Here is a 57671-nt window from a genome sequence, read left to right as displayed (position 1 = left end):
CATTCCCGACGAGCGCGAAGACGAGGTCGAGAAGTTCAAGGAATTCCTCGACACCATCTCGCCGGACGATTTCAAAGCCACTGATGGTTAGCCTGAATTGACTGGTTGCGGACTTTAGTCTTCAACTCTCAAGTAGAGGTTGAGTCTCGGTCGGCGTGTTGCGTTGACCATGCACCCTCCTGGACTTACCGTTGCGTGCGGTGGAGATCTTCTCGCCTTGTCGATCGAGGCGTACTCTGGGTAAGTCCACTCATGGAATTACCTGCCTTGGATTCACATCTGAAAGTTCGGTCGGCACGGGATTCTCGTGACTGCTGATAGCACAGGTTGGTTACATGATGGCGAAGCGAGAGGGAGACGGCAGTGGAAGAACAGTCGAATGAGCGCGGGACGGGCATAGCCGGTAGTGCCGCGACTGCAGAAATGTCTTCCGAAGAGCTGCAGCCGGGCTTGTTCCCGGACGATTCCATCCCCGACGACCTCGTCGGATATCGAGTACCCAGTGCGTGCCAGATCGCCGGGATCACGTACCGCCAACTCGACTACTGGGCACGGACGTCGTTGGTTGTTCCGTCGATCCGTGGCGCTGCCGGATCCGGAAGCCAACGTCTGTACTCCTTCAAGGACATTCTCGTTCTGAAGATCGTGAAGCGTCTGCTCGATACCGGCATCTCACTGCAGAACATCCGCGTTGCCGTCGATCACCTCCGTAAGCGTGGCGTCCGCGATCTTGCCAACATCACTCTGTTCTCCGACGGCACCACCGTGTACGAATGCACGTCCCCCGAAGAGGTCGTCGACCTCCTCCAGGGTGGGCAGGGCGTATTCGGCATCGCAGTCAGTGGCGCGATGCGTGAACTCACCGGAACGATCGCCGACTTCCCCGCCGAGCGGGCCGACGGCGGCGAAAGTGATCCCAACCCGGAAGACGAGTTGGCTTCGCGACGCAAGAATCGCGCCAGCCGCAAAACCGGATAACGTACGTCACATCTCTTTGGAGGATGCCACGGTGCAGGTAGGCGTTTCGGTCAACTAGACTGAGCCTGCGTCGCCGGCGTACGGGAGAGCCTCGGATACCGATTCACCGAACTTGTCTTTGTTTCAGTCTTTGTCTCAAAGGTCAGTCGTGAGCGGGATCAGGGCGCCGAAGGAGCAATACCTCCCCGTCAATCTCTCAGGCACCAAGGACCGTACGGGCTCCGACGCCTCTGGAAAGCGGTGGGACAACCCACCCGCCGACGGGGAAAGGCTGTGGCTTCCGCCTTCGGCGGATCACTACCGAATCTCTCAGGCGCTCGGGAATCGAGCATGCGACAGAGGGGGAGGAACACACCGCAGTTCGGTGTGTGTCCTGATCCTCCGATCTGTCTGGGAGTTGTCGTGATCGACGCTGCAAGCCGTATATTTGCCGACCGCCATGTCGGTCCGAACGCCGCGGAACTCGCGCGCATCCTCGAACTCGTCGGGGTCGATTCACTCGACGAACTGGCAACCAAGGCCGTTCCCTCCGTCATCCTCGACGCTGCCCCGAACGGCATCGCTGCCGGACTCGGCGCTCTGCCGCTTCCGGTCGGAGAGCACGAGGCACTTGCCGAACTGACTGCACTCGCAGCCCAGAACACCGTCGCGACGTCGATGATCGGCCTCGGCTACTTCGACACGTTGACGCCGCCGGTGTTGTTGCGCAACATCATCGAGAACCCGGCCTGGTACACCGCGTACACCCCGTATCAGCCGGAGATCAGCCAGGGCCGTCTCGAAGCCCTCCTCAACTTCCAGACCATGGTCGCCGATCTCTCCGGCATGGAACTGGCAAACTCGTCGATGCTCGACGAGGCCACCGCCGCTGCCGAAGCCATGACGCTCCTGCGCCGCGCGAACCGCAGCAAGTCCCCACGATTTGTCGTCGACGCCGATCTCTACCCGCAGACCCTCGCCGTCATCGAGACTCGCGCCGAGCCGCTCGGCATCGAGATCGTCTCCGCGGACCTCACCGCTGGTCTTCCGGAAGGTGACTTCTTCGGCGTCATCGCCCAGATCCCAGGTGCCTCGGGACGAGTCGTCGATTACACCTCGATCATCGCGGAAGCTCACGAGCGCGGCGCACTGGTTGCCGTCGGCGCCGACCTCCTCGCGATGACGCTCATCACCTCACCCGGTGAGCTCGGCGCGGATGCGTGCTTCGGAACCACCCAGCGTTTCGGTGTTCCCATGGGATACGGCGGACCGCACGCCGGTTACCTGGCCGTGCACTCCAAGCATGCGCGTCAGCTGCCCGGCCGCTTGGTCGGCGTCTCCATCGACGCAGACGGAGACAAGGCGTACCGCCTGGCGCTGCAGACACGTGAGCAGCACATTCGCCGCGAGAAGGCGACGTCCAACATCTGTACCGCTCAGGTGCTCCTCGCCATCCTCGCTGCGATGTACGCGAGCTACCACGGCGCCGAGGGACTCAAGGCGATTGCGTTGCGCGTCGCTGCCCGCGCACACGCGTTGGCAAACGGCCTGCGCGAAGGCGGCGTGACCGTCGTCCACGATTCGTTCTTCGACACCGTGCTCGCTCAGGTTCCGGGCAAGGCGGCCGACGTCGTCGCTGCGGCCAAGGAATCCGGGATCAACCTGCGTCTGGTCGATGCCGATCATGTCGGTATCTCCTGCGACGAGGCCACGACCGCCGACCACGTCCTTGCCGTGCTCGACGCGTTCGGGATCGAGGATGCTGTTGTCGCCATCGAAGCCGAGGGCAATTCGGTTCCGGCTGCTCAGGAGCGCACCTCCGACTACCTGCAGCACGAAGCCTTCACCCGTTACCGTACGGAAACGGCAATGCTTCGCTACCTGCGCGCGCTGTCCGACAAGGACATCGCCCTCGATCGCAGCATGATCCCGCTGGGTTCGTGCACCATGAAGCTCAATGCGACCGCCGAGATGGAATCCATCACCTGGCCCGCGTTCAACGCGATCCATCCGTTCGCGCCGACATCGGATGCGCCCGGTCTGCTGAAGATCATCAAGGATCTCGAAGACTGGCTGGTCGCGGTCACCGGCTACGACAACGTCAGCCTGCAACCCAACGCCGGCAGCCAGGGGGAATACGCGGGCCTGCTCGCGATCCGCAACTACCACCTCAGCCGGGGCGACGACCACCGCGACACCTGCCTCATTCCGTCGAGTGCTCACGGCACCAACGCGGCTTCTGCCGTCATGGCCGGGATGCGCGTCGAGGTTGTCGCCTGCCGTCCCAACGGTGACGTCGACGTCGACGATCTGCGCGCGAAGATCGCCGATCATGCCGAGCGTCTCGCCGCGATCATGATCACCTACCCTTCAACACACGGTGTCTACGAGCACGAGATCTCCGACATCTGTGCAGCGGTACACGACGCCGGTGGCCAGGTGTACGTCGACGGCGCCAACCTCAATGCGCTTGTCGGCCTTGCCCGTCCGGGCCGATTCGGCGGCGACGTCAGCCACCTGAATCTGCACAAGACCTTCTGCATCCCGCACGGCGGCGGCGGACCCGGCGTCGGCCCGATCGGTGTGCGCTCACACTTGACGCCGTTTTTACCCGGACACCCGATGGCCCCCGAACTCGGTGGTAGAGGAACGATCTCGGCAGCGCCGTATGGCAGTGCGTCCATTCTGCCCATCACCTGGACCTACATCCGGATGATGGGTGCTGCGGGCCTGCGCCGCGCCAGCCTGACCGCCATCGCGTCGGCCAACTACATCGCGCGTCGACTCGACGAGTACTTCCCGGTTCTCTACACCGGCGAGAACGGCATGGTCGCGCACGAGTGCATCCTCGACCTCCGTGGGTTGACCAAGGACACCGGCGTCACCGTCGACGACGTGGCAAAGCGTCTGGCCGACTACGGTTTCCATGCTCCGACCATGAGCTTCCCCGTGGTCGGCACACTGATGGTCGAGCCCACCGAGAGCGAGAACCTCGAAGAGATCGACGAGTTCTGCGAGGCGATGATCGCCATTCGCGGCGAAATCGATCGCGTCGGAGCGGGCGAGTGGACGGTGGAGGACAACCCGCTACGCGGTGCTCCCCACACTGCGGGAAGCATTGCAGAGCAGTGGGATCACCCGTACTCGCGTGAGATCGCCGTCTTCCCGCGTGGCAAGGCTCGCCCGAAGGTGTGGCCGTCCGTGCGTCGTATCGACGGTGCACATGGCGACCGCAACCTGGTCTGCTCCTGCCCGCCGATCGAAGCGTTCGCAGGCAACTAAGGCGTGTGCCCGCCGGAGATCATCACCTCTCGCGTACGAGTTCGAGAACAGTGATCTCCGGCGGGGCGCCGACGCGTACCGGCGGACCCCAAGCCCCGGCGCCACGCGTCGTGTACAGCACTGTGTTTCCGACCCTGTCCAAGCCTTGCACCGAAGGCTGCTGCAGCGGAACGAGATACCGCAGCGGCCACATCTGACCGCCGTGAGTGTGCCCGGACAGTTGCAGATCGATACCCATCTCGGATGCCTCGATCGCTTGACGCGGTTCGTGCGCGAGAAGCAAGGCGAAAGTATTCGGATCGCGACCTGCGAGCGCGGCAGTCAGGTTCGGCTCGTACGGGGCCGGCGACGTGTAGTCGTGGATGCCCACGATGTCGATGGTATCGCCGCCATGCTGGATCGAGGTGCGGCTGTTGCGAAGTGTGGTGATCCCCAATGTCTCCCACACGTCGAGCCATTTGCCGCCGTCGTCGGCGTAGAACTCGTGGTTTCCGCTGACTCCGAAGATTCCGTCGGGCGCCCGAAGATCGGCGAGCGGAGCAAGATCGGGAGCAACTTTCGCGACGGTTCCGTCTACGAGGTCGCCGCCGATCGCGATCAGATCGACATTCTGCGAGTTCACGATATCGACCACCTTGCGGGTGAAGTCGACCCCGCGGGCCGGTCCCACGTGCAGGTCGGTGATCAAGGCGATCCGGTATCCGTTGAAGCCCTCAGGTAGGCGAGCGAGCGGCACGCGGACGCGGGAAATCTTGGGGCCCGACGCCTCGTAGACGCCGTAGCCGGCGGTGCCGATCGCCGCGAGAGTGACTGCTGCCGTAGCCAACTGCAACGTACGACGCTTGGCTGGGTCGACTTCGGTCGTGGTATCCGTGTGGCGTGCACGTAGTCGACCGATCCCGGCGAACAGGCCGATCACGAGCAGTCCGGGAATCAGATACAGCCACGAAGCCAGCCAGACCCATCCGACAAATCCGATCGGTCGCGCCCACGATGTCGGAAAGACTTCGCCGCTGCCGACCCCGATGAGCGTCGAGACCGCCAAGACGACAAGCGCAGTGTCGGCGAGACGAGCCCATCGCCTCGGGATGCCGGTGGCGCGAACGAGTCGGCGATGCAGGAACCAGGTCAGAAGGGCGAGAAGGACTGCAAAAACCGCGACGCGCCCCATCAGGACAGCATCTTGGTCACTGCGGCCGCGAGAGCGGGGTCGGACGTCGAATCGACCCGAACCAATGTTCCGCCCGTCCGATCCGAGACGTCTTGGAGTGTGGAGACGTCGTCGCCCGCACCGACGACGATCACGTCGACCTGTACCGGACGCGACGGATTGCCCGCAGCGGCGATCGCGCTGAGCAGTTCGGCTCGCGTCGTGGCGGATTCGTCAGGCGTACTCGAGGTGATCAGCAGCACCGAGTTGACTCGCCCCGCGTCGAAACCGTCCACGGCGGCTTTGTAGGAGCTGGCAAGCGCCGGGTATTTGGAGGTCTTTCCGCCGGCCCGAAGCCCGTTGAGGAAATCGGTGATCGTGGCACGCCGATTCGGCTCGGACAGTGAACCGCCCGGAACCAGGATGCGCTCGGACGGTTTTCCGTCGGTGCCCGTGCTGAACTCGCGAAGGCCGATGTCCGAAGCGTCAGGGCTGCGACCCAATTGGGTGTTCACCGCCGAGGCAACGTTCGCCAAGCGGGTAGTGCCACCGTCGTCGGTACCCATCGACGCCGACGTGTCCATCAGGATGGTGGCACTACGCGGCGAGACCGGGTTGGCGACTATGTCACCGAGCGCCGCTGCGGTCTCCGCCGAAGCCGGTTTCAAAGTGGACGAGATCTTGGCCGGGGACACCGCCCCGAGATCGGGAAGGTCTTGGCCCTCGACCCGGAAACCGGCGCCGACGAACAACTGTGACTGATTCGGCTCACGCATGAAATCGGCAAACTGTGCCGCTGCGCGCGACGCGGTTTCGTCGATCCCGCTGCCCGAGACGATGACCGCCGGATAGTCCGCGACTGGCGTTGCGCCGGCGGGGGAGTACGTCGTCATCGCCGCGTTCGCGCTCTGCGCTATCGACTGTTCCGTGGCCGGAACGGCTTTCACCGAATCCGGTGTTCCGGCGCTCAGTGCTCCGAGGGCTTCGGCGGTGGACGAGGGGGGAGTCGGCAAGGATTGGAACTGCAACGCCCGTGCACTGAGCGCAGCGTTGACCTGCGCGGACTTCGCCTGATCCGTCGTGACCGGTCCGGCACCCGCATCGGCGACGTCGGCAGCGATCGCCTGTGCAGCCATCGAGGTTTCGGTACTTCCGACCGGCAGGGCGACCGTCAGATCGGAAGGCAAAGACTTCCAACTCGATGCTGCGCCGGCCAATGCTGCCGCGGTCTCGGGACCGGCTGCCAGAACGATCGGGGAACTCGCGAGCGAGCGAGGATCACCGTTGATCACGGCCTTGCCCGACAGTGGCGCGAGTTCGAACGAACTCGTCGGGATCCACAGGGAGGGACGTGGTCCCAATGCTGCGTCGTCCCAGGGGGCCGCCGGACCGGCTTCGAGTGCCGTCGAGACCGACGCGGACGGCGCACCGTGCACCACGACGGCGATGCAGTGATCACGCACCACCGGCGAGGTCTGGGTGTACCGCTTCGCCAGTTCCTCGACCTGTGGGGCTATGGACGGATCCGCGGTGACGTCGAGTGTCTTGTTGCCCTCGACGCACGTACCGGCTGCCTGCTGTCCCTGATCGTCGATCCGGTTGCTGAGGGCCTTCCATCCGAAGAAGCCTGCCACGATCAAGACGATCAGCACGACGACGAGAATCGGCCCCTTACTGATACCTCTGGCGCCTGACCCGCCGCGATGTTCGCCCACGTACCTTGCCCTACCTTGGTCACTCGAAGAATGTCTGTTGAACGGACTGTGTCCTCGGCCAGTCTAGTGACGAAACTTCGGGGCCTACGCGAACAGCCTCGACACCGGGAGCGGTGCCGAGGCTGTTCGGGTTCAGCTTCGAGTTCGAAGAAGGTGAAATCAGGCGTTGGCGGCCTTGTACTCGCGGCGGCGGCGATGCAGGATCGGCTCCGTGTATCCGCTGGGCTGCTTCGCGCCTTCGAGGATGAGTTCCTTGGCAGCCTGGAACGCGATGTTGGAATCGAAATCAGGTGCCATGTTGCGGTACTCGGCGTCGCCCTCGTTCTGACGGTCGACAACCGGGGCCATGCGCTCGAGTGCACTGACAACGTCGCTCTCGCTGACGATGCCGTGACGCAGCCAGTTGGCGAGTAGCTGGCTCGAGATGCGCAGCGTGGCGCGATCCTCCATGAGCGCGACATCGTGGATGTCGGGAACCTTGGAGCAGCCAACGCCCGCGTCGATCCAACGGACCACGTAGCCGAGGATGGACTGGCAGTTGTTGTCGAGCTCTTCCTTCTTCTCCGCGTCCGTCCAGTCGGTGCTGGGAGCGAGCGGGATGGTCAGGATGTCGTCGACGCTCGCACGCGGCTTTCCCTTCAGGCTGTCCTGAACAGCGAACACGTCGACGCGGTGGTAGTGCGTCGCGTGCAGCGTTGCGCCGGTCGGCGAAGGTACCCATGCGGTGTTGGCGCCGGCCTTGGGGTGACCGATCTTCTGCTCGAGCATGTCTGCCATCAACTCGGTCATGGCCCACATGCCCTTGCCGATCTGAGCCTTGCCCTGCAGACCGCAGGCCAGACCGGTGTCGACGTTCCAGTCCTCGTACGCACCGATCCACTTCTGCTTCTTCATCTCGGCCTTGCGGACCATCGCGCCGGCTTCCATGGAGGTGTGGATCTCGTCGCCGGTGCGGTCGAGGAAGCCGGTGTTGATGAACACCACGCGGTCGACGGCTTCCTTGATGCAGGCAGCGAGGTTGACCGTCGTACGACGCTCCTCGTCCATGATGCCGACCTTGAGCGTGTTCTCCGGAAGCCCGAGGACCTGCTCGACACGGCCGAACAGTTCGGTGGTGAAGGCAACTTCCTCGGGACCGTGCTGCTTGGGCTTGACGATGTAGATCGAGCCGGTGCGGCTGTTGTCGAGCGGTCCGTTGGCGTCACTGATCGAGAGGCCGTGCACTGCACAGGCACTGGTGATCAAGGCGTCGAGGATGCCCTCGGGGACCTCGTTGCCGTCGGCGTCGAGGATCGCGGGGTTGGTCATGAGGTGACCGACGTTGCGGACGAACAGGAGCGAACGACCGTGCAGGCTGAGTTCGCTGCCGTCGACTGCGGTGTACTTACGGTCGCCGTTGAGCGTGCGGGTGAAGGACTTGGCGCCCTTCTTGATCTCCTCGGACAAGTCACCACGGTTGAGACCCAACCAGTTTCGGTAGCCGACAACCTTGTCGTCGGCGTCGACAGCGGCGACCGAGTCCTCGAAGTCCATGATCGTGGTGACGGCGGATTCGAGAACGACGTCCTTGACGCCGGCGGCGTCGGTGCTGCCGATCGGGGACGAGGCGTCGATCTGGATCTCGGCGTGCAATCCGTTGTTCAGCAGCAGGATGCTCGTCGGTGCGTCCTTCTCGCCGAGGTAGCCGACGAACTTCTCCGGCTGGGCGAGCGTGGTGACAGTACCGTCTGCCAACGTGATCTTCAGTTCACTGCCGTCGACAACGTACTTGGTTGAATCTGCATGCGATCCCGACGCGAGAGGTGCTGCCGCATCGAGGAATTCACGCGCCCAGGCGATGACCTTGTCGCCGCGGACCTTGTTGTAGCCGGAACCCTTCTCGGCGCCGTTCTCCTCGGAGATGGCGTTGGTGCCGTACAGCGCGTCGTACAACGAACCCCAGCGGGCGTTGGACGCGTTGAGTGCGAAGCGCGCGTTGAGGATCGGCACGACCAACTGCGGGCCGGCCGTCGAGGTGATCTCGGTGTCGACGTTCGCGGTGGTGACCGAGAATTCGGCAGGCGTCGGCAGGAGGTAGCCGATTTCCTGCAGGAACGCCTTGTATGCAGCGGCGTCGATGGGAGCGCCGGCGTGATCGCGATGCCACTGATCGATCTGAGCCTGCAGATCGTCACGCTTGGCAAGCAAGTCGCGGTTCTTCGGTGCGAGCTCGGTGATGACCTTGTCGGCGCCGGCCCAGAACGTTTCGGCGTCTACACCGGTGCCGGGAAGAGCCTCCTCGACCACGAAGTCGTAGAGAACCTTGGCAACCTGAAGACTGCCGACCTGAACGCGCTCAGTCATGAATAGCCTCACTTTTCCGAAAGCGGAGCATCACATATGGATGCCATGAACCAACATCAATGTTACCTGGGAGTATTCCCACCGCTGTCCGCGCCCTGAGCTGCGATAATCGGGCGCGAAGAGCTGAAACGATCAAGTGAAATTCGTTCTGTCTAGAGTTTGCGCGCGGAAATCTCGAAACCAGCCGCGCGTAGACGCTCGACCAGGACGTCGCCGAGCGCTGTCGCTGGAGTCAAAACGCCGGTGGCCGGGGGAAGAGCCTTTTGGTCCTTCGCCAACGACAACGCAGATTCGCCGAGCATTACCGCCGTCGCGCTGTATCCCGGGTCGCCCTTCGCCTTCACTCGTGAGGTGTATCGGGCGCCGGTCGTGGTCGTGGTGAACACGTCGAGCGTGAAGTGTCCCTTCTTCTGGGTGCTCTCGCTCGGACCTTCACCGGGAGCCGGCAATACCTTGTCGAGAAGGAAGCGCGTCGGGGGAAGGGCGAGTCCGGCGACCAGCGCACCGAGGCCGACCGCCACGCCGCCCGCAATCACCGGTGACACCACCGAAGAGCCGACACTCATCACCTCGCTGTACTTGAACTTCTTGCCGTACGCCCACTCTCGGAGCGCATTGCTGCGACGGACGACTCGTGTGTTGTACGACGCCATCACGAACGGCGCTTTCCACCCCTTCAGCGAAGGATCGATCTTCTTGCCGTCGACCACGCTCACGTCGCTCTGGCGTCCGAGTTCGGGCTCCCGATCACGATCGGGGCTCAGCGAGTACGGCGAGGCAGCAAGTTTCCGCAGGCGCGCATCGTCTTTCGACACGTCGATCTGGTTGCGAAGCGAATCGATGGTGCCACCGCTCACGCCGCCGCGCAGGGCCGTGACCACCAGGGTGGTGTCGGTGAGCTCGCCGGCGCCGTCGGCGGCGACCTTCTCGTGCAGGACGTGAACTCCGAGATCGGAAGGGATGGAATCGAATCCGCAGGAATGGACGATCTTGGCACCGGTCGAGACCGCCAGCTCATGGTTGTCGTCGATGCTCTCGCGGTGGAACAGCACCTCACCGGTCAGGTCGACGTAATGAGTTCCGGCGGAGGCGCATTCGTGAACAAGGGCGTGGCCGTACTTGGCATACGGGCCGACCGTGGTGGCGACGACCCGGGTTCGCTGGGCGAGTGCCCTCAGCGCCGTGGCGTCGTCGGCTTCGGCGATGATCAGGGGGAGATCGGCAGCGGCAGTACCCAGATCGGCGCGAGTGGCTGCCAACTTCTCGAGGGAGCGGCCACCGAGGCCGATCTTCGTGCCTTCGGGAGCATGTTTGACGAGGTAGTCGGCGAGAAGCTTACCGACGAAGCCGCTCGCTCCGTAGACGATGATGTCGAGTTCTCGGGCGGGCGAGGTTCCAGTCATGGAGCCAGCCTACAAACGAGTAGTCGAAAGTGATGTGACCGCGGTCACTCGGCGGGGAGGGGCTCCTTCACGACGAGGATCGGAGCCTCGACTTCGAGCAACAGGCGTTGCAGCGGGCGTTCGAGCAGGAACTTGCCGATGGGGGACATCCGGCGTGTTCCGACGATCAGGAGATCGACACCCGCGCCGTGGACCAGGTCGACGAGCGCGGTAACCGGATCGCCGTCGTGCTCTGTGGTGCGCAGATCCCACTTCGTCTCCGAGAATCCACCGGCGTCGAGCGCTGACTGGATCTCGCCGCGAAGAGCGGCCCGATCGTCCTCGGTATCTCCGAGGTTGACCGTGCCTCCGATGTTGACGTCGTCCAGGACGTGCAGAACCAGCAGTTCCTCGCTTCGACCCACGGATTCCCGTGCAGCGGCCACGATTGCGGCACGGCCTTCCGGGCTGTCCTTGTGTACGACGGCGATCGTCATGGTTCCTCCGAGTCGGTGAGCAGTGTCGGCTCCATTATCGCCTGCAATGCTGTGCTCTACCTGAAATGAGCTACTCGACACGGGGGTTCGGGGGTGACGAGATCGCCACATCGGGGCGGCTGGGTGCTGCCCATCACGAATGCGGCGTGCTGCCGATCACCACGGCGAGGGTTTGTAGTCCTTGAGGAAGCAGCCGTGCAGGTCGACGCCCAGTTCACCCTGAACGATGGGGTCGTAGACGCGGGCGGCACCGTCGACGAGGTCGAGTGGTGCGTGAAAACCTTCGTCGGCCAACCGCATCTTGGTGAAGTGTGGGCGTTCGTCGGTGATCCAGCCGGTGTCGACGGCGGTCATGAGGATGCCGTCGTCGAGCATTTCCTTGGAGCTGGTGCGGGTCAGCATGTTCAGTGCTGCCTTGGCCATGTTGGTGTGCGGGTGGCCAGGGCCCTTGTACGCGCGGCTGAACTGGCCTTCCATGGCGGAAACGTTCACGACGTACTTGCGTCGCGCAGCGGACGCAGCCATCGACGGGCGCAAGCGCGAAACGAGGATGAAGGGCGCGACCGAGTTGCAGAGCTGGACTTCGAGAAGCTCGATCGGATCGACCTCTTCGACGGTCTGAACCCAGCTGTTGGTGTGCGCGAGGTCGGGCAGCAGCCCGCCCGCGTCGATGGCGATGCCCTGCTCGATGCGATCGGGTGACGCCGACTTGGCGACGAGGGCGAGTGAACTGACCGCGTCGGCGGACAGATTTCCGGAGGTGATGCTTGCGACGTCCGACAGCGATCCGGCCAGAGCCGCGGGGTGGGCGTCGCTCGTCTTGCCGAAAGTCAGGACATCAGGCAGTTCACCGGCGGGAAGCGCACCGGACTCGGCGTCGACCAGAGCGCCGTAGGCACCGGGGGAGCGTCGGACGGTTTGCGCGGCGTTGTTGATGAGGATGTCGAGTGGACCCTGTGCGGCAACGGAATCCGCGAGTGCAACAACCTGGGCGGGGTCGCGGAGGTCGATGCCGACGATGCGCAGACGGTGAATCCAGTCGTTGCTGTCTTCCATCGCTTTGAATCGGCGGATCGCGTCGTTGGGGAATCGCGTCGTGATGGTCAGATGTGCGCCGTCACGCAGCAGGCGCAACGCGATGTACATGCCGATCTTCGCGCGGCCGCCGGTCAGAAGTGCGCGTCGGCCGGTGAGATCAGTGCTGGCATCACGTTTGCTGCGGCTGGTGGCAGCGCAATCGGGGCACAGTTGGTGGTAGAAGGCGTCGACTGCGGTGTAGCGCTGCTTGCAGATGTAGCACGGCCGCGCCTTGATGAGCGTGCCGGCGGAAGCGCCCGCGGTGTTCGACTTGATCGGAATGCCTGCGGTCTCGTCGTCGATGCGATCGGGTGAACCGGTGGCAGTCGCAGCGACCACTCGGCGGTCGGCTTCGTTGACGGCTGCGCGCGAGGCGAGGCGACGCTTCTTCTTGAGTCGCTTGAACAGATGGCCGACAGCGCGCTGCATGGTGATCGAATCGGGATGCTCGTCGTCGAGTTCGGCGGCTTCGGAAAGGACCTTCAGGCAGATTTCGAGTTCCGCGGGGTCGAGTCCGGTGAGTTCGGCTCGAGCAGATTCTGAATCGGCTGTTTCCAGCGAATCTGCCTGCAGTGCATCCGACTTCTTGGTGTCTGTATCCACTTCGAACTTCTGTTCCATCTCGATCGCCGCTCGCGCGGACTGTTCCCTGGTGCGGGAACTTCGCCAATTACGAGAAAAGCTCCGGTTCGATGAACCGGAGCTTTTCCTGTCTGTCTCAACACAGAGTGTCCGAGGGGGGACTTGAACCCCCACGTCCGTTAATAGGACACTAGCACCTCAAGCTAGCGCGTCTGCCATTCCGCCACTCGGACTCGGCCCCGATTTCTCGGTGCTGGGAAAGAGTATCCGATTAGGTGAGCTGCCCCAAATCGCCAGGTTGCGGGGCATTCCGGTCGCCCGCGTCGTTTGATTCGATGGTAGGAAAGTGGAATGACCACAACCCCGAATAATCCGAATCCGAGCAGAGCCGAAGCAGAAGTAGTCGAACTGGTCAGTTCCCTCATCCGCTTCGACACCTCGAACACGGGAGAACTCGAAACCACCAAAGGCGAGCGTGCGTGCGCGGAGTGGGTTGCCGCGCAGCTTCAAGAAGTCGGTTACGAGACGGAATACGTCGAGTCCGGAGCACCCGGCCGAGGCAATGTCTTTGCTCGCTTGAAGGGAGCCGAGTCGGGTCGTGGTGCGTTGATGCTTCACGGTCACCTCGACGTAGTTCCGGCCGAGCCCGCCGACTGGAGCGTCCATCCCTTTGCCGGCACCGTCCAGGACGGTTACGTCTGGGGGCGCGGCGCCGTGGACATGAAGGACATGGTCGGGATGATCCTGGCCCTCGCCAGACAGTTCAAGGCGGAAGGCGTCGTACCGCCGCGTGATCTGGTGTTCGCTTTCGTGGCGGACGAGGAAGCGGGCGGAAAGTACGGATGCCAGTGGCTGGTCGAGCACCGCCCGGATCTGTTCGAGGGAGTGACCGAGGCCGTGGGTGAGGTCGGCGGTTTCTCGCTGACGGTTCCGCGGCCTGACGGAACCGACCGCCGGCTCTACCTCGTGGAGACTGCGGAAAAGGGCCTCGGTTGGATGCGTCTGACTGCCAAGGGACGCGCCGGACACGGCTCCTTCCTCCACGACGACAACGCAGTCGCGACACTCGCCGGCGCGGTCTCGAGGCTTGCTGCCCACCAGTTCCCGATCGTGATCTCGGATTCGGTCGCGGAGTTCCTGACCGCCGTCGGCGAGGAGACCGGATTGGACTTCGATCCGGGATCACCCGACATCGACGGGACTCTCGCGAAGCTGGGCACGATCGCCAACATCATCGGCGCGACGTTCCGTGACACGGCGAACCCGACGATGCTCAAGGCCGGATACAAGGCGAACGTCATTCCGCAGACGGCCGAGGCGGTCTTCGACTGCCGCGTGCTGCCGGGACGTCAGGCCGAATTCGAGCGAACGGTGGACCAACTGATCGGTCCCGACGTGACCCGCGAGTGGATCACCAAGCTGGATTCGTACGAAACAACGTTCGACGGCCACCTCGTAGACGCCATGAACGAGGCGATCCTCGCCCACGATCCGGAGGCTCGCACAGTTCCGTACATGCTCTCCGGCGGAACCGACGCGAAGGCATTCGCGAAACTGGGCATTCGCTGCTTCGGCTTCGCACCTTTGCAGTTGCCGCCCGAGCTGGATTTCAGCGCGCTGTTCCACGGCGTCGACGAGCGAGTTCCGGTGGACGCACTACTGTTCGGGACACGTGTTCTGGAACATTTCCTGCTCAATTCCTGACGAGCACGTAGATAGATCCGTGAGCTCGACGCACATCGAGCTCTCTTGTCACAGAAAGGATTCGCATGGCGCACGATCCGTACGAACCATTGCCGAAGTTGCCGAGTTTCGAGCTGACCAGTGACGACATCACTGCGGGCCAGCCGCTGAAGCTTGCTCAGGCCAGTGGAGCCTTCGGTGTCCCCGGTGGCGAAGACATCTCACCGCAGCTCTCGTGGTCCGGCTTTCCGGCCGAGACGAAGAGCTTCGTGGTGACGGTGTTCGATCCGGACGCACCGACTGCGTCGGGGTTCTGGCACTGGGCCGTGGCGAACATCCCCGCTTCCGTCACCGAGCTCCCGGCCGGTGCCGGCGCGGCGGACAGCGATGTCCTGCCCGCCGGAACCGTCACCCTCCGCCACGACGGTGGTGGGTTCGGTTTCATCGGTGCAGGCCCGCCTCCCGGGCACGGTCCGCATCGCTACATCGTCGCGGTGCATGCCCTCGACGTGGAGACGCTCGACGGAGTCACCCCTGATTCGTCGCCGGCGTTCCTCGGTTTCAACGTGTTCCATCACGCGATTGCGCGTGCAACCCTGACCGGGACGTTCGAGGTCGAATAGTCACTTTGCTGTGCGCCTTTCTTCACCGCGGGCGGTTAATAAAGGCGCACAGCAGTTTCTAGCGAGGGTTCTCAGCTCCCACAGCCTGGGCAATTGACGAGAAGCCGGCTGCGCGGACGCGCTTGGCTATCCCCTTGTGGATGCTGCGAGCCCAGAACGGTCCGCCGTAGATGAAGCCGGTGTATCCCTGCACCAGTGTCGCGCCGGCGAGGATCCGTTCCCACGCCTGATCGGCCGTCTCGATACCGCCGACCGAGATGATGGTCATCTTGTCGCCCACTCGGACGTACAGGCGCCGAAGTACTTCGAGTGAGCGCTCGGCGACCGGTGCACCGGACAGCCCGCCTGCGCCGAGTGCAGCTACCTCGGCGTCCGGGGTCTTCAAACCGTCGCGACGGATCGTGGTGTTGGTCGCGACGATTCCGGCAAGCCCGAGTTCGATTGCCAGATCGGCGACCGCGTCGACGTCCTCGTCCGAGAGGTCGGGCGCGATCTTCACCAGTACCGGCACGCTGACGGTGTCGAGCACGGCCTGCAGGATCGGGCGCAGTGATTCGACGGCCTGCAGATCACGGAGTCCGGGCGTGTTCGGCGAGCTGACATTCACGACCATGAAGTCGGCCAGCGGACCCAGAAGCTGCGCGCTGGCGGTGTAGTCGGCAGCGGCGTCGGCGGCTTCGACGATCTTGGTCTTGCCGATGTTGGCACCGATCGGCACCGTGACGCGGCGTTGTCGCAGGAAATTCGCCGCGTGACCAGCGCCGTGGTTGTTGAAGCCCATCCGGTTGATCAGAGCGCGGTCGGCCGGAAGACGGAAGAGACGCGGCGCGGGGTTACCGGGCTGAGCCTGGGCCGTCACTGTTCCGACCTCGGCGAAACCGAATCCCAACGGGCCCCAGGCGTCGACGCCGGTGGCGTCCTTGTCGAATCCTGCGGCGAGGCCGAGAGGTGCCGGGAACGTCAGACCGAATGCCTGACTCCGCAGAACCGGGTCGTCGACGACAAGGACTTTTGCGACCAGCCAGCGAAGGGGAGTGAACCGTGTCACCAGTTTCATCGCGGTGAAGGCAATGTGGTGGATGCGTTCCGGTGGGACCCGGAACATCAGGCTCAGCAGCAGTTGGTACACGATTCTCCAGCTCTTCGATGGTGTGATTTTGTCAGCGGTTTCGACAGCGGCGGGCCCTGGTCGTCTGTTGGACGATCAGTGCTGAATGCCGTCCGGATCGGTCACGTGCAGCGGCGTCTTCTTTCGCTTGAGGAGCACGCGACGACTGCCGTCGGGGTAGAGACGGACTCGGGAGAGTTCCCATCCGCCGAACTCGGCGGAGATCGCCAGGCGCATCGACGCCGTGACCCGCGAAACGTTCGGCGGTAGCCGGAGCGGCACGTAGTCGAACTTGTCGTCCGACGTCTCCCACTGCACGGGGATCCCGCGCGTACGCTTTTCCATCAGTTCTCCCGTGACGGGATGACCTGCAGCCCGTCACCGGTTGCCGATCCGACGATCAGATTGCCGTTGGAAGAGTCTACGGCTAACGAATTCGGCTGTCGCACCGTCTTGAACCGTCCGGTCTCCACGGGGATGCCGGACGACAGATCGAAGCCGACCACTTCATTGGTCGCGGTCAGTGTCACCCACACCCGATCCGCGGTCTCGTCGTAGGCAACGGCGTACGGCGACTCGCCGACGGGGTAGCGCTGGTGCATCAGGAGCGGATCGGCAGTGAAGACGAGCAGTTCGTTGCCGGTGGTGTCGGTGACCAGAATGCGTCCGAAGCGATCGGTGGCCAGATGAGTTGCGCCCTCACCGGCGCGGAGAGCGACGCCGAGTTTGCCGTCTTCGAGGTTGATCGCCGTCAACGAGGTCTGACGGTGATCGAGGGCGCTCAGGTTGTCGCCGGTGACCGCGAGTTCGTCGACGGATGCGAATCCCGAAACCGTCTGTGACTGATCGGTCTTCGGGTCGACGATGTGAACTGAACCATTGTCCGTGCCGATCGCGATGCGGCCGTCGTTGAGTTCGACCGCTGAATTCGCCTGCCCGTCTACCGGGATGGACGTCTGTTCGCCCGAAGTCAGATTCAGCTTCACTACCTGGCGATCCATCGACAGAAGAGCGCTACCGTCAGAGCCGATCGAAACGTCGCGTACGTCGGAATCCAGGGCTGTTGGACGACCTGCGGAGGCGGGGTCGGCGCCGGCCAAACTGTCCGAAGGAACGACCAGCACCGAACGGGGGTCGTTGGCAACCACTACAGCGCTGCGCGTGATCGGGTCGAATGTGATGGAATCGATCAGACCTGAATACGGGTGAACCACGCCGTCCGGGGTACTGGTGGTGGCCGGTGAGACCGCTGCCGTTGCGGGATCGATCGTGATGAGGTCGTCTCCGCCATCTCCGGAAGAACATCCTGTGACCAGAAGAACCGCCGCCCCCATTGCTGCTGCAGTGGTGCGGATCCCTAGGCGAGCCATGTGTAGTTCCTCTTTTTCTTGTCATCTGTTCTTCACGCAGTGCGACTGTCATCGATCATCCCTGATCGCAGTCGGGCGCCGTTCATCGCGTCGAGGAACTACCGACCATTCCGCTCACACCCCTGACGCGATACCGTACGAACAGCGGTTGCGGTTGACGCTGCAATCACCGAGGAGATCATTGTGATTCCCACAGAACCCACTGATTCCGGCGCGCAGTCGCCCGAACCGGCGCGGCCGGGCTTCGAGATCGAGGACCTCACCGTCGGCGCTCACGCACACGGTTTCGGCAGGTCCGACGGTCGAACTTTCGCGTTCCGCGTACGAAAGAGCATGCTGTTCGTCGAGGTATACGGCGAATACTGCGAGCACAGTGTGCCGACCCCTGCAGACGTTGTCGCCACCGCGGAGCGATCGGTGACCGACATCGATCTGACCGACGAGCGAAGCATCGCCGGTGTGGTCCGCGACGCAGTTCTGTCCACGGAGGCTGATTGGTCACAGCCCGGTCCCGGTGACGGAGTTCGTGAGGGCGACGGCCGCAGCCTGCCGACGGTGAGAGCCGTCCTGAACAGGCTGGGATCGATCATCGATTCTGTTCGGTGAATTCTCGGCGCGGGATGACCAGCGTTGCTCCGGTTGTCGGATGCGGGAACACCTCGACCGGATAACCGTAGACGCGGGTCAGAAGCTCTTCGTGCAACACCGATTCCGGGGGACCGTCAGCGGCGATGCGGCCGTTTTCGAGCACGACGATCCGATCCGCGTACGCCGCTGCCAACGCGAGGTCGTGCAAAACGACGACGACGGCATCGCCGTCCGCAGCGCGAGCGCGCGCCACGGACATCACCGCCTCCTGGTGTCCGAGATCGAGAGCTGCAGTCGGCTCGTCCAGCAGGATGGTCGACGTTTCCTGTGCCAGTACCCGGGCCAGCGCGACCCGCGCCTGCTCGCCGCCGGACAGCACGGCGAACGGCCGATTGGCGAACCCCTCGACATCGCAGGTCTTCATCGCCGCGGTGATAGCAGCGCCGTCGCGGTCTTCTCGGCGAGTTCCGGTCCATGGCGCACGTCCCATACGAACCACCTGGCGAGCGCTGAACGAAAATCCGATGGTGTGTTTCTGGGGGAGCACCGCGCGTCGGCGCGCCATGTCGATCGGCGACCACTGAGTGAGGTCGGTGCCGTCAACGTCCACCCGCCCAGCGATGACGGGCTGATCACCGGCCAACGCCGCAAGAAGAGTCGACTTACCGGCGCCGTTCGGTCCGACGAGAACGACTAGCTCGCCTGCCCGGACTTCGATGGACACGCCTTCCAGAATCTGCCGACCACCGCGTTCGACGGTGATGTCGCGCGCCTCGAGGGTGACATCACCGACGGCTGGGCTCTTCGGTTCGGGGGTGACGCGGCCGAACAGTTCGCGCCAGTTTCTTACGAGGCTGCTCATGCCCACCCGCCCTGTTGCGCGCGCGTGCGTCGGAGAAGCCAGAAGAAGAAGGGGCCGCCCACCAGAGCGGTCAGCATTCCGAGGGGCAGGTCTGCGTTGTCGATCAGCGACCGCGAGCCCAGATCTGCGACAAGCAGAACCAGTGCGCCGGCGAGGGCGCTCGCCGGAATCAGCGCGCGGTGGCCAGGTCCGACGAGAATGCGCATCAGGTGCGGAACGACCAGACCGACGAAGAGGATGATGCCGGTGAAGGCAACACTCGCCGAGACCAAGAGAGCGACGATCAGTACCGCGAACTGGCGAAGCCGTTCGACGTTGACGCCCAGATGACGGGCCGCGTGTTCACCGAGCGCCAGCAGGTCGAGACGTGGGGCGATCATCATCGTCGCGGCGATCCCGACGACGGTCATCGGCGCCACGATCAGGACTGCGTTCCAGGAAGCGCCGTTGAGTGAGCCGAGTTGCCAGAACACGATCTGATCGCGAGCGGACGGGCTGGCGACGAAGGTGAAGAACGCGATGAGCCCGCCGGCGAACGCGTTGATCGCGACGCCCGTCAGCACCAACGTCACTACTTCGGTTCGGCCTTCGTGCCGAGCCAGCAGGTAGACCGCCGCGGTGGTGACCAGCCCGGCGACGAACGCAGCCGCAGCAACGGCCCAGCCGGCCACGAACGTTCCCCCGACGACGATGACAGCACTCGCGCCAACTGCCGCGCCCGCAGACACTCCGATCACTCCGGGTTCTGCGAGCGGATTGGAGAACACACCCTGCAGGAGCGCACCGGAACATCCCAGCGCCGCGCCGACACAGATGGCGAGCACGACGCGGGGGAATCGAACCTCCCACAAAGTCACTTCACCGCTGGGATGGGCGGGCATCGGACCGAGGTCGAGCCCGATGCGATGCAGGATGCTGCCCAAAACCTCGAGTGGCGACGTCGGAACTTGACCGATGCACGCCGACAGCACCGCGACGATCACCAGGGCGAGAGTCAAGCTGACCAGAACCGCACTCACCCGCGACCGCGACGCGGGGGCAGACGCCGACTTGTCGGCGCCCCCGACGTCGTGTGAATCCTCGGCCGACACAGTCTTACCTGCTTCGGAACTACCTGTCTCTGTACTCACGAATCAGCACTCACGAATCTTTGCTCACGATCCACCGGGCTCGTAGATCGCTTCGGCGAGTGCCGCCATGACGCGTCCGGTGTTGGGCCCGAAGCTGAGCAGTACACCGTCCGCCATGTCGACTACTCGTTTGTTCTTTCCAGCCGGCGTCTGCGCGATGCCAGGGACCTTTTCGAGGCCGTCGATTCCGCCGATCGATGCCAATCCGTCCGTCATCATCAGCAGGGCGTCAGGCGCTGCGGCGATGAGCGCTTCGCTGGTGATGGGCACGAACTGTTGTGTGATGCCCGAGGCGGTTCCTGCATCGGTGGCGCCGAGTGCCTCGATCAAGGAATCTGCTCCGGACCCTTCACCGCCGATCATGGTGATGGCCGATCCGCGCATGTAGAGGAATGCGATTTTCAGTGGATCGCCCTCGGTGGGGACCAGGTCACGAGCTCCAGCGATTTCCGATTCGGTCCGATCGACCAGCGCCGCGCCCTGGGCGGGGACGCCGAGCGCGTCGGCGACGGCCTGGAGTTGTCCTGGCACACCCTCGAGTGTTCGGGTCGGATCGAAGAAGACGACGGGAACACCGGCGGCGCGCAACTGATCCTGGACGCTCTTGGGCCCGATACTCGTGTCGGTGAGAACAACGGTGGGATTGAGGTCGAGAATTGCCTCGGTATTGAGCGATTGGCCGCCGACCGTGACAACCGGCACGTCCGCGACTGCGGGGAACTTGGCTGCGGTGTCGCGGCCGACGAGATTGTCACCGAGGCCGAGCGCCACCGTCGTCGTCGCGAGCGTCCCGTAGCGGTCGGCCGCAACGATCCGGCTGTTGTCGGTGATGGTCACGTCGACGCCGTCGAAGCTCTTCACCGTCACGGGCAGTGTCGCGGTCGGGTTGTCGGACACGGGAACCGGGCTGGAATCTTCGAGTACCGCGGTTCTGGCGCCCTGAGATGTCGTGGAATTGTCGCTGGGACCGCAAGCCACCAGACCGAAACCGGCTGCTGCGACCAGAGCCGCCGCGGCCAAGCGCTTCATCATTTGACGAGGTAGCTCTCGATGTCGCCTTCGAGGTCGGCGAACAGGTCGCCGTTGAGGCGGTATGCCAGATTCACCTCGTCGATGAAACGCTGCTGTTCCTCGGCAGGAATCTGCAGTGCATCCAGATTCGAGCGGTAGTCGTCCTTGAAAGGCTTCGGCTTGGGGATGCCTTCGAAGATGTAGAAGCGAAGTCCATCGGTCTCGAATCCGTAGGCGCGTTCGAGCATCCGGCGGATGATCTGTCCGCCCGAGAGATCGCCCATGTACCGAAGGTAGTGATGTGCGACGAAGCCGGCAGGCCAATCGAACGCCACCTCCTTCAGGCGGGCGATGTAACGCTCGGTTGCCGGCAGGGCCACGAGTTCGTCGCGCCAGTTCGGTCCGCCGAGGAACTCGAGATCGGCTTCGAGTGAAGCCACGCGCAACAGATCCTCGGACAGGAACGGGGCGACCAACTCGTTGTCGGCGTGTGTGCGGCCGGCCTCTTCGAGGCTCGTGTAGACGAGGTACGTCTGTCCCAGAAGTGCGGCGTAGCCAGCCGTGGTCAGCTCACCGCCGAGTAGTGCGCCTACGAATCGCGACTGCTCCGTCTCGCGGTGTGCTGCGTCCGTCTCGGTCTTGATTCGTTCGGAGAAGGCTGGGCCTGCGTCTGCGGAAAGGCTGTCTACGTCGAGCGTGGTCATTGATTCTCCTGAGGCTGTAGTCAAGCGTTGCCTACTAGGTTAGCCTGCCCTCGCCAACACGATACCTCCGGTATTTCGATCAGCGGGACAGATCAAGCGCTCACATCGTCGAGAGCCGCGGCAATCGCTTTCGGAAGTTCCAATTCTTCGGTTGCCAGTACTCCTGTCAACTGGGCGAGATCACGCGTGCCGACGACGGCGCTGGCCACCCCGGCGCGATCGCGCGCCCAGGCCAGTGCCACCGCCAGTGGGGAAGTACCCAGACCGTCGGCAGCGGTAACGACTGCGTCGACCACCCGGATCGAGGAATCGGTCAGATAGCTCTGCACATCCTGCGAATGTGCTTCGTCGGCGCCGCGGGAATCGACGGGAATGCCGTCGCGGTACTTGCCGGTCAGCACACCGCCCGCGAGGGGTACTGCGGCGAACACTCCGACGCCGTGATGGGCCGCCGCTGCGAACAATTCTTCCTCGACGCCGCGTGCGAGCAACGAGTACTCGGCCTGCGTCGCGGCGAGTGTTGTTGCGCCACCGGCTCCTACGGCCGTCGCGAGCTGCCAGCCGAGGTAGCCGCGAACTCCGACGTACCGCACCTTGCCGCTCGAGACGGCGTAGTCGAGGGTTGCTGCAACCTCGTCGACGGGCGTGAGCGGATCCCAGGTTGCGACCTGCCACATGTCGAGGAAGTCGGTTCCGAGTTCACGAAGAGTCGCGTCGAGCTGGCGGAGCAATCCGCGCCGCGAGCAGTCGACGCGGTCGGTGCCGATCGGTGTGGGGTCGATGCCGGCGCTCGAGCTGATGATGAGTTCGTCACGTGGAACGACGTCGTCGAGCAACTCGGCGAGGATCCGTTGCGCCGCACCGGCGCCGTAGGCGGGCGAGGTGTCGACCAGGGTTCCGCCGGCCTCGGCGAACGCAAGTAGCTGTGCAGCAGCCTCGTCGCCGTCCGTGTCGCGTCCCCATGTCAGTGTGCCGAGCCCAAGTCGCGAGACCCGAAGTCCGCTCGTTCCGACAGATCTGTGCTTCATAACCGCCTGCATCTCGCGCCCGACTCGTGTGCGCAAGTGCGGCACCCGAGAGATCTCACCACGTGCAGACTAGTAGGCGCTCGCCTCGAGTCGGGGTATTCGGACACGGACGTGCCGGGCGCGGCGCGGCGCCGTGGGCCCCGGTAGCGTGGCGCCGGTGAAACGTGAACCCGACACACGAAACCTGTGTGCAGTAACCCCATTCGAATCAGCCGGGATCGGTGAGTGATGGGCGAAGCGATGACCTGGCTCCAGGCCGTGATCCTGGGCCTCGTGCAGGGCTTGACCGAGTTCCTGCCCATCTCGTCTTCCGGACATTTGCGAATCGTGTCGGAGATATTCTTCGGCAGTGACGCCGGCGCGTCGTTCACCGCCGTGACGCAGCTCGGCACCGAGTTGGCGGTCCTGATCTACTTCGCACGCGACATCGTGAGGATCATCACTGCCTGGTTCCGAGGTGTGTTCAATGCCGAGCACCGGGGCGATCTCGATTACCGGATGGGCTGGTACGTCATCATCGGCACCATCCCGGTCGGCATCCTCGGGTTCTTCTTCAAAGACCAGATCCGTACCGGCGCACGCAATCTGTGGCTGTTTGCCACGATGTTGATCGTGTTCGCGCTCGTCATCGCTGCTGCCGAGTACTACGGACGCAAGACGCGCCCGATCGAATCGCTCACAGCACGCGACGGCATCATCATGGGTTCGGCTCAGGCGCTCGCGCTCATCCCGGGTGTCTCACGTTCGGGTGGCACGATCAGTGCCGGCCTTTTCCTCGGACTCACCCGTGAGGCCGCAGCCCGTTACTCGTTCCTGTTGGCGATTCCGGCAGTTCTCGCCTCCGGTTTGTTCAGCCTCCCGGATGCCTTCGAGCCGGCTGGTGAGGGTCTGAACGCGAGCGGTCCGCAGTTGCTGGTGGCAACCGTCATCGCCTTCGCGGTCGGTTACGCAGCGATCGCCTGGCTGCTTCGATTTGTTGTCGATCACTCCATGTACTGGTTCGTCGGATACAGAATCGCTCTCGGCGTAGTCGTCCTTGCGTTGCTGGCCACAGGGGTCGTGTCCGCGACATAGGGCCCGTTTCGACGTCGACCACCCGTCCGTGCGGCCACCGCCCCATTAGGGTTGTGGAATGACAGTTGTCCTACTGCGGCACGGGCGGTCGACGTCCAACACTGCCCATACCCTGGCCGGTCGAACGCCGGGTGTGGAACTCGACGACCACGGCCGGAAACAGGCCGAAGGCGTCGTCGATCGGCTGGTCGGTCTGGACATCGCGGAGATCGTCCGCTCGCCGCTGTTGCGGTGTGAGCAGACGGTCGGCCCCATTGCCGTCGACCGTGGTCTTACGCCGGTGGTCGAGGATCGCCTCATCGAGGTCGATTACGGCGACTGGACGGGTCGCCCGCTCAAGGAACTCTTGGAAGAACCGCTCTGGAAAGTGGTGCAGCGCCACGCTTCCGGTGCAGTGTTTCCCGGCGGTGAAGGGCTAGCCCAGGTACAGGCGCGAGCCGTTGCCGCGATCCGAGAGCACGACGCACGGCTGGCCGAAGAACACGGCAAGGACGTCGTCTGGATTGCGTGCACGCACGGTGACGTCATCAAATCGGTTCTCGCCGACGCGTTTGCGATGCATCTCGATTCGTTCCAGCGCATCGTCGCCGAGCCCGCCTCGGTCAGTGTGATTCGCTACACGGCGACACTGCCGTTCGTTCTTCGCGTCAACGACACCGGAGACGTGCTCGCCGCGATCGGTGCGGCGAAGGCCGCGACCAACGGTTCGGCTCCCGCGCAGGAGTCCGTCCCCGGCGGAGAGGTCGGTGCGTGAGCTGTGACGGATAATGGGTATTCAGTGATGTTCTGCTCGAACTCGAGGAGGTGCAATGTCGCGCGCGATTCACGTATTTCGCACTCCTGACCGATTTGTCGCAGGAACGGTGGGCGAACCCGGTGACAGGTCTTTCTATCTCCAGGCCGTGCACGAAGCACGGGTGGTGAGTGTGCTGCTCGAGAAGCAGCAGGTTCAGGTCCTCGCCGATCGCATGGGCTTACTCCTCGAAGAGGTACATCGACGCTTCGGAACCGAGGTTCCGCCACAAGCCGACGACGTCTCCGACCTCAGCCCGCTGGTCACACCGCTCGACGCGGAGTTCCGGGTCGGCACGATGGGGCTCGGTTGGGACGCCGATGCCGGCGCGGTCGTCGTGGAGCTGCTTGCCGTCAGCGAGACGGAGTTCGACGAATCGGTTGTCCTCGACGACGCCGACGACGGTCCGGACGCGGTCCGTGTGTTCCTGACTCCGGAGCAAGCGCGCGAGTTTTCGCTGCGGTCCGAACGCGTCATCGCGGCGGGACGCGCGCCGTGCCCGCTGTGTGGTGAACCGTTGGCGCCCGAGGGGCACGTCTGCATCCGCACCAATGGGTACCGACGCGGCGAGTCCTTCGGTTTCGCGATCGACGACGCAGACGACGACGAGGTCTGACGTCGTGTCCGAAGCTGGTGTGCCGGACGTGCTGCTCGAGGGTGATCTGACTCTGATCGGTCAGATCACCACGGCGAGCAACGCCACGCTGGTATGTGAGTCGACTCTGGGGGAGAAGTCCACCCGCGTGGTCTACAAGCCGGTCCGGGGTGAACGCCCACTGTGGGATTTCCCGGACGGCACTCTGGCGGGGCGTGAGGTCGCGTCGTACCGCGTGTCCGAGGCGCTGGGTTGGGGAGTGATTCCGCGAACAGTGTTGCGGGACGGCCCTTTCGGTCCAGGCATGGTGCAGCGATGGATCGACACCGTCGATCGCCGCGCGGATGGATCTGGTGGACTCGAGATGGTGGACCTGTGCAGTCCCGGCAACGTTCCGCCGGGGTGGTTCGAGGTCCTGCAGGCCTTCGACTCGGAGGGTGAACCAGTCTCCCTGATCCATGCGGACGATCCACGGCTGCAGCGAATGGCCGTTCTGGACGTCCTCATCAACAACGCCGACCGCAAAGGTGGTCACGCCCTCGAAGGCGTCGACGGCTCGGTGTACGGCGTTGATCACGGAATCTGTCTTCACTCGGAGAACAAGCTGCGGACCGTGTTGTGGGGGTGGGCCGGGCAGCCCGTACCCGGTGCTTTGATCGCCGACGTCGCCGAATTCGCGACAACTCTCGACGGGGATCTCGGCGACGAGTTGTCCGAACTGATCACCGAAGAGGAAATCGTGGCCTTGGCGGTGCGGGCGATGCAGTTCGCCGAGTCCGCTGTGATGCCTGAGCCGAACGGCCATCGAACGATTCCCTGGCCGGCCTTCTAGTCGCGAGACGTTTCCTGCTGTTCGCGAGTTGCCGTCAATCCGGGTGAGCGAACCAATCGCAGTAGTTGTTCGCGCAGCGCGGCGACATCCCCGACGCCGACGGTCAACGCCGCATCTTCCTTCTCGAGCGTCAGTAGTCGCTCGTACGTCAGTCTTCCGGCGTCGGTTATCGCGATCACGCGCCGACGCTCGTCCCTCGGATCGGTGTCACGAGTGACGTAACCCGCTCGTTCGAGACGGTCGATCGTGCGGCTCATCGTCTGATCGGTGACGCGGGCGTTCTTCGCGATGTCGCGTTGAGACGCCGCCCCACCGGCGATCGAGTGGAGCACGATCAGGCCCGCGTGCGTCATGTCCTGAGACCGCAAGACCTTCTCCCACGAGTGCTCCACCAGGCGTGCAGCGGTGGACAACAGCCGGCCGGTGGGCCAGTCGTCCAGGCCGTCGCTGCTCATTTTTCTGCCTTCCGTTTGCAATTACTCAGCATGCTGAACAAAATAGTCGGCAAGTCCTCTGCTGCCGATCCCTGGAGACCCAGTGAGCACACCAGTACAAAATCGTCCTGTTCGTCGCCTTCGATGGATTGTGCCAGCTCTCCTCGTGATCGGCTGGCTGGCAATCGGAGGATTCGGCGGTCCGTTCGCCGGAAAGCTCAGCACGGTGCAGCAGAACGACAACACGTCGTTCCTGCCCGCGTCGGCCGAAGCGACCGAGGTGGCAAAGCTTCAAGAGAGCTTCACGGACACGCGCTTCGTGCCGGCCATCATCGTGGCGGAACGACCGGGTGGCCTCGAGCCCGCCGACTCCACCTTCCTTTCCCAGACCGTCGATTCGTTTGTCGGTACCGAAGGATTCGGCGACGCCTCATCGCCGCCGATCCCGTCGGCCGACGGCCAGGCACTCCAGATGTTCCTGCCGGTCGACAGCACCCTCGAAGTCAAGGACAGCGTGAAAGCGCTGCGCGCGGCGCTGGAGTCGAGCCCTGACGGACTGACAGTCAAGGTCACGGGCCCCGCTGGGCAGGTTGCGGATCTGTCGGCAGCATTCGCCGGTATCGACGGATTGCTGTTGTTGGTAGCCGGATCCGTCGTGATCGTGATCCTGATCATCGTTTACCGAAGCCCGATCCTGCCGTTCGTGGTGATCTTCTCGGCGATCTTCGCACTCGGATTGTCGAGCTTGCTCGTGTATCTGCTCGCGGACGCGGACGTCATCGCACTGAACGGTCAGAGCCAGGGCATCCTGTTCATCCTCGTGTTCGGTGCCGCCACCGACTACGCGCTACTGCTGGTCTCTCGTTACCGGGAAGAATTGCGGATCGAGAAGGACAAGTACGCAGCAATGCGCACTGCGTGGCGCGCGACGCTCGAACCTGTCGCAGCGTCTGCAGGAACGGTCATCGCGGGCGTTCTGTGCCTGTTGCTCTCCGACCTGAACTCGAACCGCGGACTCGGTCCGGTGGCCGCCATCGGTATCGCCGCGTCCTTCCTCGCATCGATGACCTTCCTACCTGCTGTCCTGGTTCTGTTCGGGAGGACGGCGTACTGGCCGACCAAGCCGAAGTTCGATGCAGACCGCGAGCACCACGACGAGGCGAACGATCACCGGTTCTGGGCCGGGCTCGCTGCTCGAATCGGTAGGCATCCGCGCCGCTTCTGGGTGGCGTCGACTCTGGTGCTGGTGATCTTCGCGATGATGATGCCGCAGTTCAAAGCCAGCGGTGTCTCGTCGTCCGACATCTTCTTGCTCGATGTCGATTCGGTTGCAGGCCAGGAGATTCTCGGCGAGCACTTCGACGCGGGTTCGGGTTCACCGGCCGTGGTCATCGCGAATGCAGACCAAGTGGATGCCGTTGCGGCAGCCAGTCGCGTGGAGGGTGTCAGCGACGTAAGCGTCGTGCAGAACGGGGGAGCGCCTCTGGTTGTCGACGGGCGAGTCTCCCTGCAGGCGACGTTGACTGACGCTGCCGACTCGCTCGAGGCCGAAGACACCATCGTGCGACTGCGTGATGCAGTTCACTCAGTGGAGGGCGCCGACGCATTGGTCGGTGGCGTCACTGCGACCGACCTCGACACGAAGACCACCTCGACACGGGACCGGACACTCATCATTCCCGTGGTGATCATCGTGGTGTTCGTGATTCTCTCGCTCTTGCTGCGTTCGCTTCTCGCACCGCTGCTTCTCATGGGCACCGTTGTGCTCTCGTTTGCTGCGACACTGGGCATTTCGTCGCTGGTGTTCGACCACATCTTCGGTTTCCCCGGCGCGGATCCGGTGGTCCCGCTCTTTGCGTTCGTGTTCCTCGTGGCTCTGGGAATCGACTACAACATCTTCCTCATGACGAGGGTGCGTGAGGAAGCGCTGAAGATCGGCACCAGGGCGGGCGCTCTGCGGGGACTCACGGTGACCGGCGGGGTGATCACATCTGCCGGAGTTGTTCTGGCAGCAACCTTCTCGGCGTTGGCGGTGATCCCGCTGTTGTTCCTCGCCCAGATCGCGTTCATCGTGGCGTTCGGTGTCCTGCTCGACGCTCTGATCGTTCGATCCTTGCTGGTCCCGGCCTTGACCTACGACATCGGTCAGAAGATCTGGTGGCCGAGCAAGCTCGCGTCGACGCCCGAACCAGAGCAGGATCAGCCAGCACCTTCCCAGCCTCAGAGCAGTCTCCACTAGGCTCGGCAGCATGCAGTCTTGGTCCGATACCGCACTCCCGTCCGTTCCCGGTCAGGGGCCGCCGTTGCGGCTGTACGACACAGCCGACCGTCAGGTTCGCCCCGTCACCCCGGGCGAGAAGGCGACGATGTACGTCTGCGGCATCACCCCGTACGACGCCACCCACCTCGGCCACGCGGCCACGTACCTCACGTTCGACCTCGTGAACCGCATCTGGCGCGACGCCGGACACGATGTCCACTACGTCCAGAACGTGACCGACGTGGACGACCCGCTGTTCGAGCGAGCCAATCGCGACGGCGAGGACTGGATCGTCCTCGGCATGCGTGAGACGGCACTCTTCCGCGAGGACATGGAAGCGCTGCGTGTGCTTCCGCCGAAGGACTACATCGGCGCCGTCGAATCGGTGAACGAAGTAGTCGAGTTGGTGGAGAAGTTCGTGGCGTCCGGTGCCGCGTACATCGTCGACGACGCGGAGTTCCCCGACGTCTACTTCCGTGCCGACGCGACCGAGCAGTTCGGCTACGAGTCGGGCTACGACCGCGCGACGATGGAGAAGTTCTTTGCCGAACGCGGCGGAGATCCCGATCGCGTCGGAAAGCGCAATCCGCTCGACGCACTTGTCTGGCGTGCGGAGCGTCCGGGCGAGCCCTCGTGGCCCTCACCCTTCGGGCCGGGTCGCCCCGGCTGGCACATCGAATGCGCGGCCATTGCACTCAACCGCATCGGCTCCGGCTTCGACGTCCAGGGCGGTGGCAGCGATCTGATCTTCCCGCACCACGAGTTCTCGGCTGCGCATGCCGAATCGGCAACGGGTGATCGCCGATTCGCGCGTCACTATGTGCACACCGGCATGATCGGTCTCGACGGCGAGAAGATGTCGAAGAGTCGCGGAAACCTGGTCTTCGTCTCCAAGCTGCGCGGCGAGGGGGTGGACCCAGCGGCAATCCGTCTCGGACTTCTGTCCGGCCACTACCGCCAGGATCGCGCGTGGACCGATCAGGTCCTCGCGGATGCTCAGTCGCGCCTGAAGGTGTGGCGCGAGGCAGCAGCTCTCGGTTCTGCGCCGTCTGCCACTGACACTGTTGCGCGTTTGCGTCAGCACCTGGCCGACGATCTCGACACCCCGAAGGCGCTCGACGCGCTCGACGGTTGGGCCCGCCGCGCCATCGAGGGCGGCGGATCCGACACGCAGGCACCCGGCGATTTCGCCGATGCCGTTGACGCCCTACTGGGTATTTCGCTTCGCTGAACCCCTGCTGTGCGCCTTTATTAACCGCCCGCGGTTAATAAAGGCGCACAGCAGTTTCTAGGCGTAGTCCAACGCACCTTCGGCGGGTGTCGGCACCCGGCGCCGTAGCGGCGAGCCCAATGCCCTCGCCAGATCCGTTCCGTCGTGCTCGGCGAGCAGCTCACCGTTCGACCAGACCAGCAGCGCGGCGCTGACAGCCTGTTCGGCCGTGGAGTGCGCGAGGTCGTAGTGCGCACAGCCGGGGACGTCTGCGTACGTGATCCACAGGTCGTAGCCGGTCATGAAGAGGTCCAGGTCGAACTGAACGCTCAAGCCGAGAAGCTCGCTGCGACCGTTGTCGTCGACACCGGCGAAGGCCTCGTCGAGTGCCAGCAGACGCGGGGCGTGCGGGTCGGCCGAGTCCAACATGACGTGCGCCGCGGCGAACAAAGGAAGGTGCAGCGAGACGGACTGCTCGCCACCGGACAGCGCGCTGTGCCGCGCGACGGTAAGACGGTCTTCCTTGCCCTCACCGCTGATGAGGGTGAACGAGAACACGCGCCATTGACGGTAGTCGAGCGCCGAGGACAGAATCTCCGGGTACGAGCGTTCGGGGTGCGCCGCGCGGGCGGTACGGATCTGCGTCGCGAAATGTGCTCGCAGAGTAGCTAGTTCATCGACGCCGAGGGCCGACGCGTCTCGATCCAGCAGCTTGGAGATCGCCCGCGAGCTGTCGTCGAGGTTGTCGGCGAGCACCCAGTGAACGCCGATGGTATTGCCTGAGGACATCCGACGCTCACGCATCTCGGTGCCCATCTGTGTGATCAACTCGCGTGCGTCGACCGTGCGCTCGTGGATCTGCTGAGCCAATCCGGTCAACAGGGCATCTTCGAGAATGCGACGCTCGGATTCGGTGAGCAACTGCTCCTGATCGCCGCGAGCGTCGTGGATCCGCGTTGCGAACTCGCCGATCGACGAATAGCCCTGATCGTCCTGGACTCGTACGACGGTCAGCCCATCCGGTGCATCCCACTGCAGACGGTAGTCCTGTCCGGCCGCTGCGAGTTGCGCGTCGAAGTCCTGCAACGCCGAGGTCAGTGCCGTGCGGGTTGCCTTGCGGGCTCCGTCGGTGACTCGGACTGCCGAGGTCGCAGCCTCGAGCGCTCGGTACAACTTGTCGACGTCTTCGGGGAGGACGGGCGGGTGGGCTGCGTCCTCGCTGCGATCTTCGTTCTGGATGCGGTAGACCAACTGATCGGGGCTCATCCACGCCGCTGAACTTGCCGGCCAGCTCAGATGTTCCTTGACGCCCAACAACTCGAGAAGGTCCGGGCGCGCGTAGGGTGCGAGTCGCTCTGCATCACTGCGGGTTTCGGTCAGGGTGTGACGCAAGGTCTCCACGGCGGTGTTGTACGCACCCTCCGCCGTGCCGATCTGGAGGACGGCGGCGTCGTATGCCTTTCGCGCCGCACGCTGTTCGACCTTGCATTCTTCGATCTTCGCGCGGGCTTTTGCCAGGTCCAGGTCGATCTGCTCGGCGCTGGCACCGAGGGTGTCGCGCAGCGTCTCGAGACGCTGCACCTGCTGGAGCAGACTCTCCTCGGCGATGGCGGCTTCCTCGGCGAATTCCTCCGCATTGGCGCGTGATTCGTCGAGACGGTCGCGAGACTCGCGTTCGAGTTCGACTTCCTTGGCATGCTCCCGTCGGCAGCGCAGCGCCAGTTCGCCCTGCTTCTCGAAATGACGGATCGCCGCCGCGAGGGAATCGAGTTCACGGCCGATATGCGGCGTCCGGTGCTGCGACGCCGTCGCTCGGAGTTGCTTTTCCTTCGCCGCGAGATCAGCGATCGCCGCATCGAGTTCGCGTTGTGCCGTTTCCGTGGCCTCCGAGCGAGTACGGAGTGCGCCGGCAGATTCGGTGACCGTCTTGAGTGCGCGCAGGATCGAACCTGTCTTCGGCAATTCCTTTGCCGCAGAGTTGATCCGGCTCAGTTGCTCGTTGGTCTGCGCCACCAGTGCCTTGGCCGTATCGACTGCCGCGGCAAGTTCTTCCAGAGCCGCATCGATCTCGGTGATCCGAGCCTCGCGTCGACGCGCCCGTGCTGTGGTGCCGATGTACTCGGCATCGGCCTTGACGTGCCGGCCACGCGCGACGCCCTGCCAGAAGCGGCCGTCGACGCCGATCGCGACGCTTGCGTCGGAGTCGCCCGGCGCCTCGACGAGACTGATCGACGCGAGAATGTCCTGTACCCGAGCGTCGGGTACGTCGGCATTGCCTTCGACCTCGAGGACGTCGGCCAGCGTTCGTCCCTTCGGACGCTGCTTGACGGTCAGAGCCGTCAGGAACTGCTCGCTGACGTGCTCGGGAATCTTCTCGTCCGGGCAGACCCAGCCGTCGAGCAGATTTGCCGCTTGGAGTGCGGATTCGATTCCCGTGGCCACGTCTGGTTCGACGGAATCGGCGAAGCGCACCAACTGCCATAGCGGTGCACCACCCAGTTCGCTGCGGTTGTCGGTGCGTGCGTGGAAGGCAGGCGGAGCGTCGTCGTGTTCCGCCGAGACGGCCTTGCGCTCGGATTTGAGAGCCGCGATGGAGGCGTGTGAGGCAGATATTTCAGCTTCGGCCTCACGTCGACGCTCGCGCAGCGTCTCGGTGCCGGCTTCGGTGTGCTCGGCGAGAACTGCGGACAGCGCCGGAGCGTCTTCGTCGCCGACTTCGGCGAGCGCCGCGTCGAGAGCCTCGAACAGCGACGTGTCGGCGCCGACAGCCGAAAACAGGGAGGAGTGATCGGTCCACCACGCGCGCAGCCCGCTGGCGCACTGACTGCGTGCGAGTTCCACGGCAGCTTCGCCCTCGAGTACAGCCGCCTTGGACGCTTCGAGCAGCTCTTGTCCACGGCGAGAGCTGTTTTCGGCCCGGGTTCGTTCGGTCGCCGCCTTCTCGACGGTCGCCAGTGCGGTGCGGACGACGCGTACGTCACCGTCACGCTCCTCGGCATGGCCACGGACTGCTGCCGTGATCTGGTCACTGCGTGAGCCGTCGGGCAGGGGAGTCCAGACGATGCCGGCGTCCTCGGCTGCTGCCTGAAGTTCGTCCTCGGCGCGCGAGAGTGCTTCGGCCGCACGCTTGACCGACGATGCAGCCTTGTCGGCTTCGTCGCCGCGTTGAGCGAGTGCGGCCTGCGCTTTCCGGGACTTGTCTGCCTGCTGCTCGGTCGAGAGCTTGAGCGTCGCGACGGCCTGGGCGAGGTCGTCGAGTTGCTGTTTGCCTTCGTACGCGCTCGAGCGTTGCAGTGCTTCGACATTGGCGCGCGCGTTCTCGAGTGCCTGCTCGGCCTGGTTGAAGCGCTCCTCGGCTGCTGCCTGCGCCTCACGGCTGCGGGTCTGGGCGAGCGACGACTCGTCCATGGCGGCAACACCTCTGGTGACCGCTGCGAGGCGGGTGCTGACCTGTTCGATCTCTCCGCGAGACTGCTGACGCAGGTACTTGGTGTAGACCCCGATGAAACTCTGGGCTGCCTGATCGGCGGCCGCGAGCCCCTCGAGCGCGCGGCCGACTTCCTCCATGTCGCTGAACGAACGCGCAGCTTCGAGGACCAACTGATCGTCGAGTGGACGGAGACCGTCGGTGAGTGCCTGCGAAAGGCCCTTCGGGTCGAGGTTCTTCGCGAGCTGGGGACGGCGAAGCGTGAGAATGAGATTGATCAGCTGGTCGTAGCGCTGCACTCCGAGACCGAACATTCGCGCGTCGATGGCTGTGCGGTAGTCGAGGGGACGGTCGGTGATGGAATCGCTGCCGAGTTGTTCGGCCAACTGCTTCTTGGTGAGAGGACGATCGTCGTTGCCGATCAGCGAGAAGTCGACTCCGACGCGGCCGTCGGCGACGAAGTACCAGCGGGTGACCTTGTCGTTGGTTCGGGTTGCCCGCATGCCGATTCCCACGGTCACCGACTCGGGATCTTCGAGGGAGCCGCGGCAGAACTCCATCCACACGTAGGAGTGCGCGCTGTCCTGGCCCCGGTAGAGCAGGTTGGACTTCATCGTGCGCTCTTCACCGGCGAACGGATTGAGGCGCCGCGGTTCGATGCGGCCGTCGAAGACGAACGGGAACAGGACCTCGAGGGCCTTGGTCTTGCCGGATCCGTTGGGTCCCCGCAGAACCAGTCGACCGTCGGCGAACGAGAACTCTTGGTCTCGGTAATCCCAGAGGTTGATGATTCCAGCCCGAGTAGGTCGGAAGCGGGCGTTGGTCATACGTTCTCTACCTCTGATAGTTCGCCGTTGGGGGAAGGTTCGGGGCCGAATTCGTCGACCGGATCCGGTGCGGAGTTGTCCACCGCGAAGTCGATCTGAGGATCGCGTTCGCGCACGGAGACCACGACGTCGCGGTACCGGGCAAGGACGGGCAACACCAGTACGCCGCCGTCGACCGCATGCGTCAGGCGCAGACGTTGCAGCAACCCAAGCGCCTGCTTGCGCAGCCCGTTGTGATCGGCCTGCCACTGCGCCGCGAAAGTTCGCCCGAACTGGTCCACCAACTCGGTGGCCTTGTCAGCGAGCCAGTCGTCGTCGATTTTCGGGTACGTGACGGGTGGCGGTGGCTCGGCCGGTTCGCCGGCGGGCAGCACGAAGTCGTCGTCCTCGTCGGCGAGGTCCTCGAAGATCCCGGCCTCGGGGATGGCGGCATCGAGTTGTTCGATCAGGTGATCGTCCGACACGTGCGGGATCGGAAGTTTCGGCAGTTCAGGAGCGTCGACGTCGAGTACGCGGTCGGCAATCTCGCCGGCCAGGAGAAGTGCCACCTGAGCGATCGTTCCGGTGCTCGGGAAGCGGACGTCGGAGAGTCGGCCGGTGGGATCGATCATCGCGATTCCCTCGGCGCGGCGCTCGGCCACCAACCCCGTCAGTAGTTCGACTTCCGACGCGGTCTTGGGCTGCGCCAACGCGATCAATTCGTGCTGATCGAGTTCACCGGCCAGTACGACCGGCCGCTCGACCAGAGCCCGACGCACTCGGCGTCCGATCTCTTTCGCGTCCACAGGAATTCCGTCGTCCTCGGAGGCGCTCGAGGTCTCGACGGCCAGGAGTCCGCGGATGGAGTGTAGGTGCTGCAGGGCGCGCGGTGGACGGAACAGCGCTACGACGACGGAACGGTCGATGTCGTAGAGCGCTTCTCCCGCTTCGGGATTGGACGCCCAGCCGTTTGCGTCACCGTCGGCGAGGGCGATGGCGCCTCTGACTCCGAGCCAGCCCACTGCGTCGACGAAGGCGTCGCGGTCGGACGTACGATCGGTGGAGAGTTCGACGCCGTCGACTTGTGCAGCATCGGCCGCGACGTGATCCGCCAACTCCGACAACGTGATCTGGTTCCCGGCGCGGCCCAACGCGGCCAGGCACAATGCCAGGTAGGCGTAACGCGTGCGATCGAAGGTTCGCTCGGAGGCAGTTCGGGCCGGTGCCGACGGGTTGAGCCGATCCGACACCGTGAACAGGCGAGCGGTGGTCTCTGTCACCTCGAGGCGGTATCCGAACAGCTCCAGTAAGTCGTCACGTAGCTCGGTGGCCCAACGGCGCAAGAGCGGCAACGCAATTCGATCCGGGTACGTCGAGGTGATCAGGTGATTGGACAGAATCACACGCGCCGCTCGTTGGTACGAATCGAGGGCTAGGGGCGTGATCTCGCGAGCTCTCATCGAACACTGACCTCGATGCCGTCGAGATGCATTCGTCCGCGAGCAGTCTTGATGGTGGTCGAACCGTCCGAGGGACTGAGCGTCAGCTTCACCCCGTTCTCACTACCGGTGGAGCTCTTGACGCGTCCCACCACCGGAACGCGCGCGGTCAGTGCTGCATTGAGCAGACTCAGCAAAACTTCGGTCTCCTGCTCGTTGAGTTCGCGCTGATAAACACCGTTCGACGCGAGGGATTGCGCCGCGGCACTGCGCGTACGTTGCGCCGCCAACTGCTCTTCGCGCAGGCGGCGGATGCTGCCGTCGTTGCGGGCGACTTTGCTCGGCAAGCCTGGTGAGGGCGGGCGGCCGGTTTCGGCGAGTGTTCGCGCGATCTCGACCGGCGGTGCCTCCCACCACGAGCGTGAGTGCGAAATGATGTCGGCGTCCGGATGCACCATCGAGAGATGGCGTGGACGACCGAGGTCGAACACTGCCTGGAACAGAGCATGAGCTGCGTCTTCGGACGGCGTGGCGGCGAACCAGCCGGCGAGGTGCCGGAGCTGGCTCTCACGGCTGACGCCGCCGCGACGGGTTTCCGTGACGCGGCGAAGGAGCGCCAGAACCGCGGCGATCGCGCTCATCGTGCCCTCACGTAGACGCTCGGACTCGCTGATCCCCGATTCCGCGGAGACGAACCAGGCGGTCAATCCTCGCCAACGCGCAGCCCAGTCGTCTTCGCGTTCGGTGATCGGGACGAACACCCGTTCGTCACTGGCGGCGGCGAGGCGGATCATGCGATCGACCCCGGTGGATTCGACGTGCTCGATCGCTTCCTTGAGCTTGGGGGCGTAGCGCGCCAGATCGGAGCTGAACTCCCGCATGTGCGTGAGCAGAGCGTCCTTGTGCGTGAGGAAAGCCTGCGGAGTGATCTCCGTGGTCCGTACGAGGTCCCCGAGGGTCAGATAGAAGTGCGCGGCTCGATCAGCCATGTCGGAGAGTGTCGAGTCGAGGCGCTTGAGCTTGCGGAAGATCAGATCGCCGTCGGAGCTTCGGTTGGCCTCGGCGAGTTCGGACATGTCTGCGAGCAGGTCCGGCAAAGCGAGACGCGAGAGCGACGCCGAGTCCAGGCGTGCGGCGAGAACGTCTTCGACTGATCGATAGACCTGGTATCCGGCCTGACCGAACTGGTAGACGAAGTGGCGATTGCGGTACTCGGCCAGCGTGGCCGCGCGGGTGCCGTCGTAGCTGCGCTCGAGGATCTCCCACACGTGGAGCTGATCCAACAGGGGAGTGACCTCTGCTGCCGACAGATCGGCCGCCGGATCCGATCCACCGATCTTCTCGAGGATTTGCGCGACGGCTCCGGCATGCAGCAGGACGGTGTAGTTGGCGCGAGCATGGTCGAAGGCACGAAGTACCCAGAGGTACTCGGCCCGTTTTTCCGCGATCGTGAACGAAAACAGCTTCAGTCGATTGGTGTCGGCGTACGCGGCGTAATCGGGCGCACTCGTTTCTTCCACCATGACAGGGTAGGCGAGAGACGCCCCCTCTTTTTCCTACGGGCGATCCGTAGCAGGGGATGCGGCGCGTCGCCACTGCGATTCGTTCTCGATCATCCATGTGAGCAGGTGCTCGGCCGCCGCCTCGTCGGAGTCCGGGCCGACCAGCAGATCGGCGAACGCTTGGCTGGGGGCGACGATGCGGATGCCGTCGCGGGTGAGCAATCGGTCGAAGGCAGACGGTGAGAGGGGAGCGGTGATCCACACGTCACCGCCGGATTCCACCCGCCGTAGTCCGAGAGCGTCGGCGAACTGATCGACGTTGTCGGCATGGAAGTGGGCACGTCGAGTGGGCGCGTACCGAGCAAAGGGTGCGGCGGCCACCGAGGCGGTACCGGCGTAGATGTGACCGCTGAGCTGACGCAGTTGATCGAAGAGTGCTTCCAACCCGTCCGGCGCGTGAAAGCCGTGAGGCGTCGGCGCTTTGGCCCCGGCCTCAGCCGCCCATTCACGAAGCATCTTCGGCCAGCGGACGTCACCGATCCCACCGCGGGGGAGCCGGGTGACCAGTTCGCGATCCGACAGTGTCTGAACCACCCGATAGGTTGCTCCCGTCGACGCACCGGCCAGGCGCACCAAGGCAGTGATCGCCAGTGGCGCCGCGAAATCGGCAAGCGCACGCACGACGCGAGCTGACGGATCGCCCGTCAACTGTCCGGAAGGACGTCCGGGCCCCCGCCACGGATCGGCGTCGGCTCCGCGTCCACGCACCCAGACGGCGGGTCGATCAGCGGTCAACGACACGTTGCCCGTGGCGTCTGCGTACGAGATCGCGTGGGAATCGAGCTGCCGGCGAACCGGCTCGGACAGATATTTTGCGCACACGAAGCCCGATTGACCGGTGGGGAAGCGATCGGCGATACCGGGAACGTCGCTGCTCAGGACACCGTGAGCGGCGTACACGCCGAATTTGGCCACCGAGCCGTCAGGGGAGCGGAGGTCGAGTCGGAGTGGCGCCTCGGACAGGTCGGGGGAGCGCTGCGTCGACAAAGACCAGGTAGGAGGCAAATTTTCTTCGATGACGGCAACCGATCGCCGAAAAATGTCGATCGGCCGTTCCGGTTCCGACTCAGATTCGCTCATGTTCCAATGGTATCAATATCTGTCGACGACGGAAACACGAGATTTTCCGAATAATGTTCGGCCTGACAGCCTCGCGACAACGGTGGTCGCTTTCGCCGAGAAACTCACTACCTACACAACTTCGAATTCGAAATTGCCTAGATCGATCAGCGTTGCTTCGGCATGATCAGGGGAGCGACGACGGCGAGCAGTAGTGCCGGGATCAGGAAGCTCGCGGCAGGCGAAGAGTCGTAAATCGGTGTCAGGGCCAGGGGAGCAAGAGCGGCGCCGCCGAAGCGCATCGCTTGGACGACGGACACGGCGCCGCCACGGTTCGGCCCCGCGGATCCGAGGACCGCCGCGTTGACGCCGACCAGCACGAACTGGCTCGCGACGCCTGCGACAAACCATGCGATCGCGATCACCGGCACCAAGCCGGCAAGGCCGACTACGGAGACCAGAACTGCTCCGCCCAGGGCGCCGATCATCACGGAGGAGCGTGCGCCGATGCGATCGATGAGGATTCCGATGCGCCGGGCCGAGAGGATGCCGGCCACGCCGAAGACGGTGAGCAGTAGGCCGCGGACGGTGGGGGACAGCCCGAACTCGTCTTCGAAGCGGAAGGCGAGCAGGAAGCTCAGTCCACCGAGGGCGCCCCAGCCGAGCAATGCAGCGATACCGATGCGGAGCACTTCGGGGCGTAATGCATCGCGGAGACGGGCGGGAGTGGTCGCTGCCGGTGCTTCGGACTTCGGAAGTCCGACGGCTCCCAGAATGCCCGCGACCACTGCGATGACGAGAAAGGCCAGACGCCAGTCGAATTCGGCCGCCAGTCCGCCGATCAACGGAGCCGACGACTGCCCTGCGGCCTGGAAAGCGCCGAAGGCTCCGAGGGCTCGACCCAGCCGTGCCTGCGGTGTTGCGGCCGCCAACGAGGCAAGCAGTAGCGGCGTGGTGAATGCGTTCGCGGAGCCCTGCAGTACCCGGGCGGCAAGGAAGATCTCGAGTGTCGGGGCGAGGAAGCATGCCAACGACGCGAGGACGTAGACGCCGTAAGCGATGCGCACCGTCCGAACCTTGCCCCACCGCGTCCCGAGTGTCCCCGACACCAACATCAGAGCGGCGAAGGGGAGCAGGTACGCGGTGAGGGAAGAGGCGGCCGCCGACGGACCGACCCCTAGATCGTCACCGATCTCGGGAAGGATCGAAGCAACCACGCCGCCGCCGAACGGGCCGAGGAACCCGCCGGCGTACAGCGCGATCAGCTGAAGCCGGAGGCGCAGTGGGCGCTGTGTACTTCCGCCTTCTTCTGGAGTGTTCTTGCTCACAGTCCGAAGCTGCCGGGGCCTCGCCGTCTGAGGTAGCGCTCGAATTCCGCGGCGATGGCATCGCCGTCGATCTTGGAGATTGCTTCGCTGATGTCGGTTTCGGCGTCTCCCCGTTCTTCCAGGGTGCGCACGTATTCGCCGATTTCCTCATCGTCCGCGGTCATTTCGTTGACCGCTTCCTCCCAATCCTCCGACTGAGCCGGGAGCTCCCCGAGTGGGACCTCGATGTCGAGAACATCCTCGACTCGTTGAAGGAGGGCCACTGTGGCCTTCGGGTTGGGTGGCTGCGAGATGTAGTGCGGAACCGCCGCCCAGAACGAAATAGCGGGTACACCAGCACGAACGCACTCGTCCTGAAGAACCCCGGTGATGCCCGTCGGGCCTTCGTACCGCGTCTGTTCCAGGTTGAATCGGGCGGCGGATTCACTGCTGTAGGCCGTGCCCGTCACCGGGACCGGTCGGGTGTGCGGAGTATCGGCGAGCAGGGCGCCGAGGATGACGACCGTCTTGACGTTCAGTTGGTCGATCAGCTCGAGCAGATCCTCGCAGAAACTGCGCCACCGCATGTTGGGCTCGATCCCGCGAAGCAGGACGATGTCGCTCTCGCTGCCAGGAGGCGAACAGACCGACAAACGTGTTGCCGGCCAAACGATTTCGCGAGTGACACCGTCGACCTGCCGGACCGTGGGGCGGTTGACCTGATAGTCGTAGTAGTCCTCTGAATCGAGTTCGGCGAGCGGCTGGGCATCCCAGATCAGCTCGAGATGTTCGACCGCACCGCTGGCTGCGTCACCGGCGTCGTTCCAGCCCTCGAAAGCTGCAACGAGGATGGGATCACGTAGGACAGGGATGTCGCCCTCGAGGCGGTCGCTGCTGTCGACGGCAAAGCCGTCAGGACTCTCGAAGGCCGCGGAATCATCGAAATCGACCGGGCCGTCGGGAGTGACGGGGAACTCACTTGGACTCACCCACCCAGCCTACGGCCAGAGCTTGTCGGTGCGCCCACTACTCTGGACGGCATGTCTGCCCCATTTAACTCTGCCCTGCTTGATGCGCTGAAACAGCGCGTTGTCATCGGCGACGGAGCGATGGGCACCATGTTGCAGGCCGCGGACCTCACCCTGGACGACTTCCTCGGCCTCGAGGGGTGCAATGAGATCCTCAACGACACCCGTCCCGACGTGCTCAAAGACATCCACCGTGCGTACTTCGCCGCTGGTGCCGATGCCGTCGAGACCAACACCTTCGGTTGCAACCTGCCCAACCTCGCCGACTACGACATCTCTCACCGGATCCGCGAACTCGCGGAAAAAGGCACTGCTCTCGCCCGTGAAGTAGCGGACGAGATGGGACCAGGCCGCGACGGCATGGCCCGATTCGTACTCGGCTCGATGGGACCGGGAACCAAGCTCCCCAGCCTGGGACACGCACCGTACGCAGTCCTGCGTGACGCGTACACCGAAGCTGCGCTCGGCATGATCGACGGTGGCGCCGACGCCATCCTCGTCGAAACCTGCCAGGACCTGCTTCAGGTGAAAGCTGCAATCCTCGGCAGCCAGCGTGCGATGGAGCAACTCGGACTGCGGTTGCCGATCATCACTCACGTGACGGTCGAGACAACCGGAACGATGCTCCTCGGCAGTGAGATCGGTGCGGCGCTGACGGCACTCGAGCCACTCGGTATCGACATGATCGGTCTGAACTGCGCTACCGGGCCGGCCGAGATGAGTGAACATCTCCGTCATCTGTCCAAGTACTCCACGCTGCCGGTGTCGGTCATGCCCAATGCCGGCCTGCCGCAGCTCGGTCCCAAGGGCGCCGAGTATCCGCTGACTGCCGACGAATTGGCCGAAGCCCTCAGTGGTTTCGTCTCCGAGTTCGGACTCGGCCTCGTCGGTGGCTGCTGCGGTACGACGCCCGAGCACATCAGCGCGGTCGCCGACGCGGTCCGTCAGGTCGAGAAGGCCCAGCGCACGCCGATCCACGAGCCGAGCACCTCTTCGCTGTACTCGGCGGTGCCGTTCGAGCAGGACGCCAGCATCCTGATGATCGGCGAACGCACGAACTCCAACGGCTCCAAGGCTTTCCGCGAGGCGATGCTCTCCGCGGACTACCAGAAGTGCCTGGACATCGCCAAGGACCAGACCCGCGACGGCGCACACATGCTCGACCTCAACGTCGACTACGTGGGCCGCGACGGTGCCGCCGACATGTCGGAACTTGCCAGCCGCCTGGCGACGTCCTCGACGCTGCCGATCATGCTCGACTCCACCGAGCCTGCCGTGCTGCAGGCCGGCCTCGAGCACCTCGGTGGCCGCTGCGCCGTCAACTCCGTCAACTACGAAGACGGCGCCGGCCCCGAATCGCGTTTCCACAAGATCATGACTCTGGTCAAGGAGCACGGCGCGGCGGTCGTCGCCCTGACCATCGACGAAGAGGGCCAGGCTCGCACCGCCGAGACGAAGGTCGCCATCGCCAAGCGTCTGATCGAGGACATCAAGGGAAACTGGGGACTCGCCGAGTCCGACATCATCGTCGACGCCTTGACCTTCCCCATCTCGACCGGTCAGGAAGAGGTACGACGCGACGGCATCGAGACCATCGAAGCGATCCGTCAGCTCAAGGCTGCGTACCCGGAACTGCACTTCACCCTGGGTATCTCGAACATCTCGTTCGGTTTGAACCCGGCAGCTCGTCAGGTCCTCAACTCGGTGTTCCTGCACGAGTGCACCGAGGCAGGTCTGGACACGGCGATTGTTCACGCGTCCAAGATTCTGCCGATGGCCCGAATTCCGGACGAGCAGCGTGAAACTGCACTCGACCTCGTCTACGACCGTCGTAGCGAGGGGTACGACCCGCTGCAGAAGCTGATGGCTCTGTTCGAGGGCGTTTCGGCAGCGTCGGCGCGTGAGTCTCGTGCGCAGGAACTGGCGGGACTTCCGTTGTTCGACCGGCTCGAACGCCGCATCGTCGACGGGGAGCGCAACGGCCTCGACGACGACCTCACCGAGGCGATGACGATCAAGCCTCCGCTGGCCATCATCAACGAGACCTTGCTCTCGGGCATGAAGACCGTCGGCGAGCTGTTCGGCTCCGGACAGATGCAGTTGCCGTTCGTGTTGCAGTCGGCCGAGGTCATGAAGGCTGCCGTGGCATTCCTCGAACCGCACATGGAAGCGAGCGACGAGGACGGCAAGGGTCGCATCGTGATCGCGACCGTCAAGGGCGACGTTCACGACATCGGCAAGAACCTGGTCGACATCATCTTGAGCAACAACGGCTACGAGGTCGTCAACATCGGTATCAAGCAGCCGATCGCGACCATCCTCGACGTCGCATTGGACAAGAAAGCCGACGTGATCGGCATGTCCGGACTGCTCGTGAAGTCCACTGTCGTGATGAAGGAAAACCTCCAGGAACTCAACGCACGCGGAGTCGCCGAGAAGTTCCCGGTTCTGCTCGGTGGTGCGGCGCTCACGCGCTCCTACGTCGAGAACGACCTGCAGGAGGTGTACGAGGGCGACGTCAGCTATGCCCGCGACGCCTTCGAGGGTCTGAACTTGATGGACCAGATCATGACGACCAAGCGTGGTGGCGGCCCGGCGCCGGACAGCCCGGAGGCCATCGCTGCTCGCGAGAAGGCTGCCGAGCGTAAGGCACGTCACGAGCGTTCCAAGCGCATCGCCGAAAAGCGTAAGGCTGCAGCGGTTCCCGTGGTCCTGCCGGAGCGTTCCGATGTCGCAACCGACATCGCGGTGCCGACACCTCCCTTCTGGGGCTCGCGCATCGTCAAGGGAATCTCGCTGTCCGAGTACTCGGGGCTGCTCGACGAGCGCGCTCTTTTCCTCGGCCAGTGGGGCCTTCGCGGTCAGCGCAAGGGCGACGGTCCGACGTACGAGGAACTGGTCGAGTCGGAAGGCCGTCCGCGACTTCGGTACTGGCTCGATCGGCTGACGTCCGAGGGCATCCTCGCGCATGCCGCGGTCGTGTACGGGTACTTCCCGGCGATCTCGGAGGGCGACGACGTCATCGTGCTCACCGAGCCGAAACCGGATGCACCCGAAAGGTTCCGGTTCACCTACCCGCGCCAGCACCGCGACCGCTTCCTGTGCATCGCGGACTTCGTTCGCTCGCGCAAGGACGCCGAGGCCACCGGGCAGGTCGACGTACTCCCGTTCCAGTTGGTGACGATGGGTCAGCCGATCGCGGACTTCGCCAACGAGTTGTTCGCGTCGAACTCGTACCGCGATTACCTCGAGGTTCACGGAATCGGTGTCCAGCTCACGGAGTCTCTGGCCGAGTACTGGCATCGACGCGTCCGTGAAGAGCTAGTGCTTCCCGAGGGTCACACCGTCGCGGAGCAGGATCCCACCGAGGTTGCCGGCTACTTCGATCTCGAGTACCGCGGCGCTCGTTATTCGTTCGGATACGGCGCGTGCCCGGATCTCGAGGATCGAGCCAAGTTGGTTGCGTTGCTCGAACCCGAACGAATCGGCGTCGAATTGTCCGAGGAACTGCAGCTGCATCCTGAGCAGTCCACGGACGCTTTTGTCCTGCACCACCCGGAAGCAAAGTATTTCAATGTCTGAGTTGTTGACCGAAGTATCCGAATCAACGCTCGGTGGTGTCCTGTGGGACATGGACGGCACCCTGCTCGATTCGGAGAAGCTGTGGGACATCGCGCTTCGTGAGCTGTCCCTACGCCTGGGCGGACCGATGACGGAAGCGACACGCGTTGCCGTCATCGGTGCGTCGAGTCCCTTCGCCCTTGCGACGGTGTTCGACGCGCTCGGCCTGGAGAAGCATCCCGATGCCATCGCCGAGGCGAAGGACTGGATGTACACCCGCGTCGGCGATCTGTTCGAGGACGGCGTGACCTGGCGGCCAGGTGCTCGCGACGCACTGTCGACCGTGCGTGACGGTGGTCTGCGTTCTGCACTGGTCACCAACACCGAGCGAGTTCTGGTCGATCGGGCACTCGGCATGCTCGGCCGTGAGTTCTTCGACCATTCGGTGTGTGGCGACGAGGTCCCCAACGGGAAACCGGCAGCGGATCCGTACCTGCGCGGCGCGCATCTGCTCGGACTCGAGCCTGCGCAGTGCCTCGCGATCGAGGACTCGCCGACCGGCACGGCGTCGGCCAGCGCTGCGGGTTGCGCGGTGCTCGTCGTTCCGTGTGAGGTCGACGTCCCCGCCGGCCCTGGACGCGTGTTTCGAGAGTCCCTGTTGGACTTGTCCATTCACGATCTTCACGACGTTCACTCGAGCGCGGCACGTTAGGCTGGATTTGCTGTGGCTATTCCGAAAATTGTTCTCTTCTACCAGTTCACGCCGTTGGCGGACCCGGAAGCGATCAAGCTGTGGCAGCACAGCCTGGCCGAGTCCAACAACCTGACGGGCCGGATCATCGTCTCGCCGCACGGGATCAACGCGACGGTCGGCGGAGACATCGAGGATGTCAAGCGATATGTCCGTGGTACGCGTGGTTACGAACCCTTCCGTACCGCTGACATCAAGTGGTCGGACGGCCTCGGGAACGATTTCCCTCGTCTGAGTGTCAAGGCACGCTCGGAGATCGTGACGTTCGGTGCCCCCGACGAGCTGAAAGTCGACGAGAACGGTGTGGTCGGCGGAGGAGTTCACCTGGTGCCCAAGGAACTACACGAACTCGTCGACACTCGCGGTGACGACGTCGTGTTCTTCGACGGGCGCAATGCCTTCGAAGCCGAGATCGGCCGTTTCCGAGATGCGATAGTTCCGGACGTCGCCACCACTCGGGATTTCGTCAACGAACTCGACAGTGGCAAATACGACCATCTCAAGGGCAAAGCCGTGGTCACGTACTGCACCGGCGGAGTGCGCTGTGAGGTGTTGTCTTCGCTGATGCGCTCACGTGGCTTCGACGAGGTCTATCAGTTGGACGGCGGAATCGTCCGTTACGGCGAGACTTTCGGCGACCGCGGCCTCTGGGACGGTTCCCTGTACGTGTTCGACAAGCGGATGAACATCGAGTTCTCATCCGAAGCCAAGACACTCGGCGTGTGTGTCGATTGTGGTACTCCGACCCCGCGGTACCGCAACCGGATCGACGGCGACGGCCGAACCCTCGAATTGCTCTGCGAGAGTTGTTCACCAGACCTCGAGCAGGACTGAGCTGTGCCCAAGGCTCCGTTGCCGATCCGAAACGGTCTCGGACCTGACCGGCTGCGGATGCCGGCGGAGTCGTCGGCGCGGACCGTCCTCGAGCACCTGGTCGGCGAGCATCCCGGGGAGCGGGACCTGTGGGCGGACCTCGTCAGCGCCGGGGACGTCGTCGACGAGCACGGGCGGGAGATCACGAGCCGAACGCCCTATCAGCCGACCCGGTTCGTGTACTTCTACCGCGAGCCGGCCCCCGAGATTCCGGTTCCGCACGAGATCGAGATCTTGTACCGCGACGACTCGATTCTCGTGATCGACAAACCGCACTTCCTGGCGACCATTCCACGGGGAGCGCACATCGTCGAAAGCGCAGTCGTGCGCTTGCGTCGTGACCTGGACCTTCCGGATCTTGCGCCAGTTCACCGCCTCGACCGGATGACGGCGGGTGTCATCGTGTTCACCGTGACACCGGACCTACGACGGCCGTACCAGGAACTTTTTGCCGAGCAGCGGATCGTCAAGGAGTACGAGGCGATTGCGGGCTTCGATCCGGAACTGACTTTCCCTCGCACGGTGCGCAGCCGCATCAACAAAGTTCACGGCGAGATGACGGCTACCGAAATCGCGGGCGAGCCGAACAGTGAGACCTCGATCGAACTGATCGAGGTGATCACCGACTCGGCCGGCCGGACGCTCGGGCGATACAGGTTGCTCCCACGGACCGGCCGGACCCATCAGCTTCGGCTGCACCTCAACTCGCTGGGCGTCCCGATCGTCGGTGACAATTACTATCCGGAGTATCTGCCCGCAGTGCCCGGTGACTTCTCGACTCCGTTGCGATTGTTGGCGCGAGCGTTGGAGTACCCGGATCCGATCACCGGGCAGACCCGCAGGTTCGTGAGTTCGCGCAGCCTCGACGCAGGCCTGTGAACACCGCTGTTCGTGGGCGTGTGAAAACCGCTTCCGTCCTCGTGAAAGAATAGCTACCCGTGAAGACCTTCGAATCCTTGTTCGCCGAATTGACCGAGCGCGCTGCTACTCGCCCCGAGGGGTCCGGCACTGTCGCCGCCCTCGACGCCGGTGTGCATGCTCAGGGCAAAAAGGTCATCGAGGAAGCCGGTGAAGTGTGGATCGCTGCGGAATATCAGAGCGATGAGCAGCTAGCCGAGGAAATTTCCCAGCTGCTGTACTGGACGCAGGTGTTGATGGTCGGTCGCGGACTGACCCTCGAGGACGTGTACCGACATCTGTGATCGGAGCTGACCAGCGAGATGTACTCCGTCTCGCTCGTCCAGGGCTTCCGATTCATGTCGTCTCACGTCACCCACACCTTCCGAAAGGACATCCACCATGCTGCGCGTAGCAGTTCCCAACAAAGGCTCACTGTCCGAGTCCGCCGCCGAGATTCTCAGCGAGGCCGGCTACCGTCGACGCACCGATTCCCGTGATCTGACAGTCCTCGATCCGGCCAATCAGGTCGAGTTCTTCTTCTTGCGCCCCAAGGACATTGCGATCTACGTCGGCTCCGGTGAGCTGGATCTCGGCATCACCGGTCGTGATCTCGCCGGCGACTCGGGTGCTCCCGTATCCGAGCGTCTGTCACTGGGCTTCGGCCGTTCGTCGTTCCGTTACGCAGCACCGGCCGGCAAGGACTGGGCCGTCGAGGATCTGTCCGGCCTGCGCATTGCAACGTCGTACCCGAACCTGGTCCGTAAGGACCTCACAGATCGCGGACTCGACGCCACCGTCATCCGTCTCGACGGAGCAGTGGAAATCTCGATTCAGCTCGGCGTCGCCGACGCGATCGCCGACGTGGTCGGATCGGGTCGTACTCTCCGCCAACACAACCTCGTGGCTTTCGGTGAATCGCTCTGCGATTCCGAAGGTGTCCTGATCGAGCGCACCGGCGCTCCGCAGGACGATCCCGCACGCAACCAGCTCATCGAACGCGTACGCGGAATTGTCTTCGCACAGCAGAATCTGATGATCGACTACGACTGCCCGCGCACCATCCTCGACGACGCCATCAAGATGACACCCGGTATGGAATCGCCGACCCTCTCACCGTTGGCTGATCCCGACTGGGTCGCGGTTCGCGCGATGGTCCCGATCAAGGGACACAACCAGGTGATGGATGCCTTGGCCGAACTCGGTGCCAAGGCCATCCTCGCGTCGAACATCCGCTCGGTACGCGCTTTCTGATCACTGCCTGAATAGATTTACGCGCATTCGCGCCCGTTCCTGGAAATCAGGAACGGGCGCGAATCTGCAAAGTCTGGGCGATACGGCCCACGGCACCCTGCTCGTCGTAGAGCACGCCCGCACACATGCCGACGCCGTCCGGACCCGTTGTGGTTTCGGCGGCGACACCGACCCACTCTCCCTCGGGCACACGGAAGATATGCACCGTGAGATCTGTGTTGAGAAACGTCCAGTGCTCCGGGTCGAGCTTGGCGCCGACCCCGTTTGAGATGTCGGCCACCGCGAACAAACGCTCGAGAGCAGACATCTTCTCACCCTCGACCAGCTCTGGCTTGGGGCGCGCCCATACCTTGCCGGTTCCCACGCACCCGATCGGAGCAATCCAGGACCAGTCGAGGGTCTTGAGATAGCCGACGCTCCACAGACCCTCGAGAACGCCCGGGGTGCCGCTGTCGCGGGGTTCGAGCGGGGGATCGACTACGTGGACGACGTCGCCGGTATCCACCGTCTCCATCCGCCACGCCGTACCGCGCGCAACCGCGCGTGCAGATCCGTCGGCGGTGGTTGCCCACAGTTCGGCGACGATCAATTCGATTCGGCGACCGGGTCGTTCGATCCAGGACCGGACTTCGAGGTCGGCAATCGGAATCGGTCCGAGAATCTCGACGACGACGCGCGTCAGACGGGTTTCGTCGCGCGCACCGCACCGCTCGAGGGCTCGTACCAACAGCGCCGACGGGGGAGCGCCGTGCTGCAGTGTCGGGCCCCAGATGCTGACAGTTGCCTGCGTGCTCGCGAACCGCTCGTGCCCTTCCTCCGTCGTTCCGAGGTAGCGGTAGTACGAACTGTCCGTCATGTTATGAATTCTCCTTTGCGGCAACAGGTTCGGTGCTCAGCAGGTCCGGCCAACCTGGATACGGCGGAGGTGTTCCGCCGAACGAGGGGCACAGTGACTTGTGATCGCACCAGTCGCACAGTTTGCCAGGCTTGGGTCTGAAGTCTCCGGTCGCACCTGCTGCGAGGATCGCTTTCCAGATGGCGGAGAGGGTTCGCTCGAATCGGATGAGCTCGTCGTGATCCGGGGCGTACGTGAGAATCGAGCCGGAGGCCAGATAGATCAGGCGCAGTTGTGCGGGAACGATTCCGCGAGTGCGCAGCAGTACGAGCGCGTAGAACTTCATCTGGAAGAGCGCCTTGGATTCGGTGAACTCGCGAGGCGCTTTTCCGGTCTTGTAGTCGACCACCCGCACCTCACCCGTCGGTGCAACGTCTATCCGGTCGACGAAGCCGCGGAGTCGAACGCCGTTCTCCAATTCGGTCTCGACGTAGACCTCGCACGCCTCGGCATCGAATCGAGTGGGATCTTCGAGCGTGTAGTACGTCGCGACGAGCTTGCCGACTTCGTCGAGGAACGAATCCAGCTCGCCCTCCGGAACAAGGTCAGCGGCCTCGGGAGACTCGGCACTGACACGTTCCCACGCGGGACGGACGAGTTCGGCTGCGCGATCGGGAACCCGGTGACCGGTCGGGAGTGCAAACAGTGCTTCCAGTGCCGCGTGTACGACGGTGCCTCTGACCTGGGCTCTGGTTGGCGTTTCCGGAATTCTGTCGACTGCTCGGAAGCGATAGAGCAGGGGGCATTGTTTGTAGTCACCCGCCCGAGACGGAGAGAGCGCCGGCCGACTACGCGGGCGCTCGTGTGATGTTGAACCCGTTGGAGTGGGGGTTGGCAATTCGACAGAGCTCACACCTGGCAGGCTATGCGGTTGGTCCGACAACTCCGTCGGAGCCGGTGGCGAGGACACCGGAAACAAGCGAACAGGGATCATCTGCGCATGGCGAACGAGCTGCAACCAGAAGAAGGCACGACCGAAGTGGATGAGGTTGTGCAGCCCGCTGTCGCCGAGATTCCCGAACAAGAGCTTCCAGAAGCTGATCTCACTGCGCCGGGCAAGCGGCCGTCAGGTCCGTTCCGCGTCGGCGACCGAGTACAGCTGACCGACGGCAAGGGACGCCACTACACGATCGTTCTCGAGGCGAACCGCGAATACCACACCCACAAGGGCGGAATCGTTCACAACGATCTGATCGGTGCCGACGAGGGCAGCGTCGTCAAGTCGGTCAACGGCACGCCCTATCTCGCACTGCGCCCCCTGCTGGTGGACTACGTGCTGTCCATGCCGCGCGGTGCCCAGGTCATCTACCCGAAGGACGCAGCTCAGATCGTCCACGAAGGCGACGTGTTCCCAGGAGCACGCGTGCTCGAGGCCGGAGCCGGCTCCGGCGCACTGACATGTTCGCTGCTGCGTGCCGTCGGACCCGAGGGCAAGGTCATCTCCTACGAGGTCCGCGACGATCATGCCGAACATGCGGTTCGCAACGTCGAGACCTTCTTCGGGGAACGTCCGCCGAACTGGGAACTGACCATCGCCGATCTCGCGGAGTTCGATCCGGAAGCGCACGGAGGCAAGGTCGATCGCGTCGTCCTCGACATGCTGGCCCCGTGGGACGTCCTGCCCGCCGTCTCGAAGGCACTCGTGCCGGGCGGCGTGTTGATCGTCTACGTCGCGACCGTTACTCAGCTCTCGAAGGTCGTCGAGGCGATGCGGGAGCAGGAATGCTGGACCGAGCCCCGCTCGTGGGAATCGATCGTGCGCGGTTGGCACGTCGTCGGATTGGCGGTGCGCCCCGAACATCGGATGCAAGGCCACACCGCGTTCCTCGTGAGCGCTCGTCGTCTCGCCGAAGGAACTGTCACCCCGAAGCCGCAGCGGCGTGCGGGCAAGGGCTCGAACACCGCGGCCAAGTAGTCACACGAAAACAGCAAGAGCGGCGATCCGGTATCCGGATCGCCGCTCTTGTCGTAGCTGGAAGTTATGCGGTGCAGGACGCGCGGCCCATTTCCAGGAGCACGCAAGCCGAGGTGTCGGACAGCTTCCAGGAGCCGTCTTCGAGCTCCCAGGTCCACGGGGTGGCCGGGGCGGCGCCGTGCGGGCTGACGACGGCGACGTCTGCAGTTGCGGTCTGACCGTCGACCTTGACGTTGTCCACGTTGAACGTGATCGCGTAGGCCGGGTTACCGCCCAGTGCAGCGCTCATCGTCTCGATGTTGGCCTGACGCTTGGTTCCGTCGACCACCAGAGCGGTCTTCTCCTCGATCGGCTTGGCCGGATCGATCAGAGCGACGAGCGAAGCGTTGAGCTCCTCGGCCGTCGGAGCCGCTGCGGCAGCGGCAGCTGACGTCGTGGCGGAAGCCGAGGCCTTGGCCGTGGTGCTCGAGGCGGCGGCGGAAGTAGAACTTGCAGCCGTCGAATCCTTGTTGTCGTCCGAGCTGCATGCACCCATGGTCAGGACGGCAGCGACAGCACAAGCGCTGATGAGAGTCTTGCGGATGATCACAGCGTTACCTTTCGTTGTAAAGAGAGACAGGCGCTGTCTCCATCTTGTAGGCAAGGCTAACATGACCAAATTCTGGCTCGAGACCAGTCGGCACGGTCCGCGCGCAGGTGTGAATTCGCACTCGCGCACCGTGTCTGGCGACAGTTGGGGCCTTATGCCGGTAGCGTTGATGGATCGCACTGGGAGGAGACGCACATGAGCTCGACAGAGAACCCGGATTCGGTTGCGGCAGCAGAAGAACTCCACGCGCTACGAGTGGAAGCACAAGTACTGCGCCGACAACTTGCACAATCGCCGGAGCAGGTGCGTGAGCTGGAGTCGAAGGTGGACTCGTTGTCCATCCGAAACAGCAAGTTGATGGACACCCTCAAAGAGGCCCGTCAGCAGCTCATCGCGCTTCGTGAAGAAGTCGACAGACTCGGTCAACCGCCGAGCGGTTACGGAGTCCTTCTCTCGGTACACGAGGACAAGACCGTCGACGTGTTCACGTCGGGTCGCAAGATGCGGTTGACGTGCTCACCGAACATCGACACGGACACCCTCGCCCTCGGGCAGACGGTTCGCCTCAACGAGGCACTCACCATCGTCGAGGCCGGCACCTACGAGCAGGTCGGTGAGATCAGCACGCTCCGTGAGGTACTCGACGACGGACTGCGCGCACTGGTGGTCGGTCATGCCGACGAAGAGCGCATCGTCTGGCTCGCAGCGCCGTTGGCAGCCGTCTTCGCCGACCCCGAAGCCGACATCATCGCGTACGACGCCGATTCTCCGACCAGGAAACTGCGTCCGGGCGACTCGTTGCTCGTCGACACCAAGGCCGGGTACGCCTTCGAGCGCATCCCGAAGGCCGAGGTCGAAGATCTGGTTCTCGAAGAAGTTCCGGACGTTCACTACGACGACATCGGTGGTCTCGGGCGTCAGATCGAACAGATCCGTGATGCCGTCGAACTCCCGTTCCTCCACAAGGATCTGTTCCACGAGTACTCACTGAGGCCGCCGAAGGGTGTACTGCTCTACGGTCCGCCTGGTTGCGGCAAGACGCTCATCGCCAAGGCCGTCGCCAACTCGTTGGCCAAGAAGATCGCCGAAGCCCGCGGTCAGGACAGCAAGGACGCCAAGTCCTACTTCCTGAACATCAAGGGCCCGGAACTTCTGAACAAGTTCGTCGGCGAAACCGAGCGTCACATCCGGATGATCTTCCAGCGTGCTCGTGAGAAGGCGTCCGAGGGCACTCCGGTGATCGTCTTCTTCGACGAGATGGACTCGATCTTCCGTACCCGTGGTTCGGGAGTCTCTTCCGACGTGGAGACAACGGTCGTTCCGCAGCTGCTCAGCGAGATCGACGGTGTGGAAGGGCTCGAGAACGTCATCGTCATCGGCGCTTCCAACCGTGAGGACATGATCGACCCGGCCATCCTGCGTCCGGGCCGACTGGACGTGAAGATCAAGATCGAGCGCCCCGACGCGGAATCCGCTCAGGACATCTTCTCGAAGTACCTGGTGGACGGTCTGCCGATCAATGCAGACGACCTGGCAGAGTTCGGTGGAGATCGCACTGCCTGCTTGAAGGCGATGATCGTTCGCGTCGTCGATCGCATGTACGCGGAGAGCGAAGAGAATCGTTTCCTCGAGGTCACGTACGCCAACGGCGACAAGGAAGTTCTGTTCTTCAAGGACTTCAACTCGGGGGCGATGATCCAGAACATCGTCGACCGCGCCAAGAAGTACGCGATCAAGTCTGTGCTCGACACCGGTGCTCCGGGCTTGCGTGTGCAGCACCTCTTCGATTCCATCGTCGACGAGTTCGCCGAGAACGAGGATCTGCCCAACACCACCAATCCTGATGACTGGGCACGTATTTCGGGCAAGAAGGGGGAGCGGATCGTCTACATCCGCACTCTCGTCACGGGCAAGAACGCCAGTGCAAGCCGCGCGATCGACACGGAGTCGAACACGGGCCAGTACCTGTAGCGAAACGAACATCGATCGGGCCGGCCACTCCGCGAGAGTTGTCGGCCCGATCTCTGCGTCGCTGCCGTTGACTTCGTTGCGATTGGACCGGTCGGTCGCGCTGGTTTAGAGTCCCGCCGTGCAGATACATCTTCGACACAATCCGTCGTCCACAGTCGCTCGCTGCTACCTCGCGCCCGGCGAACCGCTGCGCGTGGAGAGCGGTGCGATGCTCGCGCATTCCGCCGGCGTAGTTCTCGAAGCGAAGGCGCAGGGCGGCGTCCTGCAGGGACTCAAGCGGTCGATGCTGAGCGGCGAATCATTTTTCGTCACGACGTATACCGCTCCGCCGCAAGGTGGTTGGGTCGACGTGACTGGTGTGCTTCCCGGAGATCTGATCCCGCTGACCATCACCTCTGATCGCCCGTTCTTCCTCAACCGTGGAACCTGGTTGGCCAACTCCTACGGTGTGACGGTCGAGTCCAAGTGGGGCGGCATGTCCAACCTCTTCGGCGGTGAGGGCGGCTTCGGCCTGCGGGCAAGTGGCGACGGTGAAGTAGTGCTGGCCGTCTACGGCGCGATCGACGTCATCGACTTGCAGCCAGGCGAGACAGTCACGATCGATACCGGTCACGTGGTCGCCTACGACCTCGGCATGAATTTCAACATGCGGCGCGCCGTTCAGGGGCGCACCATTCAGTCGATGAAGTCCGGTGAAGGATTTGTCTTCGACTTCACCGGACCCGGTCGCGTTCTCGCGCAGACCCGCAACCCCAGCGCGTTCGCTGCTTGGCTCTCGGCGATCACCCCGGGCTGATCACAGGTCCCACCAGTGTTCAGTCCCAGCGGTGTTCAGCTCCAGCAATAGTCGGCCAGCAGCGCGCGTGAGTCCGGAACGAACGGCCACGACGGGTCCTGCAGGTGGGCGCCGAGTTCTTTCGGCGTCCACCACCAACCTTCGGCGATCTCGCTGGGCTGATGTGCCATCGGCCCGTCGTATCTGAGTTCGAACGCAAACAGGTGACAGCGCAACGGAGAGTTGTTCCACTCGCCGTCCCAGGATTTTCGAGCGATCTCCGTCAGTTGGAGTGGCTGGTCTGCCGTTCCGAAGATTCCGAGTTCTTCACCGACTTCACGGATCGCAGTTTCCTGCGGCGTCTCACCTGGATCGACGACACCTCCGGCAAGACAGTCGTGATAGCCCCCGAACACCGCTTTCGTGTCGGTTCGGCGATGGACGTAGATGCGGGAGCCGTCCCCGGTACGAACCAGGACGCCCGCACTCGCGTGCCAGAGCCCACCCGAGTAGACGACCGAACGTGGTGCTCGGCCGATCGGATTACCCGTCCGGTCGTACACGGCGACTACCTCGTCCGCGGGATTCAGGTCTGCGGTGAGAGGTTGGTGCATTCCTCCAACTGTGCCACGCCTGTGGGTGCCGCGCCGCAATCACATAGGCTCTTGTGTCATGCAGCGGATCATCGGTGTCGAGGTCGAATACGGAATATCTTCACCCAGTGAGCCGTCGGCGAATCCGATTCTCACTTCAACCCAGGCGGTGCTTGCTTACGCCGCCGCAGCGGGCGTGCCACGGGCCAAGCGCACACGCTGGGATTACGAGGTCGAATCTCCGCTGCGAGATGCCCGAGGCTTCGATCTGGGGCGAATGAGCGGTCCCGCGCCGGTGATCGACGCGGACGAGATCGGCGCCGCGAACATGATTCTCACCAACGGGGCACGGTTGTACGTCGATCACGCCCATCCGGAGTATTCGGCGCCCGAGGTCGCCGACCCGCTCGACGCCGTGATCTGGGACAAGGCCGGCGAACGCGTCATGGAAGCGGCTGCGCGGCACGCATCCAGCGTGCCGGGTGCGCCTCGGCTCCAGCTGTACAAGAACAACGTCGACGGCAAGGGTGCCTCGTACGGCACGCACGAGAACTACCTCTGCTCACGTGAGACCCCGTTCGCCTCGATCGTGACCGGATTGACGCCGTTTTTCGCGTCCCGGCAGGTGATCTGCGGTTCCGGTCGTGTGGGTCTCGGTCAGTCCGGCGACGAGGCCGGATTCCAGCTTTCGCAGCGATCCGACTACATCGAGGTCGAAGTAGGCCTCGAGACCACTCTCAAGCGCGGAATCATCAACACCCGCGACGAACCGCACGCGGATGCAGACAAGTATCGCCGCCTGCACGTCATCATCGGTGACGCGAACCTCGCGGAGATGTCGACGTACCTCAAGGTGGGAACAACGGCGCTGGTACTCGACCTGATCGAGGCAGGTGTCGACCTCACCGATCTGCAACTGGCGCGTCCGGTCACCGCCGTCCACCACATCAGTCACGACCCCACTCTGCGCAAGACCGTTGCGCTGGCCGACGGACGTGAACTGACAGGGCTTGCGCTGCAACGCATTTACCTCGAACGTGTCTCGAAGTTCCTCGACCGTGAGACCGATCGTGATCCGCGAGCGGACGATATCGTCGCCAAGTGGGCGATGGTTCTCGATCTCCTCGAGCGTGATCCCATGGAGTGCGCGAACATCCTCGACTGGCCGGCCAAACTGCGTCTGCTCGAAGGGTTCCGCAATCGTGAGGGACTCGCGTGGTCGGCGCCGCGATTGCATCTGGTGGATCTGCAGTACTCCGACGTCCGACTCGACAAGGGCCTGTACAACCGCCTGGTTGCTCGCGGCTCCATGGAGCGGCTTGTCACCGAACAGCAGGTTCTCGACGCGGTCACGAACCCTCCCACCGACACTCGCGCATACTTCCGGGGCGAGTGCCTACGCCGATTCGGGGCCGATATCGCGGCCGCGAGCTGGGATTCGGTCATCTTCGATCTCGGCGGTGAATCGTTGATCCGTATCCCCACCCTCGAGCCGCTTCGAGGTACCAAAGCGCACGTCGGAGCGTTGCTCGACTCCGTGGACAGCGCCGCGGAACTGGTTGATCAGCTCACTCACTGAAATCAGCCGATGCGGCTCGCCGTCGCGTCTCTCCACACCTGACGGTGCCGCTCGGTAGGGTGAAGGTCCGAGCGGGATCAGTTACCGACTCTGCTGGGCCGAACAGGATGCTCGCGAGAGCTCCCTTCACACAAGGAGGTCGACGGCGATGGCTCAAGAACAGACGCAGCGTGCCGGTGGCGGCGAAGACGACGAAACCACTGGTGGCGACGGCAGTGCCGGCCAGGAACGTCGCGAGAAGCTCGCTGCAGAAACCGACGACCTGCTCGACGAGATCGACGACGTGTTGGAAGAGAACGCCGAGGACTTCGTCCGTGCCTACGTCCAGAAGGGCGGCCAGTGACGGTGGATCGCGCGCCCCGGATCACAGACGGGGACACACGGTTGAGCTTCGGCTCGAATCTGTCGTCATTCTCGGAATACCTTCGGGTGCATGCACCGGAGCATCTTCCGCAGAACCGCTTCGCCGACACAGGAGGTGTTGTCATGGGCGGGGGAGACGTAGCTCCGCACGGCACCACCATCGTCGCGATCAGCTATGCGGGTGGTGTTCTGCTCGCGGGTGATCGCCGAGCGACGATGGGCAATCTCATCGCCAGCCGTGACGTGCAGAAGGTGTACGTCACGGACGACTACTCGGCTGCGGGTATTGCCGGTACGGCCGGGATCGCAATCGAACTGGTCCGGCTCTTCGCGGTCGAGCTCGAACATTACGAGAAGATCGAAGGCGTCCCACTCACGTTCGACGGCAAGGCCAATCGACTTTCGTCGATGGTTCGAGGAAATCTCGGAGCAGCGATGCAAGGTTTGGCGGTTGTGCCACTGCTCGTGGGTTACGACCTGGACGCGGTCGATCCGTCCACCGCCGGTCGCATCGTCTCCTACGACGTCGTCGGTGGGCGATACGAGGAGCGCGCGGGCTATCACGCAGTCGGATCCGGCTCCCTGTTCGCGAAATCGGCGCTCAAGAAGCTGTATTCACCGGGAATCGACGAGGACACCGCGCTTCGGTTCGCCGTCGAGGCGCTCTACGACGCGGCAGATGACGATTCGGCTACCGGTGGTCCTGATCTGACACGAGGGATCTATCCGACGGCGGT

At 63.8% G+C, this 57671-nt stretch carries 49 protein-coding genes, 1 tRNA gene and 1 riboswitch (2 of these 51 running past the window's edge); of the genes, 24 read left to right on the top strand and 26 right to left on the bottom strand.

The genetic code is table 11. The annotated features are described in order from the left end of the window. From AC1Q6C_RS16180 to gcvP, 3 genes are all read left to right on the top strand, one after another. Positions 1-91, top strand: the 3' end of a protein-coding gene (locus tag AC1Q6C_RS16180) for a bifunctional nuclease family protein (protein ID WP_003946194.1). The gene continues 383 nt to the left of window position 1, outside the view; only the last 91 of its 474 coding nucleotides appear in the window; the start codon falls outside the window, past its left edge; the stop codon is at positions 89-91. Positions 92-423: 332 nt separating this feature from the next. Next, on the top strand, positions 424-978 hold the full coding sequence (locus AC1Q6C_RS16175) for a MerR family transcriptional regulator (protein WP_021344354.1): 555 nt from the start codon (positions 424-426) through the stop codon (positions 976-978). A 220-nt stretch (positions 979-1198) separates the two neighbouring features. Further along, positions 1199-1327: riboswitch (glycine riboswitch) on the top strand. A gap of 53 nt (positions 1328-1380) precedes the next feature. Beyond that, the gene (gene gcvP / locus AC1Q6C_RS16170) at positions 1381-4239 is read left to right on the top strand and encodes an aminomethyl-transferring glycine dehydrogenase (protein WP_230358695.1); all 2859 of its coding nucleotides are present in this window, start codon (positions 1381-1383) and stop codon (positions 4237-4239) included. A 22-nt stretch (positions 4240-4261) separates the two neighbouring features. Here the strand turns inward: gcvP and AC1Q6C_RS16165 are convergent, their stop codons facing one another. From AC1Q6C_RS16165 to AC1Q6C_RS16135, 7 genes are all read right to left on the bottom strand, one after another. Continuing rightward, positions 4262-5410 (bottom strand): metallophosphoesterase, encoded by a 1149-nt coding sequence (locus AC1Q6C_RS16165; RefSeq protein ID WP_047270501.1) that lies wholly within the window; start codon positions 5408-5410, stop codon positions 4262-4264. Further along, entirely contained in the window at positions 5410-7104 is a 1695-nt protein-coding gene (locus tag AC1Q6C_RS16160; protein WP_230358693.1) for a VWA domain-containing protein, read from the bottom strand. The genes AC1Q6C_RS16165 and AC1Q6C_RS16160 overlap by 1 nt, the downstream gene beginning before the upstream one ends. Positions 7105-7263: 159 nt before the next feature. After that, on the bottom strand, positions 7264-9447 hold the full coding sequence (locus tag AC1Q6C_RS16155; RefSeq protein WP_064074336.1) for a malate synthase G: 2184 nt from the start codon (positions 9445-9447) through the stop codon (positions 7264-7266). Between the two features lie 152 nt (positions 9448-9599). After that, on the bottom strand, positions 9600-10850 hold the full coding sequence (locus AC1Q6C_RS16150; RefSeq protein WP_070161058.1) for a saccharopine dehydrogenase family protein: 1251 nt from the start codon (positions 10848-10850) through the stop codon (positions 9600-9602). Positions 10851-10894: 44 nt separating this feature from the next. Continuing rightward, the gene (locus tag AC1Q6C_RS16145; RefSeq protein WP_230358692.1) at positions 10895-11326 is read right to left on the bottom strand and encodes a universal stress protein; all 432 of its coding nucleotides are present in this window, start codon (positions 11324-11326) and stop codon (positions 10895-10897) included. Positions 11327-11482: 156 nt separating this feature from the next. Continuing rightward, positions 11483-13024 (bottom strand): SDR family NAD(P)-dependent oxidoreductase, encoded by a 1542-nt coding sequence (locus tag AC1Q6C_RS16140; RefSeq protein ID WP_030537525.1) that lies wholly within the window; start codon positions 13022-13024, stop codon positions 11483-11485. Positions 13025-13132: 108 nt separating this feature from the next. Then, positions 13133-13218 (bottom strand) — tRNA-Leu (locus tag AC1Q6C_RS16135). Positions 13219-13336: 118 nt separating this feature from the next. Here AC1Q6C_RS16135 and AC1Q6C_RS16130 point away from each other — a divergent pair. Both AC1Q6C_RS16130 and AC1Q6C_RS16125 read left to right on the top strand, forming a co-directional pair. Further along, entirely contained in the window at positions 13337-14689 is a 1353-nt protein-coding gene (locus tag AC1Q6C_RS16130) for a M20/M25/M40 family metallo-hydrolase (RefSeq protein ID WP_003946170.1), read from the top strand. A gap of 65 nt (positions 14690-14754) precedes the next feature. Beyond that, positions 14755-15291: a YbhB/YbcL family Raf kinase inhibitor-like protein gene (locus tag AC1Q6C_RS16125; protein WP_007733394.1), complete on the top strand. Its 537-nt coding sequence runs from the start codon at positions 14755-14757 to the stop codon at positions 15289-15291. A 58-nt stretch (positions 15292-15349) separates the two neighbouring features. Here the strand turns inward: AC1Q6C_RS16125 and AC1Q6C_RS16120 are convergent, their stop codons facing one another. The 3 genes from AC1Q6C_RS16120 to AC1Q6C_RS16110 form a co-directional block, all read right to left on the bottom strand. Beyond that, positions 15350-16420: a quinone-dependent dihydroorotate dehydrogenase gene (locus AC1Q6C_RS16120; RefSeq protein ID WP_230358691.1), complete on the bottom strand. Its 1071-nt coding sequence runs from the start codon at positions 16418-16420 to the stop codon at positions 15350-15352. Positions 16421-16495: 75 nt separating this feature from the next. Next, entirely contained in the window at positions 16496-16744 is a 249-nt protein-coding gene (locus AC1Q6C_RS16115) for a DUF5703 family protein (RefSeq protein WP_042924722.1), read from the bottom strand. Then, positions 16744-17769, bottom strand: a complete 1026-nt coding sequence (locus tag AC1Q6C_RS16110) for an NHL repeat-containing protein (RefSeq protein ID WP_230358690.1) — start codon at positions 17767-17769, stop codon at positions 16744-16746. The genes AC1Q6C_RS16115 and AC1Q6C_RS16110 overlap by 1 nt, the downstream gene beginning before the upstream one ends. Before the next feature lie 183 nt (positions 17770-17952). Between AC1Q6C_RS16110 and AC1Q6C_RS16105 the strand changes: the two genes are divergently transcribed. Beyond that, on the top strand, positions 17953-18375 hold the full coding sequence (locus AC1Q6C_RS16105; protein ID WP_007733387.1) for a hypothetical protein: 423 nt from the start codon (positions 17953-17955) through the stop codon (positions 18373-18375). Here AC1Q6C_RS16105 and AC1Q6C_RS16100 read toward each other — a convergent pair. The 5 genes from AC1Q6C_RS16100 to AC1Q6C_RS16080 all read right to left on the bottom strand — a co-directional run bounded on the left by AC1Q6C_RS16100 (position 18356) and on the right by AC1Q6C_RS16080 (position 23092). Further along, positions 18356-19219, bottom strand: a complete 864-nt coding sequence (locus AC1Q6C_RS16100) for a heme ABC transporter ATP-binding protein (protein ID WP_007733386.1) — start codon at positions 19217-19219, stop codon at positions 18356-18358. The two genes, AC1Q6C_RS16105 and AC1Q6C_RS16100, sit on opposite strands and share 20 nt — an antisense overlap. Beyond that, positions 19216-20310, bottom strand: coding sequence for a FecCD family ABC transporter permease (locus AC1Q6C_RS16095; RefSeq protein WP_050655282.1), 1095 nt, complete (start codon positions 20308-20310; stop codon positions 19216-19218). Before AC1Q6C_RS16095 ends, AC1Q6C_RS16100 begins: the two co-directional genes overlap by 4 nt. A 63-nt stretch (positions 20311-20373) precedes the next feature. After that, positions 20374-21381 carry a heme/hemin ABC transporter substrate-binding protein gene (locus AC1Q6C_RS16090; protein ID WP_003946195.1) on the bottom strand — a complete coding sequence of 336 codons (1008 nt, stop codon included), beginning with the start codon at positions 21379-21381 and terminating at the stop codon, positions 20374-20376. Further along, positions 21378-22064 (bottom strand): biliverdin-producing heme oxygenase, encoded by a 687-nt coding sequence (locus tag AC1Q6C_RS16085; RefSeq protein WP_003946162.1) that lies wholly within the window; start codon positions 22062-22064, stop codon positions 21378-21380. The genes AC1Q6C_RS16090 and AC1Q6C_RS16085 overlap by 4 nt, the downstream gene beginning before the upstream one ends. A 92-nt stretch (positions 22065-22156) precedes the next feature. Then, positions 22157-23092: an aldo/keto reductase gene (locus AC1Q6C_RS16080; RefSeq protein ID WP_003946175.1), complete on the bottom strand. Its 936-nt coding sequence runs from the start codon at positions 23090-23092 to the stop codon at positions 22157-22159. 228 nt (positions 23093-23320) lie between these two features. On the opposite strand from AC1Q6C_RS16080, the gene AC1Q6C_RS16075 reads away from it, so the two are divergent. Genes AC1Q6C_RS16075 through AC1Q6C_RS16060 form a run of 4 tightly spaced genes read left to right on the top strand, consistent with a single transcriptional unit; the run spans position 23321 to position 26386 of the window. Then, positions 23321-24166 (top strand): undecaprenyl-diphosphate phosphatase, encoded by an 846-nt coding sequence (locus AC1Q6C_RS16075; RefSeq protein WP_492666704.1) that lies wholly within the window; start codon positions 23321-23323, stop codon positions 24164-24166. A gap of 58 nt (positions 24167-24224) precedes the next feature. After that, positions 24225-24920, top strand: a complete 696-nt coding sequence (locus tag AC1Q6C_RS16070) for a histidine phosphatase family protein (RefSeq protein WP_003946173.1) — start codon at positions 24225-24227, stop codon at positions 24918-24920. A gap of 55 nt (positions 24921-24975) precedes the next feature. Further along, positions 24976-25575: a DUF3090 domain-containing protein gene (locus AC1Q6C_RS16065; RefSeq protein WP_030537532.1), complete on the top strand. Its 600-nt coding sequence runs from the start codon at positions 24976-24978 to the stop codon at positions 25573-25575. A 4-nt stretch (positions 25576-25579) separates the two neighbouring features. Next, positions 25580-26386 (top strand): SCO1664 family protein, encoded by an 807-nt coding sequence (locus AC1Q6C_RS16060; RefSeq protein ID WP_492666703.1) that lies wholly within the window; start codon positions 25580-25582, stop codon positions 26384-26386. On the opposite strand, the gene AC1Q6C_RS16055 is transcribed toward AC1Q6C_RS16060, so the two are convergent. After that, entirely contained in the window at positions 26383-26841 is a 459-nt protein-coding gene (locus AC1Q6C_RS16055; RefSeq protein WP_042450996.1) for a MarR family winged helix-turn-helix transcriptional regulator, read from the bottom strand. The genes AC1Q6C_RS16060 and AC1Q6C_RS16055 overlap by 4 nt on opposite strands. A gap of 127 nt (positions 26842-26968) precedes the next feature. Here AC1Q6C_RS16055 and AC1Q6C_RS16050 point away from each other — a divergent pair, with 127 nt between their 5' ends. Next, a complete protein-coding gene (locus tag AC1Q6C_RS16050; protein WP_225320402.1) occupies positions 26969-29059 on the top strand; it encodes an MMPL family transporter in 2091 nt (696 codons plus the stop codon). A 10-nt stretch (positions 29060-29069) separates the two neighbouring features. Further along, positions 29070-30311, top strand: a complete 1242-nt coding sequence (gene mshC / locus AC1Q6C_RS16045) for a cysteine--1-D-myo-inosityl 2-amino-2-deoxy-alpha-D-glucopyranoside ligase (RefSeq protein WP_047270508.1) — start codon at positions 29070-29072, stop codon at positions 30309-30311. A gap of 57 nt (positions 30312-30368) precedes the next feature. Here the strand turns inward: mshC and AC1Q6C_RS16040 are convergent, their stop codons facing one another. The 6 genes from AC1Q6C_RS16040 to AC1Q6C_RS16015 all read right to left on the bottom strand — a co-directional run bounded on the left by AC1Q6C_RS16040 (position 30369) and on the right by AC1Q6C_RS16015 (position 40762). Further along, positions 30369-34544, bottom strand: coding sequence for a TIGR02680 family protein (locus tag AC1Q6C_RS16040; RefSeq protein WP_492666702.1), 4176 nt, complete (start codon positions 34542-34544; stop codon positions 30369-30371). After that, a complete protein-coding gene (locus tag AC1Q6C_RS16035) occupies positions 34541-35983 on the bottom strand; it encodes a TIGR02678 family protein (RefSeq protein ID WP_492666701.1) in 1443 nt (480 codons plus the stop codon). The genes AC1Q6C_RS16040 and AC1Q6C_RS16035 overlap by 4 nt, the downstream gene beginning before the upstream one ends. Beyond that, positions 35980-37485, bottom strand: a complete 1506-nt coding sequence (locus AC1Q6C_RS16030) for a TIGR02677 family protein (RefSeq protein ID WP_019748531.1) — start codon at positions 37483-37485, stop codon at positions 35980-35982. Before AC1Q6C_RS16030 ends, AC1Q6C_RS16035 begins: the two co-directional genes overlap by 4 nt. A 33-nt stretch (positions 37486-37518) precedes the next feature. Next, positions 37519-38604 carry a helix-turn-helix domain-containing protein gene (locus tag AC1Q6C_RS16025; RefSeq protein WP_007733759.1) on the bottom strand — a complete coding sequence of 362 codons (1086 nt, stop codon included), beginning with the start codon at positions 38602-38604 and terminating at the stop codon, positions 37519-37521. Positions 38605-38750: 146 nt separating this feature from the next. Next, the gene (locus tag AC1Q6C_RS16020; protein ID WP_050655280.1) at positions 38751-39911 is read right to left on the bottom strand and encodes an MFS transporter; all 1161 of its coding nucleotides are present in this window, start codon (positions 39909-39911) and stop codon (positions 38751-38753) included. Further along, positions 39908-40762 carry a PAC2 family protein gene (locus AC1Q6C_RS16015; RefSeq protein WP_492666711.1) on the bottom strand — a complete coding sequence of 285 codons (855 nt, stop codon included), beginning with the start codon at positions 40760-40762 and terminating at the stop codon, positions 39908-39910. The genes AC1Q6C_RS16020 and AC1Q6C_RS16015 overlap by 4 nt, the downstream gene beginning before the upstream one ends. Positions 40763-40930: 168 nt before the next feature. Between AC1Q6C_RS16015 and metH the strand changes: the two genes are divergently transcribed. The 6 genes from metH (at position 40931) to hisG (ending at position 48254) form a co-directional block, all read left to right on the top strand. Further along, positions 40931-44500, top strand: a complete 3570-nt coding sequence (gene metH, locus AC1Q6C_RS16010; RefSeq protein WP_047270513.1) for a methionine synthase — start codon at positions 40931-40933, stop codon at positions 44498-44500. Then, positions 44493-45191, top strand: coding sequence for an HAD family hydrolase (locus tag AC1Q6C_RS16005; protein ID WP_007729900.1), 699 nt, complete (start codon positions 44493-44495; stop codon positions 45189-45191). Before metH ends, AC1Q6C_RS16005 begins: the two co-directional genes overlap by 8 nt. 12 nt (positions 45192-45203) lie before the next feature. Beyond that, on the top strand, positions 45204-46064 hold the full coding sequence (gene trhO / locus AC1Q6C_RS16000) for an oxygen-dependent tRNA uridine(34) hydroxylase TrhO (protein WP_042450983.1): 861 nt from the start codon (positions 45204-45206) through the stop codon (positions 46062-46064). A gap of 57 nt (positions 46065-46121) precedes the next feature. Beyond that, a complete protein-coding gene (locus AC1Q6C_RS15995) occupies positions 46122-46982 on the top strand; it encodes a pseudouridine synthase (protein ID WP_256932261.1) in 861 nt (286 codons plus the stop codon). Between the two features lie 59 nt (positions 46983-47041). Then, positions 47042-47305 (top strand): phosphoribosyl-ATP diphosphatase, encoded by a 264-nt coding sequence (locus AC1Q6C_RS15990; protein WP_003944933.1) that lies wholly within the window; start codon positions 47042-47044, stop codon positions 47303-47305. 97 nt (positions 47306-47402) lie between these two features. Further along, a complete protein-coding gene (gene hisG / locus AC1Q6C_RS15985) occupies positions 47403-48254 on the top strand; it encodes an ATP phosphoribosyltransferase (protein ID WP_003944905.1) in 852 nt (283 codons plus the stop codon). A 46-nt stretch (positions 48255-48300) separates the two neighbouring features. Here the strand turns inward: hisG and AC1Q6C_RS15980 are convergent, their stop codons facing one another. After that, positions 48301-49110, bottom strand: coding sequence for a thioesterase family protein (locus AC1Q6C_RS15980; protein WP_003944950.1), 810 nt, complete (start codon positions 49108-49110; stop codon positions 48301-48303). Position 49111: 1 nt separating this feature from the next. Next, on the bottom strand, positions 49112-50002 hold the full coding sequence (locus tag AC1Q6C_RS15975; RefSeq protein ID WP_492666700.1) for a RecB family exonuclease: 891 nt from the start codon (positions 50000-50002) through the stop codon (positions 49112-49114). A gap of 138 nt (positions 50003-50140) precedes the next feature. On the opposite strand from AC1Q6C_RS15975, the gene AC1Q6C_RS15970 reads away from it, so the two are divergent. Next, on the top strand, positions 50141-51064 hold the full coding sequence (locus AC1Q6C_RS15970) for a tRNA (adenine-N1)-methyltransferase (protein WP_064688456.1): 924 nt from the start codon (positions 50141-50143) through the stop codon (positions 51062-51064). A 64-nt stretch (positions 51065-51128) separates the two neighbouring features. Here the strand turns inward: AC1Q6C_RS15970 and AC1Q6C_RS15965 are convergent, their stop codons facing one another. After that, positions 51129-51653 (bottom strand): WKL family lipoprotein, encoded by a 525-nt coding sequence (locus AC1Q6C_RS15965; RefSeq protein WP_003944789.1) that lies wholly within the window; start codon positions 51651-51653, stop codon positions 51129-51131. 195 nt (positions 51654-51848) lie between these two features. Here AC1Q6C_RS15965 and arc point away from each other — a divergent pair, with 195 nt between their 5' ends. After that, positions 51849-53624 (top strand): proteasome ATPase, encoded by a 1776-nt coding sequence (gene arc, locus AC1Q6C_RS15960; RefSeq protein ID WP_003944870.1) that lies wholly within the window; start codon positions 51849-51851, stop codon positions 53622-53624. Positions 53625-53742: 118 nt separating this feature from the next. Beyond that, positions 53743-54420, top strand: coding sequence for a TIGR00266 family protein (locus AC1Q6C_RS15955; RefSeq protein ID WP_003944961.1), 678 nt, complete (start codon positions 53743-53745; stop codon positions 54418-54420). Between the two features lie 35 nt (positions 54421-54455). Here AC1Q6C_RS15955 and AC1Q6C_RS15950 read toward each other — a convergent pair whose 3' ends face one another. Continuing rightward, positions 54456-55013 (bottom strand): NUDIX hydrolase, encoded by a 558-nt coding sequence (locus AC1Q6C_RS15950; RefSeq protein ID WP_054828098.1) that lies wholly within the window; start codon positions 55011-55013, stop codon positions 54456-54458. A 58-nt stretch (positions 55014-55071) separates the two neighbouring features. Here AC1Q6C_RS15950 and dop point away from each other — a divergent pair, with 58 nt between their 5' ends. From dop to prcB, 3 genes are all read left to right on the top strand, one after another. After that, positions 55072-56571: a depupylase/deamidase Dop gene (dop, locus tag AC1Q6C_RS15945; RefSeq protein ID WP_003944852.1), complete on the top strand. Its 1500-nt coding sequence runs from the start codon at positions 55072-55074 to the stop codon at positions 56569-56571. A 148-nt stretch (positions 56572-56719) separates the two neighbouring features. Next, positions 56720-56914, top strand: a complete 195-nt coding sequence (locus AC1Q6C_RS15940; RefSeq protein ID WP_003944925.1) for a ubiquitin-like protein Pup — start codon at positions 56720-56722, stop codon at positions 56912-56914. Continuing rightward, on the top strand, positions 56911-57671 hold the 5' portion of the coding sequence (prcB, locus tag AC1Q6C_RS15935; RefSeq protein ID WP_030536341.1) for a proteasome subunit beta. It continues 118 nt past the right edge of the window; 761 of the gene's 879 nt are visible here — the first part of the coding sequence; its start codon is at positions 56911-56913; the stop codon falls past the right edge of the window. Before AC1Q6C_RS15940 ends, prcB begins: the two co-directional genes overlap by 4 nt.

It is taken from the genome of Rhodococcus sp. MT28 (assembly GCF_058792695.1).
This window is presented reverse-complemented; position numbering and strand designations above follow the sequence as displayed.

Bases quoted from the DNA above. Each gene is read 5' to 3' on its own strand.
- AC1Q6C_RS16175 (WP_021344354.1), top strand. From the start codon at position 424: ATGTCTTCCGAAGAGCTGCAGCCGGGCTTGTTCCCGGACGATTCCATC.
- AC1Q6C_RS16165 (WP_047270501.1), bottom strand. From the start codon at position 5,410: ATGGGGCGCGTCGCGGTTTTTGCAGTCCTTCTCGCCCTTCTGACCTGG.
- AC1Q6C_RS16155 (WP_064074336.1), bottom strand. From the start codon at position 9,447: ATGACTGAGCGCGTTCAGGTCGGCAGTCTTCAGGTTGCCAAGGTTCTC.
- AC1Q6C_RS16150 (WP_070161058.1), bottom strand. From the start codon at position 10,850: ATGACTGGAACCTCGCCCGCCCGAGAACTCGACATCATCGTCTACGGA.
- AC1Q6C_RS16145 (WP_230358692.1), bottom strand. From the start codon at position 11,326: ATGACGATCGCCGTCGTACACAAGGACAGCCCGGAAGGCCGTGCCGCA.
- AC1Q6C_RS16140 (WP_030537525.1), bottom strand. From the start codon at position 13,024: ATGGAACAGAAGTTCGAAGTGGATACAGACACCAAGAAGTCGGATGCA.
- AC1Q6C_RS16130 (WP_003946170.1), top strand. From the start codon at position 13,337: ATGACCACAACCCCGAATAATCCGAATCCGAGCAGAGCCGAAGCAGAA.
- AC1Q6C_RS16125 (WP_007733394.1), top strand. From the start codon at position 14,755: ATGGCGCACGATCCGTACGAACCATTGCCGAAGTTGCCGAGTTTCGAG.
- AC1Q6C_RS16115 (WP_042924722.1), bottom strand. From the start codon at position 16,744: ATGGAAAAGCGTACGCGCGGGATCCCCGTGCAGTGGGAGACGTCGGAC.
- AC1Q6C_RS16110 (WP_230358690.1), bottom strand. From the start codon at position 17,769: ATGGCTCGCCTAGGGATCCGCACCACTGCAGCAGCAATGGGGGCGGCG.
- AC1Q6C_RS16100 (WP_007733386.1), bottom strand. From the start codon at position 19,219: ATGAGCAGCCTCGTAAGAAACTGGCGCGAACTGTTCGGCCGCGTCACC.
- AC1Q6C_RS16090 (WP_003946195.1), bottom strand. From the start codon at position 21,381: ATGATGAAGCGCTTGGCCGCGGCGGCTCTGGTCGCAGCAGCCGGTTTC.
- AC1Q6C_RS16085 (WP_003946162.1), bottom strand. From the start codon at position 22,064: ATGACCACGCTCGACGTAGACAGCCTTTCCGCAGACGCAGGCCCAGCC.
- AC1Q6C_RS16080 (WP_003946175.1), bottom strand. From the start codon at position 23,092: ATGAAGCACAGATCTGTCGGAACGAGCGGACTTCGGGTCTCGCGACTT.
- AC1Q6C_RS16075 (WP_492666704.1), top strand. From the start codon at position 23,321: ATGGGCGAAGCGATGACCTGGCTCCAGGCCGTGATCCTGGGCCTCGTG.
- AC1Q6C_RS16070 (WP_003946173.1), top strand. From the start codon at position 24,225: ATGACAGTTGTCCTACTGCGGCACGGGCGGTCGACGTCCAACACTGCC.
- AC1Q6C_RS16065 (WP_030537532.1), top strand. From the start codon at position 24,976: ATGTCGCGCGCGATTCACGTATTTCGCACTCCTGACCGATTTGTCGCA.
- AC1Q6C_RS16055 (WP_042450996.1), bottom strand. From the start codon at position 26,841: ATGAGCAGCGACGGCCTGGACGACTGGCCCACCGGCCGGCTGTTGTCC.
- mshC (WP_047270508.1), top strand. From the start codon at position 29,070: ATGCAGTCTTGGTCCGATACCGCACTCCCGTCCGTTCCCGGTCAGGGG.
- AC1Q6C_RS16040 (WP_492666702.1), bottom strand. From the start codon at position 34,544: ATGACCAACGCCCGCTTCCGACCTACTCGGGCTGGAATCATCAACCTC.
- AC1Q6C_RS16035 (WP_492666701.1), bottom strand. From the start codon at position 35,983: ATGAGAGCTCGCGAGATCACGCCCCTAGCCCTCGATTCGTACCAACGA.
- AC1Q6C_RS16030 (WP_019748531.1), bottom strand. From the start codon at position 37,485: ATGGTGGAAGAAACGAGTGCGCCCGATTACGCCGCGTACGCCGACACC.
- AC1Q6C_RS16025 (WP_007733759.1), bottom strand. From the start codon at position 38,604: ATGAGCGAATCTGAGTCGGAACCGGAACGGCCGATCGACATTTTTCGG.
- metH (WP_047270513.1), top strand. From the start codon at position 40,931: ATGTCTGCCCCATTTAACTCTGCCCTGCTTGATGCGCTGAAACAGCGC.
- AC1Q6C_RS16005 (WP_007729900.1), top strand. From the start codon at position 44,493: ATGTCTGAGTTGTTGACCGAAGTATCCGAATCAACGCTCGGTGGTGTC.
- AC1Q6C_RS15995 (WP_256932261.1), top strand. From the start codon at position 46,122: ATGCCGGCGGAGTCGTCGGCGCGGACCGTCCTCGAGCACCTGGTCGGC.
- hisG (WP_003944905.1), top strand. From the start codon at position 47,403: ATGCTGCGCGTAGCAGTTCCCAACAAAGGCTCACTGTCCGAGTCCGCC.
- AC1Q6C_RS15980 (WP_003944950.1), bottom strand. From the start codon at position 49,110: ATGACGGACAGTTCGTACTACCGCTACCTCGGAACGACGGAGGAAGGG.
- arc (WP_003944870.1), top strand. From the start codon at position 51,849: ATGAGCTCGACAGAGAACCCGGATTCGGTTGCGGCAGCAGAAGAACTC.
- AC1Q6C_RS15950 (WP_054828098.1), bottom strand. From the start codon at position 55,013: ATGCACCAACCTCTCACCGCAGACCTGAATCCCGCGGACGAGGTAGTC.
- dop (WP_003944852.1), top strand. From the start codon at position 55,072: ATGCAGCGGATCATCGGTGTCGAGGTCGAATACGGAATATCTTCACCC.
- AC1Q6C_RS15940 (WP_003944925.1), top strand. From the start codon at position 56,720: ATGGCTCAAGAACAGACGCAGCGTGCCGGTGGCGGCGAAGACGACGAA.